The sequence below is a fragment of the Variovorax sp. GW821-FHT09A10 genome (assembly GCF_059418385.1).
The window spans coordinates 6,029-63,377 of the sequence record NZ_JBWKPT010000008.1 but is presented as its reverse complement, the minus strand read 5'-3'; the positions used below and the strand labels follow the sequence as shown (position 1 = coordinate 63,377).

Annotated in this window: 47 protein-coding genes and 1 pseudogene (1 of these 48 only partly in view); 19 read left to right on the top strand and 29 right to left on the bottom strand. The window is 66.6% G+C overall.

Going from position 1 to position 57,349, the window contains the following annotated elements:
• The 10 genes in view from lepA to nagZ are tightly spaced (at most 44 nt apart) and all read left to right on the top strand, a layout consistent with a single transcriptional unit that may run on beyond the window.
• Window positions 1-1,648: the 3' portion of a translation elongation factor 4 gene (gene lepA / locus AC07Q9_RS25030; RefSeq protein WP_489057954.1), read on the top strand. It extends 164 nt beyond the left edge of the window; 1,648 of the gene's 1,812 nt are visible here — the last part of the coding sequence; the start codon falls outside the window, past its left edge; it ends in the stop codon at window positions 1,646-1,648.
• 11 nt (window positions 1,649-1,659) lie between these two features.
• Window positions 1,660-2,625 carry a signal peptidase I gene (lepB, locus tag AC07Q9_RS25025; RefSeq protein ID WP_159275634.1) on the top strand — a complete coding sequence of 322 codons (966 nt, stop codon included), beginning with the start codon at window positions 1,660-1,662 and terminating at the stop codon, window positions 2,623-2,625.
• 41 nt (window positions 2,626-2,666) lie between these two features.
• Window positions 2,667-3,038 (top strand): DUF4845 domain-containing protein, encoded by a 372-nt coding sequence (locus AC07Q9_RS25020; RefSeq protein ID WP_489057956.1) that lies wholly within the window; start codon window positions 2,667-2,669, stop codon window positions 3,036-3,038.
• A 20-nt stretch (window positions 3,039-3,058) separates the two neighbouring features.
• On the top strand, window positions 3,059-3,745 hold the full coding sequence (gene rnc / locus AC07Q9_RS25015) for a ribonuclease III (RefSeq protein ID WP_489058338.1): 687 nt from the start codon (window positions 3,059-3,061) through the stop codon (window positions 3,743-3,745).
• A gap of 7 nt (window positions 3,746-3,752) precedes the next feature.
• Window positions 3,753-4,718: a GTPase Era gene (gene era, locus AC07Q9_RS25010; RefSeq protein ID WP_495301823.1), complete on the top strand. Its 966-nt coding sequence runs from the start codon at window positions 3,753-3,755 to the stop codon at window positions 4,716-4,718.
• A 1-nt stretch (window position 4,719) separates the two neighbouring features.
• Window positions 4,720-5,493, top strand: a complete 774-nt coding sequence (recO, locus tag AC07Q9_RS25005) for a DNA repair protein RecO (protein ID WP_495312155.1) — start codon at window positions 4,720-4,722, stop codon at window positions 5,491-5,493.
• A gap of 44 nt (window positions 5,494-5,537) precedes the next feature.
• Window positions 5,538-6,413 carry a DUF7164 domain-containing protein gene (locus AC07Q9_RS25000; protein ID WP_495312154.1) on the top strand — a complete coding sequence of 292 codons (876 nt, stop codon included), beginning with the start codon at window positions 5,538-5,540 and terminating at the stop codon, window positions 6,411-6,413.
• A 26-nt stretch (window positions 6,414-6,439) separates the two neighbouring features.
• Window positions 6,440-7,222, top strand: a complete 783-nt coding sequence (locus AC07Q9_RS24995; RefSeq protein WP_495312153.1) for a pyridoxine 5'-phosphate synthase — start codon at window positions 6,440-6,442, stop codon at window positions 7,220-7,222.
• Entirely contained in the window at window positions 7,219-7,611 is a 393-nt protein-coding gene (gene acpS, locus AC07Q9_RS24990) for a holo-ACP synthase (RefSeq protein WP_489057961.1), read from the top strand. The genes AC07Q9_RS24995 and acpS overlap by 4 nt, the downstream gene beginning before the upstream one ends.
• A gap of 44 nt (window positions 7,612-7,655) precedes the next feature.
• Entirely contained in the window at window positions 7,656-8,753 is a 1,098-nt protein-coding gene (gene nagZ / locus AC07Q9_RS24985) for a beta-N-acetylhexosaminidase (RefSeq protein ID WP_495312152.1), read from the top strand.
• Here the strand turns inward: nagZ and AC07Q9_RS24980 are convergent.
• The 3 genes from AC07Q9_RS24980 to AC07Q9_RS24970 are packed head-to-tail and all read right to left on the bottom strand — an operon-like array spanning window position 8,723 to window position 12,442.
• A complete protein-coding gene (locus tag AC07Q9_RS24980; protein WP_495312151.1) occupies window positions 8,723-10,618 on the bottom strand; it encodes a glycosyltransferase family A protein in 1,896 nt (631 codons plus the stop codon). The two genes, nagZ and AC07Q9_RS24980, sit on opposite strands and share 31 nt — an antisense overlap.
• Window positions 10,619-10,641: 23 nt before the next feature.
• On the bottom strand, window positions 10,642-11,169 hold the full coding sequence (locus AC07Q9_RS24975; protein WP_495312150.1) for a YgjP-like metallopeptidase domain-containing protein: 528 nt from the start codon (window positions 11,167-11,169) through the stop codon (window positions 10,642-10,644).
• Window positions 11,170-11,176: 7 nt separating this feature from the next.
• Window positions 11,177-12,442, bottom strand: a complete 1,266-nt coding sequence (locus tag AC07Q9_RS24970; RefSeq protein WP_489057965.1) for an Hsp70 family protein — start codon at window positions 12,440-12,442, stop codon at window positions 11,177-11,179.
• A gap of 94 nt (window positions 12,443-12,536) precedes the next feature.
• On the opposite strand from AC07Q9_RS24970, the gene AC07Q9_RS24965 reads away from it, so the two are divergent.
• Window positions 12,537-13,871 (top strand): galactosyl transferase GMA12/MNN10 family protein, encoded by a 1,335-nt coding sequence (locus AC07Q9_RS24965; RefSeq protein WP_495312149.1) that lies wholly within the window; start codon window positions 12,537-12,539, stop codon window positions 13,869-13,871.
• A 15-nt stretch (window positions 13,872-13,886) separates the two neighbouring features.
• Here the strand turns inward: AC07Q9_RS24965 and AC07Q9_RS24960 are convergent, their stop codons facing one another.
• The 5 genes from AC07Q9_RS24960 to AC07Q9_RS24940 form a co-directional block, all read right to left on the bottom strand.
• Window positions 13,887-14,573 (bottom strand): class I SAM-dependent methyltransferase, encoded by a 687-nt coding sequence (locus tag AC07Q9_RS24960; protein ID WP_489057967.1) that lies wholly within the window; start codon window positions 14,571-14,573, stop codon window positions 13,887-13,889.
• A gap of 40 nt (window positions 14,574-14,613) precedes the next feature.
• Window positions 14,614-16,152, bottom strand: a complete 1,539-nt coding sequence (lysS, locus tag AC07Q9_RS24955) for a lysine--tRNA ligase (RefSeq protein ID WP_495312148.1) — start codon at window positions 16,150-16,152, stop codon at window positions 14,614-14,616.
• A 150-nt stretch (window positions 16,153-16,302) separates the two neighbouring features.
• On the bottom strand, window positions 16,303-19,581 hold the full coding sequence (locus tag AC07Q9_RS24950; protein WP_495312147.1) for a glycosyltransferase: 3,279 nt from the start codon (window positions 19,579-19,581) through the stop codon (window positions 16,303-16,305).
• Window positions 19,582-19,598: 17 nt separating this feature from the next.
• Window positions 19,599-20,222 (bottom strand): LON peptidase substrate-binding domain-containing protein, encoded by a 624-nt coding sequence (locus AC07Q9_RS24945; protein WP_495312146.1) that lies wholly within the window; start codon window positions 20,220-20,222, stop codon window positions 19,599-19,601.
• A gap of 29 nt (window positions 20,223-20,251) precedes the next feature.
• The gene (locus AC07Q9_RS24940) at window positions 20,252-21,217 is read right to left on the bottom strand and encodes a glycosyltransferase family 2 protein (protein WP_495312145.1); all 966 of its coding nucleotides are present in this window, start codon (window positions 21,215-21,217) and stop codon (window positions 20,252-20,254) included.
• Between the two features lie 90 nt (window positions 21,218-21,307).
• Between AC07Q9_RS24940 and AC07Q9_RS24935 the strand changes: the two genes are divergently transcribed.
• A complete protein-coding gene (locus tag AC07Q9_RS24935) occupies window positions 21,308-21,868 on the top strand; it encodes a YggT family protein (RefSeq protein WP_119556833.1) in 561 nt (186 codons plus the stop codon).
• An 86-nt stretch (window positions 21,869-21,954) separates the two neighbouring features.
• Here the strand turns inward: AC07Q9_RS24935 and accD are convergent, their stop codons facing one another.
• From accD to AC07Q9_RS24845, 18 genes are all read right to left on the bottom strand, one after another.
• Window positions 21,955-22,827, bottom strand: coding sequence for an acetyl-CoA carboxylase, carboxyltransferase subunit beta (accD, locus tag AC07Q9_RS24930; RefSeq protein WP_101493314.1), 873 nt, complete (start codon window positions 22,825-22,827; stop codon window positions 21,955-21,957).
• A 91-nt stretch (window positions 22,828-22,918) separates the two neighbouring features.
• Window positions 22,919-23,764 carry a tryptophan synthase subunit alpha gene (gene trpA, locus AC07Q9_RS24925; RefSeq protein ID WP_095949558.1) on the bottom strand — a complete coding sequence of 282 codons (846 nt, stop codon included), beginning with the start codon at window positions 23,762-23,764 and terminating at the stop codon, window positions 22,919-22,921.
• The gene (gene trpB, locus AC07Q9_RS24920) at window positions 23,764-25,050 is read right to left on the bottom strand and encodes a tryptophan synthase subunit beta (RefSeq protein ID WP_062475486.1); all 1,287 of its coding nucleotides are present in this window, start codon (window positions 25,048-25,050) and stop codon (window positions 23,764-23,766) included. Before trpB ends, trpA begins: the two co-directional genes overlap by 1 nt.
• A 47-nt stretch (window positions 25,051-25,097) precedes the next feature.
• Complete coding sequence (locus AC07Q9_RS24915; RefSeq protein ID WP_495312144.1) at window positions 25,098-25,841, bottom strand: phosphoribosylanthranilate isomerase; 744 nt, start codon at window positions 25,839-25,841, stop codon at window positions 25,098-25,100.
• Complete coding sequence (gene truA, locus AC07Q9_RS24910; protein ID WP_495312143.1) at window positions 25,838-26,662, bottom strand: tRNA pseudouridine(38-40) synthase TruA; 825 nt, start codon at window positions 26,660-26,662, stop codon at window positions 25,838-25,840. Before truA ends, AC07Q9_RS24915 begins: the two co-directional genes overlap by 4 nt.
• Before the next feature lie 31 nt (window positions 26,663-26,693).
• Entirely contained in the window at window positions 26,694-29,528 is a 2,835-nt protein-coding gene (locus AC07Q9_RS24905; RefSeq protein WP_495312142.1) for a FimV/HubP family polar landmark protein, read from the bottom strand.
• 167 nt (window positions 29,529-29,695) lie between these two features.
• On the bottom strand, window positions 29,696-30,841 hold the full coding sequence (gene asd / locus AC07Q9_RS24900) for an aspartate-semialdehyde dehydrogenase (RefSeq protein ID WP_495312141.1): 1,146 nt from the start codon (window positions 30,839-30,841) through the stop codon (window positions 29,696-29,698).
• 90 nt (window positions 30,842-30,931) lie between these two features.
• Window positions 30,932-32,020, bottom strand: coding sequence for a 3-isopropylmalate dehydrogenase (gene leuB / locus AC07Q9_RS24895; protein WP_495312140.1), 1,089 nt, complete (start codon window positions 32,018-32,020; stop codon window positions 30,932-30,934).
• A gap of 43 nt (window positions 32,021-32,063) precedes the next feature.
• Window positions 32,064-32,714 (bottom strand): 3-isopropylmalate dehydratase small subunit, encoded by a 651-nt coding sequence (gene leuD / locus AC07Q9_RS24890; RefSeq protein WP_070062266.1) that lies wholly within the window; start codon window positions 32,712-32,714, stop codon window positions 32,064-32,066.
• A gap of 24 nt (window positions 32,715-32,738) precedes the next feature.
• Window positions 32,739-34,160 (bottom strand): 3-isopropylmalate dehydratase large subunit, encoded by a 1,422-nt coding sequence (leuC, locus tag AC07Q9_RS24885; protein WP_495312139.1) that lies wholly within the window; start codon window positions 34,158-34,160, stop codon window positions 32,739-32,741.
• Between the two features lie 48 nt (window positions 34,161-34,208).
• Window positions 34,209-35,162, bottom strand: a complete 954-nt coding sequence (locus tag AC07Q9_RS24880) for a LysR substrate-binding domain-containing protein (protein WP_495312138.1) — start codon at window positions 35,160-35,162, stop codon at window positions 34,209-34,211.
• 179 nt (window positions 35,163-35,341) lie between these two features.
• The gene (gene gltA / locus AC07Q9_RS24875) at window positions 35,342-36,652 is read right to left on the bottom strand and encodes a citrate synthase (RefSeq protein ID WP_062479703.1); all 1,311 of its coding nucleotides are present in this window, start codon (window positions 36,650-36,652) and stop codon (window positions 35,342-35,344) included.
• Between the two features lie 24 nt (window positions 36,653-36,676).
• Window positions 36,677-36,991: an FAD assembly factor SdhE gene (locus AC07Q9_RS24870; protein WP_099795593.1), complete on the bottom strand. Its 315-nt coding sequence runs from the start codon at window positions 36,989-36,991 to the stop codon at window positions 36,677-36,679.
• A gap of 20 nt (window positions 36,992-37,011) precedes the next feature.
• Window positions 37,012-37,713, bottom strand: coding sequence for a succinate dehydrogenase iron-sulfur subunit (locus AC07Q9_RS24865; protein WP_435473025.1), 702 nt, complete (start codon window positions 37,711-37,713; stop codon window positions 37,012-37,014).
• A gap of 22 nt (window positions 37,714-37,735) precedes the next feature.
• The gene (gene sdhA, locus AC07Q9_RS24860; protein ID WP_056572028.1) at window positions 37,736-39,544 is read right to left on the bottom strand and encodes a succinate dehydrogenase flavoprotein subunit; all 1,809 of its coding nucleotides are present in this window, start codon (window positions 39,542-39,544) and stop codon (window positions 37,736-37,738) included.
• A 6-nt stretch (window positions 39,545-39,550) separates the two neighbouring features.
• Window positions 39,551-39,916, bottom strand: a complete 366-nt coding sequence (gene sdhD / locus AC07Q9_RS24855) for a succinate dehydrogenase, hydrophobic membrane anchor protein (RefSeq protein WP_099795596.1) — start codon at window positions 39,914-39,916, stop codon at window positions 39,551-39,553.
• Between the two features lie 13 nt (window positions 39,917-39,929).
• A complete protein-coding gene (sdhC, locus tag AC07Q9_RS24850) occupies window positions 39,930-40,376 on the bottom strand; it encodes a succinate dehydrogenase, cytochrome b556 subunit (RefSeq protein WP_495312137.1) in 447 nt (148 codons plus the stop codon).
• A gap of 235 nt (window positions 40,377-40,611) precedes the next feature.
• On the bottom strand, window positions 40,612-41,370 hold the full coding sequence (locus AC07Q9_RS24845; protein ID WP_099795598.1) for a GntR family transcriptional regulator: 759 nt from the start codon (window positions 41,368-41,370) through the stop codon (window positions 40,612-40,614).
• A 182-nt stretch (window positions 41,371-41,552) separates the two neighbouring features.
• Between AC07Q9_RS24845 and AC07Q9_RS24840 the strand changes: the two genes are divergently transcribed.
• The 5 genes from AC07Q9_RS24840 to AC07Q9_RS24820 all read left to right on the top strand — a co-directional run bounded on the left by AC07Q9_RS24840 (window position 41,553) and on the right by AC07Q9_RS24820 (window position 47,613).
• Window positions 41,553-42,539 (top strand): malate dehydrogenase, encoded by a 987-nt coding sequence (locus AC07Q9_RS24840; protein WP_042578072.1) that lies wholly within the window; start codon window positions 41,553-41,555, stop codon window positions 42,537-42,539.
• 15 nt (window positions 42,540-42,554) lie between these two features.
• A complete protein-coding gene (gene tam / locus AC07Q9_RS24835) occupies window positions 42,555-43,343 on the top strand; it encodes a trans-aconitate 2-methyltransferase (RefSeq protein ID WP_495312136.1) in 789 nt (262 codons plus the stop codon).
• Window positions 43,340-44,353 (top strand): HpcH/HpaI aldolase/citrate lyase family protein, encoded by a 1,014-nt coding sequence (locus AC07Q9_RS24830; RefSeq protein ID WP_495312135.1) that lies wholly within the window; start codon window positions 43,340-43,342, stop codon window positions 44,351-44,353. The genes tam and AC07Q9_RS24830 overlap by 4 nt, the downstream gene beginning before the upstream one ends.
• Before the next feature lie 23 nt (window positions 44,354-44,376).
• Window positions 44,377-44,934 carry a hypothetical protein gene (locus tag AC07Q9_RS24825; protein ID WP_495312134.1) on the top strand — a complete coding sequence of 186 codons (558 nt, stop codon included), beginning with the start codon at window positions 44,377-44,379 and terminating at the stop codon, window positions 44,932-44,934.
• A gap of 93 nt (window positions 44,935-45,027) precedes the next feature.
• A complete protein-coding gene (locus AC07Q9_RS24820; protein WP_495312133.1) occupies window positions 45,028-47,613 on the top strand; it encodes a bifunctional aconitate hydratase 2/2-methylisocitrate dehydratase in 2,586 nt (861 codons plus the stop codon).
• Window positions 47,614-47,700: 87 nt separating this feature from the next.
• Here the strand turns inward: AC07Q9_RS24820 and AC07Q9_RS24815 are convergent, their stop codons facing one another.
• Genes AC07Q9_RS24815 through AC07Q9_RS24805 form a run of 3 tightly spaced genes read right to left on the bottom strand, consistent with a single transcriptional unit; the run spans window position 47,701 to window position 50,160 of the window.
• The gene (locus AC07Q9_RS24815) at window positions 47,701-48,561 is read right to left on the bottom strand and encodes a hypothetical protein (RefSeq protein WP_495312132.1); all 861 of its coding nucleotides are present in this window, start codon (window positions 48,559-48,561) and stop codon (window positions 47,701-47,703) included.
• A 19-nt stretch (window positions 48,562-48,580) separates the two neighbouring features.
• Window positions 48,581-49,723 carry a DUF2827 domain-containing protein gene (locus AC07Q9_RS24810; RefSeq protein WP_495312131.1) on the bottom strand — a complete coding sequence of 381 codons (1,143 nt, stop codon included), beginning with the start codon at window positions 49,721-49,723 and terminating at the stop codon, window positions 48,581-48,583.
• Window positions 49,720-50,160: a DUF4019 domain-containing protein gene (locus AC07Q9_RS24805; protein ID WP_489057987.1), complete on the bottom strand. Its 441-nt coding sequence runs from the start codon at window positions 50,158-50,160 to the stop codon at window positions 49,720-49,722. Before AC07Q9_RS24805 ends, AC07Q9_RS24810 begins: the two co-directional genes overlap by 4 nt.
• A 320-nt stretch (window positions 50,161-50,480) precedes the next feature.
• On the opposite strand from AC07Q9_RS24805, the pseudogene AC07Q9_RS24800 reads away from it, so the two are divergent.
• Together AC07Q9_RS24800 and AC07Q9_RS24795 are read left to right on the top strand one after the other, a co-directional pair.
• Window positions 50,481-50,564: pseudogene (locus tag AC07Q9_RS24800) on the top strand (ESPR domain-containing protein); the annotation flags it as partial.
• Between the two features lie 39 nt (window positions 50,565-50,603).
• On the top strand, window positions 50,604-57,349 hold a 6,746-nt coding region (locus AC07Q9_RS24795; protein WP_495312257.1), incomplete at its 3' end, for a beta strand repeat-containing protein.

The window sequence follows — 57,349 nt, the reverse complement described above, 5'->3', positions numbered from 1 at the left end:
GGCGCAGACCGCCGCGCTGCACTACAAGGCACGCGATGGACAGGTCTACAACCTCAATCTGATCGACACACCGGGCCACGTCGACTTCTCGTACGAAGTGAGCCGCTCGCTGTCGGCATGCGAAGGCGCATTGCTCGTCGTCGATGCATCGCAAGGCGTCGAAGCGCAGACGGTGGCCAACTGCTACACCGCGCTCGACCTCGGCGTCGAAGTGATCCCGGTGCTCAACAAGATCGATCTGCCGAACGCAGACCTCGACAACGCGCGCACCGAAATCGAAGACGTGATCGGCATCGACGCGACCGACGCGATTCCGTGCTCCGCAAAAACCGGCGTCGGCATCGACGAGATTCTCGAGACCATCGTCGCGCGCATGCCCGCGCCGCGCGGCAACCCCGACGGTCCGCTGCGCGCGATGATCATCGACAGCTGGTTCGACGCCTACGTCGGCGTGGTCATGCTGGTGCGTGTGGTCGACGGCCGCCTCGTGAAGGGCGAGCGCATCAAGATGATGGCGTCGGGCGCGATGTACAACGCCGACAGCATCGGCGTCTTCACGCCCGCCAACGAAGCGCGCGCGTCGCTCGAAGCCGGCGAGGTGGGCTACATCATTGCGGGCATCAAGGAGCTGCAGGCGGCCAAGGTCGGCGACACGGTCACGTTGATCCGGCCCGGCACCGGCGGTGCTGCCGCCACGGCCACCGAGGCGCTGCCCGGCTTCAAGGAAATCCAGCCGCAGGTGTTCGCGGGCCTGTACCCGACCGAAGCCAGCGAGTACGACTCGCTGCGCGACGCGCTCGAGAAGCTCAAGCTCAACGATTCCTCGCTGCGCTACGAACCCGAAGTGAGCCAGGCGCTGGGTTTCGGCTTCCGTTGCGGCTTCCTCGGCCTGCTGCACATGGAGATCGTGCAGGAGCGCCTGGAGCGCGAGTTCGACCAGGACCTGATCACGACCGCGCCGAGCGTGGTCTACCAAGTGGTGCGCAACGACGGCGAAGTGATCATGGTCGAGAACCCGTCCAAGATGCCCGACGTCGGCAAGATGGCGGAGATCCGCGAGCCCATCGTCACCGTGCACCTGTACATGCCGCAGGAATACGTCGGCTCCGTCATGACGCTGGCCAACCAGAAGCGCGGCGTGCAGCTGAACATGGCCTACCACGGCCGTCAGGTCATGCTGACCTACGAGATGCCGCTGGGCGAAATCGTGCTCGACTTCTTCGACAAGCTGAAGTCGGTGAGCCGCGGCTACGCCTCCATGGACTACGAGTTCAAGGAGTACCGCGCCTCCGACGTGGTGAAGGTCGACATCCTGCTCAACGGCGACAAGGTCGATGCGCTGTCGATCATCGTGCACCGCAGCCAGTCGCAGTACCGCGGCCGGGCCGTGGTGTCGAAGATGCGCGAGATCATTTCGCGCCAGATGTACGACGTGGCGATCCAGGCGGCCATCGGGGTCACGATCATTGCGCGTGAGACAATCAAGGCGCTTCGCAAGAACGTGCTCGCCAAGTGCTACGGCGGCGACATCTCCCGCAAGAAGAAGCTGCTCGAGAAGCAGAAGGCGGGCAAGAAAAGAATGAAGCAGATCGGCTCCGTCGAAGTCCCGCAAGAGGCCTTCCTCGCGATTCTGCAAGTCGAAGACTGATCACCACGAACATGGCATACCTCACCACCCTGGTTCTCGCGGCGTTCGCCAGCTACGTCGGCGCCTGGTATTTCGGCGCGCTCGAAGGCAACTTCGCGCTGCTGCTGTTCGTGGCCACGGTGGTCACCGGGGTCTACTGGCTGGCCGAGCGCTTCTACTTCCTGCCGCAGCGCGAACGCGCCGCCGCCACGCTCGAGAGCTCCATCGCCGAACGCAACACGCGGCTGGCGGGGCAGGGCATCACCCAGGTCGACACCACCGACGCCAAGGCCAGCGAGCGCCTGCTGATGCAGCCCTGGTGGCTCGACTGGACCGCGGGCCTGTTCCCCGTGATCCTGGTGGTGTTCCTGCTGCGCTCGTTCCTGTACGAGCCCTTCAAGATTCCCTCGGGCTCGATGATGCCCACGCTGCTGACCGGCGACCTCATCCTGGTGAACAAGTTCACCTACGGCCTGCGCCTGCCGGTCATCAACACCAAGATCACCGACGGCACGCCGCTGGCGCGTGGCGACGTGGTGGTGTTCCGCTACCCGCCCAAGCCCAGCATGGACTACATCAAGCGCGTGGTCGGCATTCCGGGCGACGAGGTGGCCTACCTGAACAAGAAGCTCACGATCAACGGCCAGCCGGTGGGCAAGGCCCCGATCGCCGACTACCTCGATGGCGAGTCGATGCGCATCCTGAAGCAGTTCGACGAAGACCTCGGCGGCAAGCAGCACAAGATCCTCAACGACGAGAACGCCCCCGCCTTCGTGCCAGGGGCCAGCGACTTCCCGTTCCGCGAGAACTGCCGCTACTCGGTCGAGGGCGTGGTGTGCAAGGTGCCCGAAGGCAACTACTTCATGATGGGCGACAACCGCGATAATTCGGCCGATTCCCGTTTCTGGGGGTTCGTGCCGGACAAGAACATCGTGGGCAGGGCCTTCTTTGTCTGGATGAACTTCGGCGATCTCGGTCGCATCGGTCCGTTTCAATAATTAATCAACAGTCAACGTTACTGTTCGAGGGGTAAGAGGGCATGAGAACCAACAGTCGGTCCGTCCGTGGCAGTGCCGCGCACCAGCGCGGCATCTCGTTCATCGGCCTGGTGTTCGTCGCGGCGGTGCTGGGCTGCGCGGGCGTCGTCATCGCGCAGGTCATTCCGACGCTGATCGAGTGGCAGGCCATCGACAAGGCCGCCAACAAGGCCAAGGAAGGCGCCACGGTGCCCGAGATCCGCGCGATCTTCGACCGCGCCCAGGCCATCGACGACTTCAAGTCGGTCAGCGGCCGGGACCTCGAGATCAAGAAGGTGGGCGACAAGGTCGTCGTGTCGTATGCGTACGAACGCGAGATTCCCCTGTTCGGGCCGGCCTACCTGACGCTCAAATACAAGGGCGCGTCCCGCTGACCGCGGTGTCGAACAAGAAGGTGGACGGCAGCCTCGTCGCGCTGCAGGCGCGCCTTCAGCACACGTTTTCGGACCCGCGGCTGCTCCAGCTCGCGCTCACGCACCGCAGTTTCTCGGCCGATCACAACGAGCGCCTCGAGTTTCTCGGCGACTCGGTGCTGAATCTGGCCGTTTCGCATCTGCTGTACATCCGTCTCTCGGCGTTGCCCGAGGGCGACCTGTCGCGCGTGCGGGCCAACCTGGTCAAGCAGGACACGCTGCACCAGCTCGCGCTGGGGCTGGCGTTGTCGCCGCTGTTGCGCCTGGGCGAGGGCGAAGCCCGCTCGGGCGGCCCGAACCGGCCCTCCATCCTGGCCGACGCGCTCGAAGCGCTGATCGGCGCGGTCTACCTCGACGCCGGCTTTGCCGCCGCGCAGGCGCTGGTGCACCGGCTCTACGAGGCGGTCGAGATCAATCCGCGCATGGAAGCCGCCGCGAAAGATCCGAAGACCGAATTGCAGGAATGGCTGCAGGGCCACAAAATGAAGCTGCCGGTGTACCGCGTGGCAGCGACGCTGGGTGCAGCGCACAAGCAGACCTTCGATGTCGAGTGCGAGGTGCCCGAGCTGGGCCTTCGCGAGCGCGGCATCGGCGGCTCGCGCCGCGCCGGCGAGCAAGCTGCCGCGGCCGCCATGTTGATCCGGCTCAAGGCACGCGGCGCCGCGTGAAATCAGAATGAACGATGTGACCCATCCCGAAGCGGGACCCGAAGACACCGCAGGCGACACGCCTGCCACCGGGCCGCAGCACTGCGGCCTGATCGCCATCGTCGGCAAGCCCAATGTGGGCAAGTCGACGCTGCTCAATGCGCTGGTCGGCCAGAAGATCAGCATCACCTCGCGCAAGGCGCAGACCACGCGCCACCGCATCACCGGCATGCGCACGCTGGGTGCCACGCAGTTCGTGTTCGTCGACACGCCGGGTTTCCAGACCCTGCATGCCAACGCGCTGAACAAGTCGCTCAACAAGACCGTGCAGGGCGCGGTCGGCGATGTGGACCTGATCCTGTTCGTGGTCGAGGCCGGCAGCTTCACGCCAGCCGACGAGCGCGTGCTCAAGCTGCTCGGCAAGGGCATCCCGACCGTGCTACTGGCCAACAAGCTGGACAACGTGCATCGCCGCGGCGACATCGCGCCCTGGCTGCAGACGATGCAGGCCAAGCACAGCTTCGCCGAATTCGTGCCGATGTCGGCCAAGAACGCGAAGGACGTCGAGCGCCTGTTCGGCATCTGCGAGAAGTACCTGCCCGAACAGCCCTGGTTCTACGACGAAGACGAACTCACCGACCGCAGCGAGAAATTCCTCGCCGGCGAGCTGGTGCGCGAAAAGCTCTTCCGCCTCACGGGCGACGAGCTGCCCTACACCTCGACCGTCATCATCGACAAGTTCGAGGAAGAGCCGCCCCAGAAAAAGGGCCAGAAGCGCCTGCTGCGCATTGCCGCCACCATCGTGGTCGAGCGCGACGGCCACAAGGCCATGGTGATCGGCGACAAGGGCGAGCGCATCAAGCGCATCGGCATGGAAACCCGCGTCGAGCTCGAGAAGCTGGCCGACGCCAAGGTGTTCCTCGAGCTGTGGGTGAAGGTGCGCTCCGGTTGGGCCGACGACGAAGCCCGCGTCCGTTCGTTCGGCTACGAATGAAGTGGCCGCCGCTCATCGCGTTTCGCATGAACCGGCTTACGTGCTCCATCGCTACGACTGGAGCGAGTCGAGCCTGATCCTCGAGGTCTTCACCCGCCACCACGGGCGCATCGCGCTCGTGGCCAAGGGGGCGAAGCGGCCGAGTTCCAATTTCCGCCCCGTGCTGCTGCCGCTGCAGCCGCTGCAGCTCAACTACGGCGGCGACGCCGAGATCCGCACGCTGAAAGGCGCCGAGTGGATGGGCGGCCACGTCATGCCGACCGGCGAGGCGCTGCTTTCAGGCTACTACGTCAACGAACTGCTGCTGCGCCTGCTGGCGCGCGACGACGCGCACGAGGCGCTGTTCGACGCCTACGCCGGCGTGGTGCAGGTGCTGGCCGGCGACCATGCGGGCGCCCAGGCCGCGACGCAGGCCGCCGCGCTGCGCGCCTTCGAGCTGCTGCTGTTGCGCTCGGTCGGCCTGCTGCCCTCGCTCGACGCGCAGACGCTCACCCTGGAGCCGCTGGCGGCCCGCACGCGCTACACCCTCGTGCCCGAAGCCGGCCTGCGCCAGGCGGCCAAGGACGAGGCTGCGTTGGCCGGTGCCGACTGGCGGGCGCTGCAGAGCGTGCTCGACGACCGCACCCCGTTCACCGCCACCCTGCGCGAGGTCGCGACGATGAACGCCGGCAGCAACAGTGCCCTGCGCAACCAGCTGCGGGCCTTGCTCAACTACCATTGCGGCGTGACCACGCTGCGCACGCGGCAGATGATGAGAGACCTGCAAGCGCTCTAGCCCGGCGCACGATCGATCGAAACGCCAACCTGAGAACCGAAGCCATGCGTCTGGGTGTCCTCGTCTACGTCGACGACAAGAAAGAAATCGTCGACGAGTTCCACTGGCTGTACCGGAGCATGATCGTCTCCGGCGTCTTCGCGCGCGGCGGCGAGCTGATCGCCGTGTGCCACCCGAACGTCATCGCCCAGTTGCCCACCGACGACCGCATCGTCGTGATTCCGGGCCTGCCCTACGCCGACCAGCACGCCGAGTGGGCGGGTTACGGCTACATCAATTCGATCGCGAACCTGTGCGACCCGGCGGTGCTCGCCGTGTGCCGCAACTACGACGCGATCCTCAAGACCGACTGCGACACCTTCGTCACGCCGGCGCTGGCCAGCTTCGAGCCGACCGGCCTGTGCTTCGGCTTCGGCGCTTATGCGTACCAGGAAGAGGTGCGCCGCAAGCTGTCCGAATGCAGCGCGCGCTGGGGCTTTCCGCATTCGGGGCTGCACAACGTGGGCGCGTCGGTGCTCGGGCCGACCGAGTTCGTGGGCAACTTCGTGCAGGCCCAGCTGGACTACTGCCACAAGCTGCTCGACGAAGAGTTTCGCGACTTCCAGGGCGAGTGGCCCGGCTGGTGCAAGAACGTGCTCACCATGTACGCCGGCGAGCTGGCGCTGCGGCGCACCTACCCCCAGCGCTGCTCGCTGGGCCTGCTCGACCACCTGCCGTACACCGACCGCAGGCTGGGCGGCGACGTGCTGCACATCCACGGCTGGCACACCGACCAGTACTGGTCCAAGCACCATTTCCGTGCCGGCGCCTACGACCACATGGCGCCCGGCGACATCGACAGGACGACGCTCGGCGGCTACTGTCACTGGCTTGCCGTCACCCCCACCGACGACCTCCGGGCCGGCGCGGGCGGCGCATGAACGAAGAGAAGAAAGCGATTGCGTCCATGAGCGATACCTCCGGCACCTCCTCCTCCCTCCCTCGTGCCACCACGGCCCTGTCGGTCAACCTCAACAAGGTCGCCCTGGTGCGCAACACGCGCCACCTCGGCATCCCGAGCGTGGTGGGCGCCGCCCAGGCCTGCCTGGCGGCGGGCGCGCAAGGCATCACCGTGCACCCGCGTCCCGACGCGCGCCACATCCGTGGGCACGACGTGAGCGACCTGTCGGAACTATTGGCGCGCGACTGGCCGGCCATCGAGTTCAACATCGAAGGCAACCCCTTCCACAACCTGATGGACTTCGTGCGCGACCTGAAGCCGCACCAGGCCACCTTCGTGCCCGACAGCGAAACGCAGTCGACCAGCGACCACGGCTGGAGCTTCCCCGAAGACGCCGAGCGCCTGCGCCCGCTGATCGCCGAAGCCAAGGCGCTGGGCGTGCGTGTGAGCCTGTTCATGGACCCGATCCCCGAGATGATGGCCGCCGTCAAGGCCGTGGGCGCAGACCGTGTCGAGCTCTACACCGAAGGCTACGCCGCCTCGCGCGGCACGCCGCAGGAAGCCGCCGTGCTCGCGCGCTACGTGGCCGCGGCGCAGGCCGCCCATGCGGCGGGCCTGGGTGTCAACGCCGGCCACGACCTGAGCCGCGACAACCTCACGCCGTTCCTGCGCGCGGTGCGCGGCGTGCACGAGGTGTCGATCGGCCATGCCTTCGTCGCCGATGCGCTCGAACTCGGGTACGCCGCGACCACGCGCGACTACCTGCGCTGCATCGCCGACGCCGCATGATCTACGGCATCGGGACCGACATCTGCGACGTGCGCCGCATCGCGGCCACCTTCGAGCGCCAGGGCGAGCGCTTCGCTCGCCGGGTGCTGAGCGACGCCGAGTTCGCCGTCTGGCAGGCCCGCGCTGCACGCTGGCCCAAGCGCGGCCTGAGCTACCTCGCCACGCGCTTTTCCGCCAAGGAAGCCTTCAGCAAGGCCATCGGCCTGGGCATGCGCATGCCGATGAGCTGGCGCCTGTGTGAGATCGCCAACTTGCGCAGCGGCAAGCCCGTGATCGTGCTGCACGGCGAGCTGAAAGACTGGTTCGAGGCGCAGGGCCTGACGGCGCACGTGACCGTCACCGACGAAACCGAGTACGCCGCCAGCTTCGTGGTGGTGGAAAAGGCCTGAACGAAGCTCCGGCGCCACGCCGACCGATCGACTGACCGACAGACATGACCGAACTGAACCACGCGCCGCTCCTCATCGATGTGGCCGGCACCGAACTCACCGCCGCCGACCGCCGGCGCCTCGCGAACCCGCATGTGGGTGGCGTGATCCACTTCACCCGCAACTGGCAGGACCGCGCGCAGATGACTGCGCTCAACGCCGAGATCAAGGCGATCCGGCCCGACCTGCTGATCTGTGTCGACCACGAAGGCGGCCGCGTGCAGCGCTTTCGCACCGACGGCTTCACGCGACTGCCCTCGATGCGCAGCCTGGGCGAACTGTGGATGCACGACGCCCTGCGCGCCACGCAGGTCGCCACCGCCGCGGGGCAGGTGCTGGCCGGCGAGCTGCGCGCCTGCGGTGTCGACTTCAGCTTCGCGCCGGTGCTCGACCTGGACTACGGTGGCAGCAGCGTGATCGGCGACCGCAGCTTCCACCGCGACCCGCGCGTGGTCGCACTGCTCGCCAAGAGCGTGATGCACGGCATGCTGCAGATGGGCATGCGCAACTGCGGCAAGCACTTTCCGGGGCATGGCTTCGTGCAGGCCGATTCGCACGTCGAGATCCCGGTCGACCGGCGCAGCCTGAAGGCCATCCTGGCCGACGACGCACGGCCCTACGACTGGCTGGGCGGCACGCTCGCAGCCGTGATGCCGGCGCACGTGATCTACCCGAAGGTCGACAAGCGGCCGGCGGGTTTCTCCGAAAAATGGCTGAAGGACATCCTGCGCCAGCGCTTCGCGTTCGACGGCGCCGTGTTCAGCGACGACCTGAGCATGGAGGCCGGGCGCTACATCGACGGCCAGTTGCTGAGCTACACCGATGCCGTACTGGCGGCGCTCGCGGCGGGTTGCGACCTGGCGCTGCTGTGCAACCAGAGCATCGGCGAAGGCCGGCCGCTGGACGAGATGCTCGACGGCTTCACCGCCGCGGCGGCCGACGGTCGCTGGCAGGGCGATGCGGCCAGCGAAGCACGGCGCCGGTCGCTGCTGCCGAGCGATGAAGCGCTCGACTGGCAGGCGCTCACGGCCTCGACGCGCTACGTGCAGGCGCAGCGCCTGCTGGCCGGCGCTCAGTCGCGGAAGGGCCGCACCGGCAGTTGATTCGCCGCGGGGCCGAGCAACGCGGCCACCTCGGGCGTCTCGAACAGCGATTCCAGCCAGGGCTTGTCGGCCAGGCCGGCACGGAAGAACACCTGCAGCAGCCGCAGGGTTTCGGTGCGCAGCGCGCGCGTCAGCATTTCAGCGTCGATCCGCGGCGTGCCGGCGGGCACAAGCGCCGTGCAGGCCTGCGCCACGGTGCGCAGCAGCTGTTCGGCAAAGTCGCGCTGCGGCGGCCACAGATGGGCGTAGAGCTGGGCGATCAGGTCGATGTCTTCCACGCGGCTGCGCGGCAGCAGGTGGCGCAGCACCGCGCGCCGCGCGCGCATGGCGAGCGAGACTGCATGCGCGAGGTTGGCTGGCGGCGCGACCGGTGCCGCGCGATGCAGCAGCTCGGGAATGACCGCGAAGCGCGCGCCGGCCACGATGCAGCGGCACAGCATCTGCAGGTCGTCGTGCACCGTCGCGAACTCGGGGTCGTGGCGCACGCCGGTGCGTTCCAGGAAGTCGCGGCGGACCAGGCAGGCCGACAGCCGCAGCGGCTCGGGGCCCAAGGCTTCGGCCACGATCTCGTCGTGCCGCTGGGCGTACTTCACTGGCCCGGCCGGCGTCTCGCTCCAGCAGCCGACGATGTCCAGGTCCGGGCAGGCGGCGAGCAGCGCGGCCTGCCGCTGCAGGCGGCCGGGCAGGGCGCGGTCGCCCGCATCGGCGAAGACCACGTGGTCACCGGTGGCCTGCGCGAGCGCGAGGTTGCGCAGGGTGGGGCGGTCGCAGGCCATGGGCAGCGCGATCCACCGCAGGCCGGGGGCGATGGCGCGTGCCTCGCTTTCGGCCGCTGCGGGAAGGCCTGCCGCGACCACGACCAGCTCCAGCGCCACGTCGGCCTGCGCTGCCCAGTCGCGCAAGTCCTGCAGCCAGTCGTCGCGGCTGCCGTCGGGCGTCAGGCAGACCGTCACGCGCGGCATTGCGACGGGCGGTACGCGGTCGGGCTGCTGGGCGCGCCAGGCGAAGTAGCGTTCGAGCGCGGGGCCGATGTCCGGCGGCGCCACGGCCGCGTTGATCTTGTCGAGCCCCTCGCGTTCGAGTCGTGCGCGGCGCGGCGCATCGGCGACCAGCGTCACGACGGTGTCGACCAGCTGGTCGTAGGGCACGCCCACCACCGCATCGCGGAAGGCCGGGTCGACCTCGCTGTCGGGATAGAGCTCGCAGACCACGGCCTTGCGGTGGCGCAGCAAGGTCGACAGGCGCGGCGTCTCGACCACGCGCGAGTCCTCCCAGTTGTGCAGGTTCAGCATGACCTTGGTGCGGCGCATGGTCGCTTCGCGCTTCTCCAGCGACCAGAACCCGCCGTTCGTGACCTCGACGCGCAGGCCCCGCGCCTGCAGCGCTTCGATGATGTCGATGCGCCGCTGCGTGAGCGAGCCGAAGAAGCAGACATCGATGTCCCGTGCTTCCTCGGGCAGCACCTCGGACCACGGCAGGGTGCGCGCCGCGTCAGGCTCCCAGCCGAGTGGCACGCAGTCGGCGTTCTGGTAGCCGAGCTCGCGGTGACGCTGGAAGTTGGTCTTGCTGTACTCCCACAGGTAGCAGCGCGGGAGCAGGTCGAGGTAGTTGGCGTTCCAGGCATGCGTGCCCTCGATCATTGGCTCGAGGTTCACGACGATGCAGTTCGGGTGGAATGCCGCGATGCGCTGCCACGGGATGTTCCAGAAGAAGAACAGCAGGTTGATCGCGCCCGGATCGATGTTGTGCGGCGTGTACGTCGTCGGGTAGCCCAGCCGCTCGGCCGCCAGCTGGTAGGTGCGCACGATGTCGCCGCAGACCGCGTCCTCGGACAGTGACGTGAAGTGCAGCCGTGGCAGGGTCATGGCGACGACTGTAGCGGGTCAGGTCAATCCGAACCTGGCGCGCCCACCACCGTGGGCCACAGCGGCGCGCCGCCCGCCTCCAGGTGCGTCAGGTACAGCCGCAGCTCGAACTCGAAGCGGTGGTACTCGGGCTCCATGTGCATGCACAGCGCGTAGAAGGGCTTGTCGTGGTTCTTCTCGCGCGTGTGGGCCAGCTCGTGCACGACGATCATGCGCAGCCATTCGAGCGGCACGGTCTTGAACAGGCTGGCCACGCGGATCTCGCGCTTGGTCTTGAGCTTGCTGCCCTGCACGCGCGCGATGGTGGTGTGGGTGCCCAGCGCATGGCGCACCACATGCAGCTTGTTGTCGAACACCGCCTTGGCCAGCGGCTCGGCCTTGCGCATGTACTCGCCCTTGAGTTCGCAGGCGTAGTCGTACAGCGCGCGGTCGGTGCGGATGTCGTGCAGGCCGGCGTAGCGTCCGCGCAGCAGGGCGCCGAGCTTGTCGGCGGCCATCAGCTCGCTCACCTGCGCCAGCAGCGCGGGCGGGTACGCGGACAGGTACTTCATCTGCGGCTCACCCCGCCGTGCGCGCCGAATAGGCGAGCCCGGCCGCCACGCCGCCGAGCAGGTCGCCTTCGATCAGCGGCACGCCAGCGAAACTCGCGCGCAGCGCCCGCTGGAACGGGCGCAGGGCCGACGAGCCGCCGGTGAGGTAGATGGCGTCGAGGTCGCCGCTGCGCAGGCCGGCGCGCTTCACGCAGGCGTGGGCGCAGGCCACCACGTTCTCCAGCGGTGCCGCAAGCTGCTGCGCCATGTCGGCCGGCGTCAGCGCCGACACCAGCCCCGCCTCGATGCACGACAGGTCGATCTGCACTTCGGCGTCGCTGACCGAGCCGTTGATCTTGGCCTGTTCGACCTCGCTGGCGATGCGGTGGCCGTGGCGCTCCTCGAGCACCGTCATCAGGCGGTCGTGCAGCTGGCGGTCGCTGTAGCTGGTGCGCAGCTCGCGCGCCTGGCGCACCGCCTTGGGGGCGTAGAGCCAGTTGATCAGGTGCCAGGACGACAGCTCGAAGAACACCTTGCTCGGCACCTCGCGCCCGCTCGGGCCGAGGTGGCGCAGCCCGAGCAGCGGCATCACGCGCTCCAGGTTCAGGCGCTGGTCGAAGTCGGTGCCGCCGATGTGCACGCCGCTGGTGGCCAGCACGTCGTCAGCGCGGTCGGCGCGCGCCATGCGCTCGGGACCCAGGCGCACCACGGTGAAGTCGGAGGTGCCGCCGCCGATGTCCACGATCAGGATCAGCGACTCGCGCGTGACGCGCTGCTCGTAGTCGAAGGCCGCCGCAATGGGCTCGTACTGGAAGGACACGTCGCGCAGGCCGGCGGCGCGCGCCGCGTGGCGCATGCTTTCCTCGGCACGCTGGTCGCGCTTGGCGTCGTCATCGACGAAGTGCACCGGGCGGCCGATGACCACGCGCTCGGGGCGCTGGCCCAGCTCGCGTTCGGCGCGCGTCACCAGCTCGTGCAGGAAGCGCGCGATGATGTCCTCGAAGCTGACCAGCCCGTCGTAGACGGCGGTCTTCTCCTGCATCAGCGGGCTGCCGAGCAGGCTCTTGAGCGAGCGCATGAGCCGGCCTTCGACGCCGGACAGGTACAGCGCGATGGCGTCGCGGCCGAAGTGCGTGCTGCGGTCCTCGGCGTTGAAGAAAAGGGCGGTCGGCAGGGTGGTGGCGCTGCCTTCGATGGGCAGCAGGCGCGCGGCCTCGCCGGGGGAGGCGTAGGAGACCGCGGAATTCGAAGTGCCGAAATCGATGCCGATGGCCGGGGTGCGTAGGGGATTCATTCAAGCAGGAAATCGGAGGGCCCAAGAGTGTAGAGGGTCGGCCGGAGCGCGCGATAGACTGCGGCCCAATGACCACCCCACCCGGAAGCCGTCGATGCCGCTGTGCCTGACCTTCTTCGACCGGCTCGACGAGCCGGTGCTGCGCAACCACAGCCACTACTGCCGACGTTTCGGCTACCCCCATGCCTGGGTGGAGACCGAGCGCGCCGGGCACCCCGCGCTGCGCGACTGCGCGAAATACGCCGAGATGCTGCGCCGCCTGCGCGGGCTCGACGAGGGCGACTGGCTGCTCTTTCTCGATGGTGATTCGGTGGTGTTCCACCCGGTGGCCGTCGAAACGCTCCTGGAAGGCCGCGACCTGCTCGTGGTGGACGGGCCCAAGGGCCTGCCGCTGTGCAACCTGATGATCCTGCGCAACACGGCGGCCAACCGCGCGTTGTTGCATGCGCTCATCCGGGCGGCGAGCCAGGTCGTCGCGCGCGTCACGCCCCGTCTCGACGCGGCGGCGCTGCTGCAGCCGGCCGGCCTGCTGCCGTGCAACGGGCCCATCGGCGACTGCTATGTGAACGTCTCGTGGCGCATCGCGACCTGGTTCCATGCCCGCATCTTCGTGGTGCACCTGGCGGCCCTGCCGGAGCTGGATGCCGAAGGCCGCGTGATGGAAGAGCTGCTGCACGACGAGAACCTGCAGCGCCTGCTGGTGCGCCGGGTGAACGCGGCGCTGATCGACGGCGAGCCCGTGCTGCCGCCGCCGGCCTACCCGGCGATCTCTGAAGAGGCGTATTCGTGCGTCAACCCGCAGGCGTCCATCGCCTTCGTCACGCTCTACACGCACCACATCAACGACTACGCGCGCGTGTCGGAGCACAACGTGCGGCGCTACTGCGAGCGGCACGGGTACGGCTACCACGTCTACCGCGGCATCCCGGACGAACTCGATCCGTCGATCAGCGGTGCCTGGGTGAAGAGCTGGCTCGTGAAGCGGCATCTCGCACAGCACCAGTGGGTGGTGTGGATCGACGCCGACACGCTGTTCGTCAACCAGGCGAAACGCATCGAGCCGCTGCTCGAAGGTCGCGACCTGCTGTTCGCGAAGGACATCGGCGCGTGGGACGTGAATTCGGGCGTGATGGGCTTCCGCCACACCGAGGGCAACCTCGCGCTGCTCACGCAGCTGTGGGTGCGCATCACCGGCGTCGACGACAAGTCGACCGTGTACGCCAGCCAGGGCGACCAGTACTACACGAACGTGGTGCTCGGCGAGCACGGCCTGATCGGCGATGCGGTCATTACCGACCTGCTGAGCATCAACACGCCGCCGCACCTGGCGGGCGACGACAGCCTGCTGGCGCACTTCGTGGGGCTCGGGGAGCCTTACCGGTCGGTGTACATGGCGGACGTGGACGCGCGGTCCAAGCGCCTGGGCTGAGCTGAAGCGGGGCGCTCAGCGGCCCAGCTTGTGCAGCGTGTCGCGCACGTCGTCCACCAGCCACAGGCCGAGGCTGCGATCGCTCTGCGGGTACTGGCGCGAGCCGTCGTCGGTGGCGTAGATGATGGATTCGGTGACGTTGCCCTCGACGATCAGGCGCCGGGGCGGCGGCAGATGGAAGGGCGCCATCTCCATGTTGATCGGCGTCCAGCCGCCCGTCTGGATGTCCGCGTTGCGCGGCAGCGAGCGGTAGGTGAAGGTGGTGGTCAGCAGCCACTTCGACCGGCTGGCCGCCACCGCATGCAGGGCCCGGAAGGCATCGGCATGGGAAAAATGGAACAGGCAGTCGCGGCACAGGACGAGGTCGACGGTCGGCAAGGCGTCGCTCAGAAGGTCCAGCCGGCTGAAATGGCGTCCCGGCCGCGCGAAGCGCTCGGTGTTGCGCACCACCAGCGCATCGACGATGTCGGCGCCGTGGTAGTCGATGCCCGTCAGGTCGACGTGCTGCATCCAATTGAAATCGCCGCAGGGCACGTCGAGCAGGCTGTGCACCTGCAGCTCGCGCAGCAGGTGCGGCAGCTCCCGGATCACCTGCGCGGTGTTCGTGAGCTCGGAGCCCGCGCCGGACACGCTCTCTGCCGAGCCCCAGGCGTTCGATTTGAAGATGTCGGAGAAGACAGTTTCGGGCGCCTGGGTGGTCATGGGTGCAGAAAGATGATGAGCGTGAAGGGGTGCGGTGTCGTCAGCTTTCCCGGCGCAGCGCGGGGAACAGGATCACGTCGCGGATGCTCGGCGAATCGGTCAGCAGCATCATCAGGCGGTCGATGCCGATGCCGCAGCCGCCGGTGGGTGGCATGCCGTATTCGAGGGCGCGCACGAAGTCGTGGTCGTAGAACATGGCTTCGTCGTCGCCGCTGTCCTTGGCGGCCACCTGCGCGTTGAAGCGTGCGGCCTGGTCTTCGGCGTCATTCAGCTCGCTGAAACCGTTGCCGAATTCGCGGCCCGTGATGTACAGCTCGAAGCGCTCGGTGACCTCGGGGCGCTCGTCATTGGCGCGCGCCAGTGGCGAGATCTCGGTCGGGTGTTCCATGATGAAGGTCGGCTGCCAAAGCTTCTCTTCGACGGTCTCCTCGAAGTACATCACCTGCAGGCTGGCCAGGCTGCGCTGCGAGAGCTTGTCTTTTTCTTCGCTCAGGCCGAGCTTGCGCAGGGCGTTGATGAGCCAGACGGTGTCGTCCACGCCATCACCGGCATCGGTGTGCTTGAGGATCGCTTCGCGGATCGTCAGGCGCTCGAAGGGCTGCGTCAGGTCGACGGCCTTGCCGCCGTAGGTGAGCTGCTGCGTGCCCACGGCCTTGTCGGCGATGGTGCGGATCAGCGTCTCGGTGAAGTCCATGAGGTCGCGGTAGTTCCAGTAGGCCGCGTAGAACTCCATCATCGTGAACTCGGGGTTGTGCCGCACCGAGATGCCCTCGTTGCGGTAGCTCCGGTTGATCTCGAACACGCGCTCGAAGCCGCCGACGATCAGGCGCTTGAGGTACAGCTCGGGCGCGATGCGCAGGAACATCTCCTGGTCGAGCGCATTGTGGTGCGTCTTGAAGGGCTTGGCGTTGGCGCCGCCCGGAATGGGATGCAGCATGGGCGTCTCGACTTCGAGGAAGTCGTGCGACACCATGAATTCGCGCAGCGCGCTCACGGCCTTGCTGCGCGCGGTGAAGCGCACGCGGGCCGACTCGTCGGTGATCAGGTCGACATAGCGCTGGCGGTACTTCTGCTCCTGGTCGGCCATGCCGTGGAACTTGTCGGGCAGCGGGCGCAGGCTCTTGGTGAGCAGGCGCAGGCGGCTGACCTTGATCGACAGCTCGCCGGTCTTGGTCTTCATCAGTGTGCCTTCGGCACCGAGGATGTCGCCGAGGTCCCAGCGCTTGAAGTCGGCGTACGCCTCTTCGCCGATGGCGTCGCGCGTCACGTACAGCTGGATGCGGCCGGTGGCGTCCTGCACGGTCGCGAAGCTGGCCTTGCCCATCACGCGCTTGAGCATCATGCGGCCGGCCACGCTGACGGCCACGGCCTGCGCTTCGAGCGCCTCGGGCTCGGTGCCGCCGTGCTGCTCGACCAGCGCCGCGGCGCGGTGGCCGGGTTTGAAGTCATTCGGGAATGCGACCCCCTTGCCTTCGGTCTGCGCCGTGCGCAGCAGCTTGAGCTTTTCGCGGCGTTCGACGATGAGCTGGTTGTCGTCGACGGCGGGCGTGGAAACGGGGGGGGTCTGTGGGTCGGACATGGGAGGCGGGTGAGGCGCAACCGGGAGCGTGCGCGGGGTTGGCATTTTAGCCGATAGGTCTTGCGCAAAAGCTGCAGCGAGCGCCCGTCGGTCTTGTGCAATGCGCTATGAAAAAAGGAGCATCTCAGTCAAGGACGCTCCTTGCGTGGTTCAGATTTTTCCGATGAGTTGATCGCGCGCGGGGGCCAGGAAGTGCGCGACTTCCGGGGTGTCCATGCGCTGCGCCAGCCAGGCGGCGTCGATCAGTCCGGCTATGCGGTAGCGAAGGATCAGCCGCACGGCCTCGCGCCGGAGTACGCGTGCCAGCGTGGCGCGCTCCAGGTCCGGGGAGAGCGAGGGCAGCGCGGCCACCTGCGCCATCCGCGTGAGCATGGACACGGCGAACGCGGCATCGGGCGGCCAGTAGGCGGCGCGCATCTGCGCCAGCTGTTCGTGTGCGTGCGCAGCGAGCGAGGGGAAGTACCCGCGCAGCAAGGCGTGCTGCGAACGAACGGCGGCATCGCTGGCCGCGAGGGCCTCGTCGTCGCTCGGTGTCGGCACGTCGCGCCGGCACAGCGGCGCTGCGATCGCGGCCAGGCGGGCGCCTGCCGTGGCGCAGCGGTGCAGGAAGTACTGCCCTTCGAGATCACCGTCGAAGGCTTCGTCGTGGCGCAAGTGGTGCCGCACGAGGAATTCGCGCCGGTACATGCAGGTGCGTGCGCGCAGCATACGGTCGGTGCCGAGAAACTCGGCGCGGATTTCGTGGTCGAGTTCGGGTGCCCGGTGTATCTGCAGCGTCTCGCCTTCGCCTTCCTCGAACCAGCTGCCGACGATGTCGATCTCGGGGTGCGCGGCCAGGAAGGCGGCCTGGCGGTGAAGCCGGTCGGGGGCGGCGGCGTCGCCTTCGTCCCAGAACACGAGGTAGTCGGCATCGGCCTGGCGGACCGCGGCGTCGCGGGCGTTGGCCCGGTTGAACTGGCCCGGCAGCAGGATGACCGTGTCGTCGGGATGAGCCGCCATCTCGCCTGCATGCGCAGCGGAGGTGACCCGGATGACCGCCAGCTCGCATTGCACTTGTGCCGCGAGGCCGGGCAGGGGTTGGGTTGGCGCGTGTTCCGCCGCGATCACGACCGCCACCCGGAATCGCTGCGCCTGCGCCGCCTCGCTCCAGGTGCCGGGCTGCTGCGCCTGCCACTGGAAGTAGCGGTCCAGCGCCGGACCGAGCCAGCGCGTCTGCGCCCGGGCGGTCAGGCGCTCGTACCCGATGCGCTCCAGCTCGGCCCGCCGCGCCGGGTTGGCCAGCAGGCGAAGCGTGGCATCGACCAGGCCCTCCCAGGGGGCGCCTTCCACTGCGTCGCGCAGGCTCGGGTCGAGGTCGCTGTCCGGGTAGAGCTCGCAGATCACCGCCTTGCGGTTGCGCAGGAGCACGGTCAGCCGGGGAATCTCGACAATGCGCGAGTTGTCCAGCTGGTGCATGTTGATCACCACCTTGGCCCGTCGCAGGTGGGCATCGCGCTCGGCATTGCGCCACGGCTGCGGCATGGGCAGGACCACGCGAACGCCCCGCGCGATCAGCGCTTCCAGCACCTGCACGCGGCGCGGGGTGGTGGCGCCGAAGAAGACGACGTCGATGTCCTGCTCGGCATCGGGCAGCACGGCGTCCGCGGCCGGCTCGGCACCGGCACCGCGCTGGTAGGCGAGCGGCACGTGGTCGCACGCCGTGAGGCCCAGCTCGATGTTCTTCTGGAAGTTGGCGAGGCTGTACTCCCAGACGTAGTACGCCCCCAGCGTGGCCCTGTAACCCTCGGTGAAGCAGAAATTGCCCGGCGTCAGGTGCTCGAAGTTGACGATGATGCAGCGCGAGTGGATGTCCTTGAACCACCGCCAATCGCCCTGCCAGGCAAAGAACACGACATTCACGGCATCGGGGTCGGGGTCGACCTGGTGCGGCGAAAAACGGGTTTCGTAGCCGAGCGCTTCTGCCGCCAGCCGGTACGACTCGACGATGTCGTCGAACTGGTCGATGTCCGCCATGCCGTGCAGGTGCGTGAAGTGCAGCCGCGGCTTGCGGCGCGCAGGCCGCAGCGCCGCCGGGGCCTTCGTGTCGTGCGGCCGGCCGGCCCCCTGTTCGATTCGCAGGGCGTCATGACCCATGACCACCGCCCGGAAGCGATCCGGGTACCCCATGTAGTGCAGCATGAAGCTGTCGCTGTCCTGCAGCGCGGGGTGCGAGTTGAAGGACACGCCATCCGACAGCGGCATCGCCGCCTCGCCGCCTGCTTCGCGCCAGGCGGCGACGAAGAATGCCTGGTCGCCGCCGGACAAGTAGATGCCGCTCTTGTCGGCGACCTCGTCGATCAGCGCCTGCACACGCTCCAGGTACGCGATGCAGGCCGGCGTGTTCGAGAACACCATGAAGCCGCTGTTGAACTCGTAGCCCGACACGTCGCGCGCCAGCGCCACCGGCCGGCCGCGCAGCAGGGACGCGAGCGGCCGTGTGCGGTCGTGGATGAGGATGTCGGCATCGACCCAGGCGACCTGTTCGTGCTCGGCCAGGTGCTTGAGCAGCAGCCGGGGCTTGATCCAGTTGCCGGCCACGCGGCCCCGCAGGTTGGCGGGCAGGTCACGGTAGACGTGGTGGGTGTAGCCGTGGTGGTCGGCGTAGGCGGCGATGTTGCGCTCCGACAGCGTGGCGTAGCCGGCGATGTTGGGCGTGTAGCTGGTCAGCAAGGCAACGGGGCGGCCGGCGTTGCGCACTGCGTAGTCCGGCTGGCCCGTGGGGGGCGGCGGCAGGTCGTCGTAGAGCCGGCCGTCGCGCGCCAGCACCGTGTTGAGGTAGTCCACGAAGATGCCCCGCACCCGCCGGTCCTGCACATCGACGTGGACCGCAGGATTGAACGAGAGCACGAAGGCCGAGACCTCCGGCAGGTAGTGGCCGAAGCGGGCGAACAGCAGGTTGGGGTAGTGCCGGCCGTCGATGAGCTGGTGGTGCGGATGGGCCGCCAGGCCTTCGAGCTCGCGGTGCGCCCAGCGGTCGGTGTCCGCTTCGGTCGCGATGCGCAGGCGGTCGAGCACGGCGTTCACCAGGGCCGTGGCTTCAGGGCCGGCGCGCAGCATGAAGCAGCTGCCCTCGGGGCGGTGGTGGTGCTCGTTCTCGGCGATCCAGTGCGCTGCATCGCCGATCACGGCCGGTGCCGGCAGCGGCGCGAGAAAGGCCGCGTCGTCGTCCGCGAAGACCAGCAGCGTGCCGTCGGGCGCATCGGCCAGCGCGGCGCTCACCACGCTGTACTTGTAGACCAGCAGCGTGCGCGCGCTGTTGTGCGGCGTGCCGATGGCGTGCAGGCGGTGCGCGTAGCCCCAGCGGGCGCAGTAGGCGCGGTGGTTGTCCGCGAAGGCGTCTGCGCCCGCGCGCAGCAGGATCGAATGGAAGTGGACCGGCGCCGGGCTCATCTCGCAGCGGGCCGGGTCTAGTCGGTGATGCCGGTGCGCGCCAGCAGGTCGCTGACCAGTTCCAGGCGCATCAGCGGGCTGTCGAGTTCCATCAGGCGCTGCTTCAGCTCGACCTGCATCGGCACCAGCTCGCACCAGCGGTTGGCCACCCAGCCGCAATCGTCGAAGCGGTAGGGCGCGCCGATCGGCAGGCGCACCGCGTCGCCTTGCGCGCGGCGGCGCTCTTCGAGGGTGTCGATGAGGCGGCGCAGCGCGGTGGCGGTGTGGCGCAGGTCGTCGGGGAGGTCGAGCGCGACGTCGTCGGCAACGGCTTCGACCTCGGCGACCCACAGGCCGTGTTTCTGCAGCTCGCTGCTGCGCACGCGAAAGCGCTGTGTGCCGACGCATTCGATCTGCAGCAGGCCGCTTTGCGGCGCGTCGAACGTGCGGATGTCGGCGAGCGTGCCGACGGCGGCAAAGCTTTCGGCTTCGGCGCCGGCCTTGCGCACCTCGGTGCCGCTGGTCAGGCTGACCACCCCGAACGGGGTGCCAGCCTTGCGGCACTTGCCGATCATGTCGAGGTAGCGGACCTCGAAGATGCGCAGCGGCAGCAGGCCGTCGGGGAACAGGACCGTACCGAGCGGGAAAAGGGGAATGAGCACGTTGAAAAAGACCGGGTCACAAGCCGCGGTCAGCTGGGTTGAAGGATCAGGTTGAGGACGGTCGCGTGTTCGGGCTGCAGTATCCCCTGCGTCTGGAAGGCGTGGCGCGCGTGGTTGAGCAGGTTCAGGATCGACTGCTGGCACTCGGCGGCGCTCTGGCCCCAGCGTGTGTCGACCTCGGACAAGGCACTGTGTGCCGCGCGATGCAGGTCGACCAGGTGGGCCAGGGTCTGGGGCATGTCGTCGGGGCTGCGATACAGCGTCAGCAACTGCTCGCACTCGCGGCCCCGCAGGCGCGGGAAGACCAGCGGCAGCAGGCGTCGGTAGATGCGGTCCCTCGAGGTGTAAAGGCGGTCGCGCGGCAAGCTGCGCGAGGTCATGCCCGGGTGGATGCGGTAGCGCGTCAGCGGCTCTGGCAGGTTCGCGAAACGCGCGCCGTGCAGCATGCAGTCGACCCAGAACCCGAGGTCGTCGACGGCGTAGAGGTTGGGGTCGAACTGCAGCCCGTGGGCGCGGTAGAAGTCCAGCCGCCCGGTCGTGCTCTGGTTCGCGAGGTAGTCGTAGCCTTCGACCATGCGGGCCTTGATCGTCGCGTCGTCCAGCGGCAGGCCGGTGACGCCGGCCTGGTCCTGGAAGTGCTCGAGCTGGCTGCCGACGACGGTGACCGACGGGTTGCCTTGCAGGAACGCGACCTGCTTGGCGAAGCGGTCCGGCGTGGCGCAGTCGTCGTGGTCGACGCGCGCCAGGTAGGTGCCCCGGGCCATCGCCATCGCGATGTTCATGTTGGTCGGCAGGCCGAGGTTGCAGGCGTTGCGGTGCAGCCGGATGCGCGGGTCGTCGAAGGCGGCCAGGCGCTCCCAGGTGCCGTCGGTGCTGGCGTCGTCCATGACCAGCAGTTCGAAGTCGGTGAAGGTCTGTGCCTGCAGCGACTGCAGCGTCTCGATGAGGAACTCCCCGCTGTTGAAGGTGGGGAGAACGACGCTGAGCAAAGGCATGGGGTTCCGTAGGGCGGTGTGGCCGGGGGCGAGGCTTGTGGTCCAGAATCGGAGCAGTCGCGCGCGTGCGCACCTCTCTGCCCATCCGACATGTTGTACCAGATACCTTCGTTTCTTCTCGACGTGATCGTCGGCCTGCTCGGCGGCGCCTGCCTGCTGCGCCTGTACATGCAGTACCACCGCGTGCCCTTCGGCAATCCGCTGGGGCGTTTCGTGTTCGCCATCACCGACTGGATCGTGCTGCCGCTGCGGCGCATCGTGCCCGCGGTGAAGCGCTGGGACCTCGCCAGCCTGATCGCGGCCTGGCTGCTGGTGATGCTCAAGTTCCTGGTGCTGTGGCTGCTGGCCGGCAGCCTGGCGCGGATCACGGCGCTGCCGCTGGTGTCGCTGGTCGGCCTGCTGCAGCTGGCGGTGTCGGGCCTGACGGCGCTGCTGGTGGTGTACGCGGTGCTGTCGTGGATTCCGGGCGCCTCGCCGATGCTGCTCGACCTGATCTCGCGCCTGGCCGAGCCGCTGGTGCGGCCCTTCCGTCGCTTCATTCCGCTGATCGGCGGGGTCGACCTGTCGCCGCTGGCCGCCATCGTGGTGCTGCAGGTGGCGGCGATCGTGCTGGGCAACCTGCTGGTCTTCGCGTTCCGGCTCGGCGCCTGACGCGTCGGGGTACCCCAGACAGCAAAACGCCCGCACCGCCTTTCGGCGTGCGGGCGTACAGGCCGGAGCCTAAGCTACGGTGAAGGTCAGAGCACCGCGTCGGCCGGCTGGCGCAGCAGCATGGCCAGCGTGCTGGCGATGGTCTTGCGCAGTTCGCGGCGGTCGCTGATGAAGTCGATCGCGCCCTTGGTCTGCAGGAACTCGGCGCGCTGGAAGCCTTCGGGCAGGGTCACGCGCACGGTCGATTCGATCACGCGCGGGCCGGCAAAGCCGATCAGCGCCTTGGGCTCGGCAATGACCACGTCGCCCACGAAGGCGAAACCGGCGCTCACGCCGCCCATGGTCGGGTCGGTCAGCACGCTGATGTAGGGCAGGCCTTTCTTCGCCAGGCGCGTGAGCGCGGCGTTGGTCTTGGCCATCTGCATCAGCGAAAGCAGGCCTTCCTGCATGCGCGCGCCACCGGTGGCGGTGAAGCAGATGAAAGGCACCTTCTGCTCGATGGCGGTCTCGACGCCGCGCACGAAGCGCTCGCCGACCACGCTGCCCATGGAGCCGCCCATGAACTCGAACTCGAAGCAGGCCACGACCACGCTGATGCTGTGGACAGAGCCGCCCAGCACGACCAGCGCGTCGGTCTCGCCGGTGTTCTCCAGCGCTTCTTTCAGGCGCTCGGGGTACTTGCGGCTGTCCTTGAACTTCAGGGCATCGACCGGCAGCACTTCCTGGCCGACTTCGTAGCGGCCTTCGGCGTCCAGGAAGGCATCCAGGCGCGCGCGGGCGCCGATGCGGTGGTGGTGGCTGCAGCTCGGGCAGACGTTCTGGTTGTGCTCGAGGTCGGTCTTGTACAGAACGGTCTCGCAGGCCGGGCATTTGATCCACAGGCCCTCGGGCACCTGGCGGCGCTCGGACGGGTCGGTTTGTGCGATCTTGGCGGGTAGCAGTTTTTCAAGCCAGCTCATGGGACTCCGAATTTCTCAGGAAGGATGCCTTCCTGACACTTAGCTCCCCTCTCCCGCACGGGAGAGGGGTTGGGGGTGAGGGCAGCAGCGATTATCGGCCAGCCGCGTTCTTGGCGGTAGCCGCCGGCAGGGCGTCGAGCGCCTCCCGGATGCCGGCCAGGAATTCGCGCACCGTGGGCACCACGTTCTCGCGCGGCTGGTCTTCGATGAGTTGAATGATCTTCGTGCCGATGACCACGGCGTCCGCTGCCGAGCCGATGGCCTGCGCCGTGCGCGCGTCGCGGATGCCGAAGCCCACGCCGACCGGAATGCTCACGTGCTCGCGGATGCGCGGGATCATGCGCCCGACCGCCTCGGTGTCGAGGTGGCCGGCGCCGGTCACGCCCTTGAGCGACACGTAGTACACGTAGCCGCTCGCGATGCGCGCCACCTGCGCCATGCGCTCGGCGGTGCTGGTGGGGGCCAGCAGGAAGATCAGGTCGATGCCGGCCGCTTTCAGGTCGGCGGCGAAGTCCTCGCATTCCTCGGGCGGGTAGTCGACGACCAGCAGGCCATCGACACCGGCCGCGGCCGCGTCGCGGATGAAGGCCTTCTTGCCGTGCACGAGGTCATAGCGCTCGACCGGGTTGGCGTAACCCATGAGCACGACCGGCGTGGTCGTGTCCTTCGTGCGGAAGGCGGCCACCATGGCGAGCACCTGCTTCATGCCGACGCCCAGCGCCAGCGCGGCCTCGCCGGCCTTCTGGATCACGGGGCCGTCGGCCATCGGGTCGGAGAAGGGCACGCCCAGCTCGATCACGTCGGCACCGGCCTCGACCATGCCGTGCATGAGCTCGGGCGTGATGTCGGCGAAGGGGAAACCGGCGGTGACATAAGGGATCAGCGCGCGACGGCCTTGCGTTTGCAGGGCCTGGAACTTGGCGGCAATGCGGCTCATCACTTGCCTCCCTTCACGCTCAGACCGCGCATCGAGGGCCGGTCGTAGAAGTCGACACCCGACAGGTCGGCGACGGTGCCGATGTCCTTGTCGCCGCGGCCCGAGAGGTTCACGAGGATGGACTGGTCGGGGCGCATGGTCTTGGCGAGCTTCAGGGCGTAGGCCATGGCGTGGCTGGATTCGAGCGCGGGAATGATGCCCTCCGTGCGGCACAGGTAGTGGAAGGCTTCGAGCGCCTCGACGTCGGTGATGCCGACGTACTCGGCGCGGCCGATGTCGGCCAGGTAGGCGTGCTCGGGGCCGACGCCAGGGTAGTCGAGGCCGGCGCTGACGCTGTGCGTCTCGGTGATCTGGCCGTCGTCGTTCTGCAGCAGGTAGGTGCGGTTGCCGTGCAGCACGCCGGGGCTGCCGCGCAGGATCGAGGCGGCGTGCTTGCCGCTGTCCAGGCCTTCGCCCGCCGCTTCCACGCCGATGAGGCGCGTGCCCGCGAACGGGATGTAGGGGTGGAAGATGCCGATCGCATTGCTGCCGCCGCCCACGCAGGCGACCACCACGTCGGGTTGCTTGCCCTCGGCTTCACCGGTGATGCCGTCGGCCGCGAGCATGGCGGGCATCTGCGCGATGCACTCGGTACCGATCACGCTCTGGAAGTCGCGCACCATCGTCGGGTAGGGGTGCGGGCCCGCCACCGTGCCGATGATGTAGAAGGTGTTTTCGACGTTGGTGACCCAGTCGCGCATGGCCTCGTTGAGCGCGTCCTTCAGCGTCTTGCTGCCGGATTCGACGGGCACGACAGTCGCGCCCAGCAGGTTCATGCGGTAGACGTTGGGGCTCTGGCGCTTCACGTCCTGGCTGCCCATGTAGACCACGCACTCGAGGCCGTAGCGCGCGCAGATGGTGGCCGTGGCCACGCCGTGCTGGCCGGCACCGGTCTCTGCAATCACGCGGGGCTTGCCCATGCGGCGCGCGAGCATCGCCTGGCCGATCACGTTGTTGATCTTGTGCGCGCCGGTGTGGTTCAGGTCTTCGCGCTTCAGGTAGATCTGCGCGCCGCCCATTTCACGGCTGGTGCGTGCGGCGTGGTAGATCGGCGAGGGGCGGCCGACGAAGTGTTTCAGCTCGTAGTGGAACTCGGCCAGGAAGGCCGGGTCGTCCTTGAACTTCGCATACGCGTCGCGCAGCTCGTTGATCGCGTGGGTGAGCGTTTCGCTCGCGAAGGTGCCGCCGTAGGGGCCGAAGTGGCCGCTGGCGTCGGGTTGCTGGTAGTCCTGGAATTGGCTTTGCATGGTTCTCGATCGATGGGCCGCAGCCCGAATGCGATCGGGTGCGGCGGCTAACTGGAGAAGGACGAAGCGTCGGCAGCCGAGGCTTTGACAGTGTTCGCCGCATCTGCGGCTCTCACGGCGGCGACGAATGCCCGGATCTTTCCGGCGTCCTTGAGGCCCTTGTGCCCGGGACCGTCGATTTCGACGCCCGAGCTCACATCAACGGACAGCGTCTTGCAGCGCGTCCGCAGGCTGTGAATGCCATCGCTCACGTTTGCAGGTGTGAGCCCACCACTCAAGACGAGGTGAGCGTCGACGGCGGGTGGAAGAAGTGACCAATCGAAAGCCTTGCCGCCTCCGCCATAACCTTCGACATGGGCGTCGAGCAGGATGGCCTGGGCGCGGGAGTAATCGGACGCGTATTTTACGAGGTCGAAGCCGGCCCCGGCAGCCCCCAGCGGAATCCGGGCGGCGCGCATGTAACGAAAGCGTCCCGGGCCGGTGGCTTCCTCGCACTGTTCGGGCGTTTCCTCCCCGTGGAACTGGGCGATGGCGCCTTTCACGCGGGCCAGGGAGGCCAGGACTTCGGGAGCGTCCGCGTTCACGAACAGCAGCACGGGCGTGATGAAGGGCGGCAGGCGCGAGGCCAGCTCGGCGGCGCGCTCGGCGCTCACGGCGCGCGGGCTCTTCGGGTAGAGCACGAAGCCGATCGCGTCGGCGCCGGCCTCGACCGCCGCGTCCACGTCGGCCTCACGCGTGAGGCCACAGATCTTGATGCGGGTGCGCGCGGCGAGGGGAGCAGGGGATGTCATGGCGGACCATCATACGAAGCCCGCTCGCCCTGGAACGTGGCCTCGGCCGGCAGACCCCACTGGGCGTCGTACAACGGGCCGAGGAAATACAGGCCGTCGGCCGAGAAGGTGGGCGCCGCCACCTTGCGGCTGCGCGCCTCGAGCACCTCGGTGATCCATTCGGGCCGTTCGTCGCCGCGGCCGATGCGCACCAGGCTGCCCATCAGGTTGCGAATCATGTGATGCAGGAACGCGTCGGCCTCGAACTCGAAGTGCCAGCGGCAGCGCTCGCCGTCGCCCACGCGGGTGATCTCGAGGCGCCGCAGGTCCTTGACCGGCGAGAGGGCCTGGCAGGCCGAGGCGCGGAACGAGCTGAAATCGTGCCGGCCGACCAGCAGCGCCGCCGCGGCGCGCATCGCATCACCGTCGAGCGGGTACATCGACCACCCGACCCGGCCCGAATCCAGGCTGGGCCGCACGGGCGACTGCGAGAGCACGTAGACGTAGCGACGCGCCAGGGCACTGGCGCGGCAATGGAATTCGTCGGGCACCGGGTGCGCCCACTGCACCGCGATGTCGTCGGGCAGGTAGCGGTTGGTGCCGCGCATCCAGGAGAAGGGGTCGCGCTCGATGTCGGTGTCGAAGTGCACCACCTGCATCAGCCCGTGCACGCCGGCGTCGGTGCGGCCGGCGCACAGCGTGCTGACCCGGCTGCCGACGGGCAGGCCGGCGAACTTCGCGAGGGCGGCTTCGAGCTTGTCCTGCACCGTGCGGCCCGAGCGCTGGCTCTGCCAGCCCTCGTATGCCTGGCCGTTGTAGCGGATGCCGAGTGCCAGCCTCACGAAGCGATCAGAAGGGCAGTCGGCAACCGGCTCAGCGCAGTTCGGCGAGCAGCTGCTTGGCTTGCGACTTGAGGTCGCCAGCGCTTTCGGCTTCGACTTCCTCGACCAGCGAGCGCGCGCCTTCGACGTCGCCGATGGCCTGCAGTTCGCGGGCCAGCGAGAGCTTCACGGCGTGCGGGTTGTCGTCGCCGTCGTCGTCCAGGGCGGACGGCGAGGTGGCCACGGCCGCCGAGCGAGGTGCTTCGGCAGCGGCGGAGCGGGCCGGCAGGCCGGCGAGGGCGCTCATGTCGAACTCGATGAAGCCCGAATCGGCGGGCAGCGCGTCGCGCAGCATGGCCGGGCGGGTGTTGTGCTCGGCGTCGTTCAGCGACGAGGGGCGCGTGTGGGCGGTCAGTGCACCGGGGGCCGTGTCGAAATCGTTTTCAAGGTCGACAGGTGCCGCGTCGTGGCCGTTGCTCAGCGGAGCCGCTGCGGCCGTCGGCGCGTAGACCGACTTCGGCAGGCTGGCACCCACGGGGGCAGGCGCCGGTGCTGGCGGTTGGGTCAGGTCGAGGTCGAAGTCCAGCGGTGCGACCGAAGGCATGAAGGCCGGCGGGGCCGACGCCACGGGCGGTGCGGCTGGAGGCGGCGGTGCCACGACGGCTGCTGCGGCTACAGCAGCCGGCTTGGCAGCGGCTGCCAGCGCGCCGGCGAATGCGGCGGTCTCGGCCTGGCTGGCGCCGCGCGCGGTGCCCGTGCCCGATTCGTACAGCGGGTTGCCCGGATCGAGGTCCTTGCCCATGTCGACCACGCGGTTCCACTCGGAGCCCGCGCCGTTGGTCAGCTTGTGCACTTCGGTGGCGAGGCCGTCGAAGGCACGCACATCGCGGCGCTTGGCGTGGATTTCGAGCAACTTGAGGTGGATCGCGGTGCGGTCCGGGTTCAGGCGCAGCGCTTCACGCAGGATTTCCTCTGCCTGCAGGTCGCGGCCGTAGGCGAGGTAGACGTCGGCTTCGGCGACCGGGTCGACATCGCCCGCATCGAGCTGGCTCGGCGAGTACGACAGCGACGACACGGTGGAATCGCCGCGGTTCTTGGTGTCGACCGATTCGCCGCCGCTGGCGCCGAAGAACGAGTCCTTGGGAATGCGGCTTTCGAGGAACACGCTTTCGCTCATTTCCTCGCGACGGCGGCCCAGCACGCGGTACAGCAGGAAGCCGACCAGCAGCGCGATCAGCGCGGCGCCCGCGAGCATCAGCGGGTTGTCGAGCAACTCGTCGAAGAAGCTGCGCTCCGGCGGGGGCGGCGGCGGCGAGGCCTTGACCACCGGCTTGGGCGCGACGATGGGGGCTGCGGCTGCCGCAGCGCTGGCAGCGGCAGCCACGGGGAGGGCGGCTGCATCGGTGGCGGACGGTGCGGCTGCTGCGGCGGGTGCAGCAGCAGAGGCAGCGGCGACAGGGGGCGTTGCAGCGGGAGCGGCTGGCGCAGCGGTCGGAGCCGGCGTTGCCGGTGCGGTGGCAGCGGCTGCAGGGGTCGCGACCGGTGCAGGACCGGCCGTGACCGCCGGCGACGGCGTCGTGGCGCCGGTCAGCGGCGCGGGAACGGCGATGCCGGGCGTGGTGGCCGGCGCTGCAGGCGCGGCGGCCGCAGCGGACGATCCGGTGCCGGTGCCCGCACCGGCCTTGAGCTTGTTCAGCTCGTTGATGTTCTTCGAGAGTTCGGCGACGCGGTTGCTGCTGTCCTGCGCCTGGCGGGCCTGCGCGACCTTTTCGTCAGCGGCGCGTGCGGCGGCGTTGCCTTGCGACACCGTGAGCTTGTCGGGTGCGCTGGCGGCGGCATTGCGGTCTTCCACGCTGGCCTGCAGCTTGCCCGAGGCCTGACGGCTCGCTGCGGCCACGTTGGTGGTCGGGGCGTTTTCGGCGAGGCGCTGGCGGTAGCTGCCGAAGTCGCGGCTTTGCGCGGTGATCGTGCGACGCGCATCGGCGGCCGGCACAGCAGCAGCAGCGGCGGCGTTCGGCAGGTCGAGCACGGCACCGGCCTTCATCCGGTTGACGTTGCCGCCGACAAAGGCGTCGGGGTTGGCGTTCAGCAGCGCGACCAGCATCTGGTCGAGCGACACGTCGGCCGGCTTGTGCGCAGAGGCGATCTTGCCGGCGGTGTCGCCACGGCGCACCGTGACTTGTTCGCCACTGCCGCCACTGCCGCCACTGCCGCCACTTCCGCCGCTAGGGGCGGCGACGGCGGCACGTGCCGGCGCAGGAGCCGGTGCGGCTGCAGGGGCCGGCGCAGCCGCAGCGGGTGCGGGCGTTGCAGCGACCGCAGGCGCGGGTTCGCGGCGCACGCGCGGGGCGGGCGCGGGGCGCTCGACCGGTGTGGCGATCTGCGGCGCGATGGGCGCGACCGGCGCGGCTGCCGCCTGGCGCGTGGCCGGCGGATCGAGCAGCACGGTGTAGTCGCGCACGATGCGGCCCGAGGCGCCATTGGCTTCGAGCAGCAGGTCGATGAAGGGGTCGTTGAGCGGGCGGTTGCCGGCCAGGCGCACGACGTACTGGCCGCCGGCGCGGCGCTGCAGCGTGGCTTTCACGTCGCCGAGGGCCGCGTTGTACGGGATGCCTGCGTTCTTGAAGGCTTCGGCCGTGGCGATGTTGATCTTCAGGCCGTCCGCTTCATTGGCGGCCATTTCGGTGACATCGATCTCGGCGCGCAGCGGTTCGCCCAGTGCCGACTGCACCCGCAGCGGCCCGAGCGCGAAGGCGCTGGCGTCAGGGCTGGCGAGCCCCAGCGTCAGGGCGGCGGCAGCGCCCAGGATGGAAAGGCGCCAGCCATTTGACGGCAGGGCGGGGCGGGCGGCCGAAGGGCGGGCCGCGGGCAACAGATGTCTTGTCATGCTGATAGGGGCGGCTCAGGCCCTGAATTTGTAAGAGGACGTTAGCATCATCACCATGCACTGACAAGGCAATGCGCCTGATCTACCCAGTGCGCGCATACTTCCGATGACATCCTGTGTTGCCTTTCGGCAACATTTTTGTATTTCAAGGGCCTGAGCAACCCGCATCAGGCTTCGAGCAGGATGCGCAGCATGCGGCGCAGCGGTTCGGCCGCGCCCCACAGCAGCTGGTCGCCGATGGTGAAGGCGCCGACGTACTCGGGGCCCATCGCCAGCTTGCGGATGCGGCCGACCGGGATGTCCATGGTGCCCGTCACGGCCACTGGCGTCAGGTCCTTGACGGTGGCTTCGCGCGTGTTCGGCACGACCTTGGCCCAGGGGTTGTCGGCGGCGATCATCGCTTCGATGTCGGCGACCGGCACGTCCTTCTTGAGCTTGAAGGTCAGGGCCTGGCTGTGGCAGCGCATCGCGCCGATGCGCACGCAGAAGCCGTCCACCGGCGTGGGGGCGGTGCCGAAGCCCGCGCCCTGGCCGAGGATCTTGTTGGTCTCGGCGCCGCCCTTCCACTCTTCCTTGGACATGCCGTCGCCCAGGTCCTTGTCGATCCAGGGGATCAGCGAGCCGCCCAGCGGGGCGCCGAAGTTGGCGATTTCGGAGGCGCTCAGGTTTTGCTGCTTGTGCAGCACCTTGCGGTCGATCTCGAGGATGGCCGACTTCGGGTCGTCGAGCAGGGCGCGCACTTCGGCGTTGAGGGTGCCGAACTGGGTCAGCAGCTCGCGCATGTGCTGCGCGCCGCCGCCCGAGGCCGCCTGGTAGGTCATGCTGGTCATCCACTCGACCAGGCCGGCCTTGTAGAGGGCGCCCACGCCCATGAGCATGCAGCTGACGGTGCAGTTGCCGCCGACCCAGTTCTTGCCGCCCTTGGCGAGCGCGTTCTGGATCACGGGCAGGTTGACGGGGTCGAGCACGATGATCGCGTCATCGTTCATGCGCAGCGTGGAGGCCGCGTCGATCCAATGGCCGTTCCAGCCGGCGGCGCGCAGCTTGGGGAACACCTCGCTGGTGTAGTCGCCGCCCTGGCAGGTGATGACGATGTCGCACTTCTTCAGTGCCTCGATGTCGTTCGCATCCTTGAGCGTGGTTTCGTTCTTGGCCATCGCCGGGGCCTTGCCGCCCGCGTTCGAGGTCGAGAAGAAGACCGGCTCGATGAGGCCGAAGTCGCCTTCGGCCTGCATGCGGTCCATGAGGACCGAGCCGACCATGCCGCGCCAGCCCACGAGGCCGACCAGAGGTTGCTTGGATGCGTTCGCCATTTCAGTTTGCCCTTAGTGAAGAAAGAAAAAATCAGTCTTTTTTGCCCCCGACTCGTCGGCCGGGGGAGGGCGTGACGAAGCGGGCTGCGGTTAGCCGGTAATCGTCTTTTTGGTGATGGCTGCTACGACCGCGTCGCCCATTTCGCGGGTGCCGACGCGCTTCGTGCCTTCGGACCAGATGTCGCCCGTGCGCAGCCCGGAGGCGAGCACGTGCTTGACCGCCGACTCGATACGGTCGGCAGCTTCGGGCTGGTTGAGGGAGAAGCGGAGCATCATGGCAGCGGACAGGATTGTAGCCAAAGGATTGGCAACCCCTTTGCCAGCAATGTCGGGCGCGCTGCCGTGGCTGGGCTCGTACAGGCCCTGGTTGCTCGCATTGAGCGAGGCCGAGGGCAGCATGCCGATGGAGCCGGTGAGCATCGCGGCCTCGTCCGAGAGGATGTCGCCGAACATGTTGCCGGTGACGACCACGTCGAACTTCTTGGGCGCCTTCACGAGCTGCATGGCGGCGTTGTCGACGTACATGTGGTCGAGTTCGACGTCCGGGTACTCCTTGCCGACCTCGGTCACGATGTCCTTCCAGAACTGGAAGGTCTCCAGCACGTTGGCCTTGTCCACGCTGGTCACGCGCTTGCTGCGCTTGCGGGCCGCTTCGAAGGCGACGCGGGCGATGCGCTCGACCTCGGGGCGCGAGTAGCGCATGGTGTCGAAGGCCTCTTCGGCGCCCGGGAAGTGCCCGTCGGTGGCAATGCGGCGGCCGCGCGGCTGGCCGAAGTAGATGTCGCCGGTCAGCTCGCGGATGATGAGGATGTCCAGGCCCGCGATCAGCTCGGGCTTGAGGCTCGAGGCGTCCACGAGCTGCTCGTAGCAGATGGCCGGGCGGAAGTTGGCGAACAGGCCCAGGTTCTTGCGCAGCCCCAGGATGGCCTGCTCGGGCCGCAGTGGGCGGTCGAGCTTGTCGTACTTCCAGTCGCCGACGGCGCCGAACAGCACCGCGTCGGCGTCCTTGGCGAGCTTGAGCGTCGCGTCGGGCAGCGGGTGGCCGTGCGCCTCGTAGGCCGCGCCGCCGACCAGGGCCGATTCCATCTCGAACTTCAGGTCGAGGACTTCGAGCACCCTGACGGCTTCCGCCACGATTTCGGTGCCGATGCCGTCACCCGGGAGAACTGCGATTTTCATAAGTTGGTCTGAGGTTTTTTCTTGAAAACGGAAAGGCCGCCGATCACGAGATCATCGTGTGCGCGAGCCAGGGCTTCTGCGCCAGGCGCTCGGTCTCGAAGGCCTTGATCTTGTCCTTGTGGCGCAGCGTGAGGCCGATGTCGTCCAGCCCGTTGATCAGGCAGTACTTGCGGAAGGCCTGCACGTCGAACGCGAACTCCTGGCCGTCAGGCTTCACGACGACCTGGCGCTCCAGGTCGATGGTCAGCGTGTAGCCCGGGAAGGCGAAGGCTTCGTCGAACAGCTGCGAGACCTGCGCCTCGGGCAGCACGATCGGCAGCAGGCCGTTCTTGAAGCTGTTGTTGAAGAAGATGTCGGCGTAGCTCGGCGCGATGATGGCGCGAAAGCCGTACTGGTCGAGCGCCCACGGCGCGTGCTCGCGCGACGAGCCGCAGCCGAAGTTCTTGCGCGCCAGCAGCACCGAAGCGCCCGCGTAGCGCGGCTGGTTCAGCACGAAGTCGGGGTTCGGCTTGCGGCTGGCCGGGTCCTGGCCCGGAAAGCCGGCGTCCAGGTAGCGCCACTCGTCGAACAGGTTCACGCCGAAGCCGGTCTTCTTGATCGACTTGAGGAACTGCTTGGGGATGATCGCGTCGGTGTCGACGTTCTCGCGGTCCATGGGGGCCACGAGGCCCTTGTGCACGGTGAATTTCTGCATGTGATGTCTCCAGGTCAGGCCAGATCAGGCAAAAGTGCGCACGTCGACGAAGTGGCCGTGCACCGCGGCGGCGGCGGCCATCGCCGGGCTCACGAGGTGGGTGCGGCCACCGGCGCCCTGGCGGCCTTCGAAGTTGCGGTTGCTGGTCGATGCGCAGCGCTCGCCGGGCTCGAGCCGGTCGGCGTTCATCGCCAGGCACATCGAGCAGCCGGGCTCGCGCCATTCGAAACCGGCGGCCTTGAAGATCAGGTCGAGGCCTTCGCGCTCGGCCTGTTCCTTCACCACGCCCGAGCCGGGCACGACCATCGCGAGCTTCACGTTCTTGGCGACCTTCTGGCCGAGCTTCTTGACCACCGCAGCGGCTTCGCGCATGTCCTCGATGCGGCTGTTGGTGCACGAGCCGATGAACACCTTGTCGATGAAGATGTCGTTCATGGCCTTGTTGGGCTCCAGGCCCATGTAGACCAGCGCGCGCTCGATGGCGCCGCGCTTGCTGGCGTCCTTTTCCTTGTCGGGATCGGGCACGCGGCCGTTGATGTCGACCACCATCTCGGGCGAGGTGCCCCAGGTGACCTGCGGCGGGATCTGCGCGGCGTCGAGCTCGACCACGGCGTCGAAGGTCGCGCCGGGGTCGGACTGCAGCGTGCGCCAGTAGCCCACGGCCTGGTCCCACTCGACGCCGCTGGGCGCGAGCGGGCGGCCCTTGACGTAGCTGATGGTCTTTTCGTCGACCGCCACCAGCCCGGCACGCGCGCCGGCTTCGATGGCCATGTTGCAGACCGTCATGCGGCCTTCCATGCTCAGGTCGCGAATCGCCGAGCCTGCGAATTCGATCGTGTAGCCCGTGCCGCCGGCGGTGCCGATCTTGCCGATGATGGCCAGCACGATGTCCTTGGCCGTGCAGCCGAGCGGCAGCTTGCCTTCGACCTTCACGAGCATGTTCCTGGCCTTCTTGCCCAGCAGCGTCTGCGTGGCCATCACGTGCTCGACCTCGCTGGTGCCGATGCCGTGTGCCAGCGCGCCGAACGCGCCGTGCGTGGAGGTGTGCGAGTCGCCGCAGACCACCGTCATGCCCGGCAGCGTCGCGCCGCTTTCCGGGCCGATCACGTGCACGATGCCCTGGCGCTTGCTCAGGAACGGGAAGAACGCGGCGGCGCCGAACTCGGCGATGTTGTGGTCCAGCGTTGTGACCTGTTCCTTGCTGGTCGGGTCGGCAATGCCTTCGTAGCCGCGTTCCCAGCCGGTGGTCGGCGTGTTGTGGTCGGCGGTGGCCACCACCGAGCTGATGCGCCACAGCTTGCGGCCGGCTTCGCGCAGGCCTTCGAAGGCTTGCGGGCTGGTCACTTCGTGCACCAGGTGGCGGTCGATGTAGAGGATCGCGGTGCCGTCTTCCTCGGTGTGGACGACGTGTTCGTCCCAGATCTTGTCGTAGAGCGTGCGTGCCATGTCGGTCTCTTGTCTTTCGTGGGGAAATGGATTGTCTGTCGACGCGGTCTAGGCCGCGAGTCGTTCGGTGGCGTCGGCCGAATCGGCCGCCGCGTGCAGGTGGTTCACCAGCGTGCGCGCCGCCACCGGCAGGGTGGAGAAGTCGCGCGCCACCAGCCGGATTTCGCGCGCCGCCCAGGCGTCGTTGAGCGTCACGCTGACGAGGCCGCGGCCGATGCCGTTGTGCATGAGTTCGAAGGCGCGCTGCGGCATCACGCCGATGCCCAGGCCGTTGTCGATCATCCGGCACATGGCATCGAGGCCCGTGACGTGGATGCGCAGCTTCACGCTGCGGCCGGCGCTGAGCGCCGCTTCGTGCATCGCCACGTAGATCGAGCTGTTGGTGTGCAGGCCGACGTGGTCGAAGGCCAGCGAGTCGATGAAATCGATCGCGTCCTGCGCGGCCAGCGCGTGCCCCTCGGGAACGATCAGCGCGAGGTGGTCGTGCCGGTAGGAAAGGCTCTGCAGTTCGCCCGCGCCGCCGGCCACGTGGCACACGCCCAGGTCGGCTGCGCCTTCCTGCACCGCGCGGATCACTTCGCTGCTCAGGTGCTCCTCGAGGTCGATCTTGATGGCCTCGTGCGCGCGCGAGAACACGCCCAGGTCTTCCGGCAGGAACTGCACGATGGCGGAGATGTTGGCGTGCACCCGCACGTGCCCGCGCACGCCGTCGGCGTATTCGCTGAGCTCGCCCTGCATCTTCTCGAGGCTGTAGAGCACCGAGCGGGCGTGGTGCAGCAGGCTTTCGCCGGCCGGCGTGAGGTCGACGCCGCGCGCATGGCGGTAGAGCAGGGCGGTGCCGAGCGTGGCTTCCAGGTCGGACAGCCGCTTGCTCACGGCCGAGGCCGCAATGAACTCGCGCTCCGCCGCGCGCCCGATGCTGCCCAGCTCACACACAGCCACGAACAGCTGCAGCGACGTGAGGTCGATGCGGCGGGCGAAGTTGCGTTCGGAGGTGCTCATGGGGCTTGGGCATCGCATTTGGCGATGAGTTGGCTATTTTCTTACTGTTTTTAGGCCGTCGCCATCGCGATGCGCGATGACCTCGCTGCCGGCTGGCGAGGAGGGGCATGCCGAACGGGCAATAAAAAAGCTGCCCGGAGGCAGCTTTTTCAGGGGGCGGAGGTTCCGCAGCCGGTCGATCAGCGGGCCGAGATCGGCTTCACGTCACGCTTGGGCGAGCCTTCGAACAGCTGGCGCGGGCGGCCGATCTTGTACTCGGGGTCGCCGATCATTTCGTTCAGCTGGGCGATCCAGCCGACCGTGCGGGCCAGCGCGAAGATCGCGGTGAACAGCGGCACGGGGATGCCGATGGCGCGCTGCACGATGCCCGAGTAGAAGTCGACGTTCGGGTACAGCTTGCGCGACACGAAGTACTCGTCTTCCAGGGCGATCTTCTCGAGTTCCTTGGCGAGCTTGAACAGCGGGTCGTTTTCCAGGCCCAGCTCGGTCAGCACTTCGTTGCAGGTTTCCTGCATCAGCTTGGCGCGCGGGTCGTAGTTCTTGTACACGCGATGGCCGAAGCCCATCAGCTTGACGTTCGAGTTCTTGTCCTTGACCTTCTTGATGAACTCGCCGATCTTTTCCACGCCGCCTTCGCGCTGGATGTCGTACAGCATGTTCAGCGCTGCTTCGTTGGCACCGCCGTGGGCCGGGCCCCAGAGGCACGCCACGCCGGCTGCAATGGCCGCGAAGGGGTTGGTGCCCGACGAGCCGCACAGGCGCACGGTCGAGGTCGATGCGTTCTGCTCGTGGTCTGCGTGCAGGATGAAGATGCGGTCGAGCGCGCGCTCGAGCACCGGGTTCACCTTGTACTCTTCGCACGGCGTGGCGAACATCATGTGCAGGAAGTTGCCTGCATAGCTGAGTTCGTTCTTCGGGTACATGTACGGCTGGCCGACGGTGTACTTGTAGGCCATGGCCACGAGCGTGGGCATCTTCGCGATCAGGCGGATCGCGGCGATCTCGCGGTGCTCGGGATTGTTGATGTCCGTGCTGTCGTGATAAAAGGCCGACAGGGCGCCCACGAGGCCGGTCATGATGGCCATCGGATGGGCATCGCGACGGAAGCCGCGCAGGAAGAACTGCATCTGCTCGTTGACCATCGTGTGGTTCGTCACGAGCTTGGTGAAACTGGCCTTCTTGCCTGCGTCCGGCAGTTCACCGTACAGCAGCAGGTGGCAGGTCTCCATGAAGTCGCAGTTGGTCGCGAGTTGCTCGATGGGGTAGCCGCGGTACAGCAGCTCACCCTTGTCGCCGTCGATGTAGGTGATGGCCGACTGGCAGGCGGCGGTCGACATGAAGCCCGGGTCGTACGTGAACATGCCGGTCTGTGCATACAGCTTGCGGATGTCGATCACGTCAGGGCCGATGGTGCCCTTGTAGATCGGCAGTTCGACGTTGTCGCCGCCATTGCTGAACGACAGCGTGGCCTTGGTATCGGATGCTTTCATTTCGGTTTACTTTCAGAGGAGGATTCAGGACGAAGGAGAGATTGCGGGACGCTGCGCGCCATCGGTACGCATCAGATGCAGCAATGCGACCACCTCGGCGCCGGCCCATTCGGGCTCGGGCTCCTTTCTGCGCAGCAAAAGGTCCAGGAGGTCGTTGTCCGACAGGTCCATCAATGTCTCCATCGCTCCCGCCTGACCGTTGGTCATGTGGGATTCGTGCCGCTCGAAGAAGCGGGCGATGAACAGGTCGTTCTCGAGCAGGCCGCGCCGGCAACGCCATTTCAGTTTGCTCAGCGCACGTTCGCTGAGCGGCTGCTGGAGTTCGTCGGCGGTTTGCATGGTGGTGTCTTGAAAAAAGGTCAGATGGCGCGACGCACCATCAGTTCCTTGATCTTGCCGATGGCCTTGGTGGGGTTCAGGCTCTTCGGGCACACGTCCACGCAGTTCATGATCGTGTGGCAGCGGAACAGGCGGTACGGGTCTTCCAGGTTGTCCAGGCGCTCGGCGGTGGCCTCGTCGCGGCTGTCGGCGATGAAGCGGTAGGCCTGCAGCAGGCCGGCCGGGCCGACGAACTTGTCGGGGTTCCACCAGAAGCTCGGGCAGCTCGTGGAGCAGCTCGCGCACAGGATGCACTCGTACAGGCCGTCGAGCTCTTCACGCTCTTCGGGCGACTGCAGGCGTTCCTTCTCGGGCGGCACGCTGTCGTTCTGCAGGTACGGCTTGATCGAGTTGTACTGCTTGAAGAACTGGGTCATGTCGACGATCAGGTCGCGGATGACGGGCAGGCCCGGCAGCGGCTTGAGCACGACGGTGCCCTTGAGCGTGTTCATGTTGGTCAGGCAGGCCAGACCGTTCTTGCCGTTGATGTTCATTGCGTCGGAGCCGCAGACGCCTTCGCGGCACGAGCGGCGGAACGACAGCGTGGGATCCTGCGCCTTGAGCTTCATCAGGGCGTCCAGCAGCATGCGTTCGTGGCCGTCGAGTTCGACCTCGACCGTCTGCATGTAGGGCTTGGCGTCCTTGTCCGGGTCGTAGCGGTAGATCTGGAATGTGCGCTTCATCGTATGGACCTTGTAAATATTCTTAGAACGTGCGGACCTTGGGCGGCACGGATGCCACCGTCAGCGGCTGCAGCTTGACGGGCTTGTACGAGAGGCGGTTGTCCGCGCTGTACCAGAGCGTGTGCTTCATCCAGTTGGCGTCGTCGCGGCCCAGCGGTGCGACCGGGTCGTCCGCGGGACGCTCGTAGTCTTCCACCGTGTGGGCGCCGCGGCATTCCTTGCGGGCGGCGGCCGAGACCATCGTGGCCTGCGCCACTTCGATCAGGTTGTCGACTTCCAGCGCTTCGATGCGGGCGGTGTTGAACACCTTGGACTTGTCCTTCAGGCCGATCGACTTGACGCGCTCGCGCACGGCGGCGATCTTGACCACGCCTTCGTCCATCGAGGCCTGCTTGCGGAACACGGCGGCATGCTGCTGCATGACGGCGCGGATCTCGCCGGCCACGTCCTGGGCGTACTCGCCGCCGGTGGAGGCTTCGAGTTCGTTCAGGCGCTGCAGGGTGCGGTCGGCCGCATCCTTGGGCAGTTCCTTGTGTTCCTTGAGCTTGTCGTTGAACTCGACGATGTGGTTGCCGGCCGCGCGGCCGAACACCAAGAGGTCGAGCAGCGAGTTGGTGCCCAGGCGGTTGGCGCCGTGCACGCTCACGCAGGAGCATTCGCCCACGGCGTAGAGGCCGTTCACCACGGCGCTGTTGTCTTCACCCTTCTGGATGACGACCTGGCCGTTGATGTTCGTCGGGATGCCGCCCATCTGGTAGTGGATGGTGGGCACCACGGGAATCGGTTCCTTGGTGACGTCGACATTGGCGAAGTTGATGCCGATCTCGTAGACCGACGGCAGCCGCTTGTGGATGGTGTCGGCACCCAGGTGGTCCAGCTTCATGTGGATGTAGTCCTTGTTGGGACCACAGCCACGGCCTTCCTTGATTTCCTGGTCCATCGAGCGCGACACGAAGTCGCGCGGTGCCAGGTCCTTCAGGGTGGGCGCATAGCGTTCCATGAAGCGTTCGCCGTTGCTGTTCAGCAGGATGGCGCCTTCGCCGCGGCAGCCTTCGGTCAGCAGCACGCCCGCGCCGGCCACGCCGGTGGGGTGGAACTGCCAGAACTCCATGTCCTGCAGCGGGATGCCCGAACGTGCGGCCATGCCCAGGCCGTCGCCGGTGTTGATGAACGCGTTGGTGGATGCACCGAAGATGCGGCCTGCACCGCCGGTGGCCAGCAGCACGGTCTTGGCCTGCAGGATGTGCAGGTCGCCGGTTTCCATTTCGAGGGCCGTGACGCCGACCACGTCACCTTCGTCGTCACGGATGAGGTCGAGCGCCATCCATTCGACGAAGAACTGGGTGCGGGCTTCCACGTTCTTCTGGTAGAGCGTGTGCAGCATCGCGTGGCCGGTGCGGTCGGCCGCGGCGCAGGCGCGCTGCACGGCCTTCTCGCCGTAGTTGGCGGTGTGGCCGCCGAACGGACGCTGGTAGATGGTGCCGTCTGGGTTGCGGTCGAAGGGCATGCCGAAGTGTTCGAGCTCGTACACGACCTTCGGGGCTTCACGGCACATGAACTCGATCGCGTCCTGGTCGCCGAGCCAGTCGGAACCCTTGATCGTGTCGTAGAAGTGGTAGTGCCAGTTGTCTTCGCTCATGTTGCCGAGCGATGCGCCCACGCCGCCTTGCGCGGCGACGGTGTGCGAACGGGTCGGGAACACCTTGGAGAGCACGGCCACGTTGAGGCCGGCACGGGCGAGTTGCAGCGAGGCGCGCATGCCGGAGCCGCCGGCACCGACGATGACGACGTCGAACTTGCGCTTGGTGATGTTTTCTTTTGTGTAGGTCATGGTGGGTCAGATCTTCCAAAGCACTTGAATGGCCCAACCCGCACAACCGACAAGCCAGACGATGGTGAAAACTTGCAGCACGAGACGGATGGCGACAGGCTGGACGTAGTCCATCCACACGTCGCGCATGCCGACCCACACGTGATAGAGCAGGGCAACGATCACGGAGAAGGTCAGGACCTTCATCCACTGTGCGGCGAAGATGCCGGCCCACAGGTCATAGCCGATGGGGCCGCGCGAGAAGACCACCTGCGCGAGCAGGATGATCGTGAAGAGCGCCATCAGGGCGCCGGTGATGCGTTGGCTGAGCCAGTCGCGCAGACCGTAGTGCGCGCCGACGACGATGCGCTTGGAGCCGTAATTCACAGACATGGGGGGCTCCTTCTCAGTACAGGCCGAACAGCTTGGCGCCAAGCGCCAGCGTGAGGATGATGCTTGCGCCCAGCGTGAAGAGGGCCGAGCTGTGGCCGAACTCCTTGGTCACGGCGGAGTGGCTCACGTCCATCCAGAGGTGGCGCAGGCCGGCGATGAAGTGGTGCAGGTAGGCCCAGATGAGCGCCAGTGCGACGAGCTTGAAGAACCATCCCGGGGCAAAGCCGATGCCGACATTGAACGCGGACTTGAATTTCGCGAACGAATAGTCAGATGACAGCGAGGTGTCGAACATCCAGATGATGAAGGGCATCAGCAGGAACATCAGGACACCGCTGATGCGGTGCAGGATCGACACGAGGGCGGCCGGCGGAAACCGGTAGGTCGTGAGATCGGTGATCGCATTGATGTTCCGGAATTCGCGACGCGGCGGCCGGGGGGGAGTTGCAAGCTCTGTCATAGGGAGATGGCTTTCGTGGCTTTTGTGACTTGTTGGCTTGTTCTGAGAGCGAACGCTTTTGTTTCTTCTGCGGAATGCAAACAACGCAAAATTCTATTGCAATGCACCATCGCGCACCGGACGCACAGGAGTCAACGCACTGCGGCAGTCGGATGCTCGGGGATTGAGGTTGCGTTGCGCGGGCTGAGTGTGCGCGTTTGTGCCCGCGCGGGCGAGGTTCTTCGGCGCCATCGGATCAGCCCAGCTGGTTGCGGTAGTGGTGGGTGTCGGTGCGGTACAGGCCGCGGCGCAGTTCCATCGGCATGTCGTGGTACGTGTGCGCCACGCGCTCCACGCTCAGCAGCGGCATCTGCAGCGGCACGTCGAGCAGCTGGGCCTGTTCGGCATCGGGCAGCACGGCGCGGATCTTTTCTTCGGCACGCACCATGCGCACGCCGAACTCGGTTTCGAACATCGCGTACATCGGGCCGGGCCAGGCACGCAAGCGGTCGGCCGTGAGGCCCTTGAAGGGCGCGCCGGGCAGCCAGAGGTCTTCGAGGATGGTCGGCACGCCGGCGTAGGCGAGCACGCGGCGCACCTGCAGCACGGCGTCGCCGGTGCGCAGGCTCAGCGCACGCGCCACGTCGGCCGAGGCGCGCAGGCGCTTGCAGTCGACGATGGTGCGCTCGGCCGGGCCTTCGGCGCTCGGGCTGCCGGCGTCGGGCACCAGCTTCAGAAAACGGTACTGCACATGCTGCTCGGCATGCGTGGCCACGAAGGTGCCCTTGCCCTGGCGGCGCACCACCAGGTTTTCGGCCGACAGTTCGTCGATCGCCTTGCGAACCGTGCCCTGGCTCACGCGGTAACGCACGGCCAGGTCCATCTCGCTGGGGATGGGTTCGCCCGGCTTCCACTCGCCGGCCTGCAGGCTCTGCAGGATCAGGGTCTTGATCTGCTGGTAGAGCGGACTGAAGGACGGCGTCGTGGGCTCGTCGAGGGTGGAGGGCGTGTTCATGGCAGCGGTGGGGTGCGCCGTGGCGGACCCCCAGAGGATATCTTATATAAGACATAAGACGGCCTTTGTCGAATCGGCTTAAAATGCGGCCCGGTCCCGCGCCGCGGGAAAGCTTCCCCCCACAGGACCGCTGGCGCCCCACGAGAGCGCTGCCCCGTTTCACTACCTTCTGGAGTCTTCCCATGAGCAAAAAGCCTGTCCGCGTTGCCGTTACCGGTGCCGCCGGTCAAATCGGTTACGCCCTGTTGTTCCGTATCGCTTCCGGCGAAATGCTCGGCAAAGACCAGCCGGTCATCCTGCAACTGCTCGAAATCCCCGACGAGAAGGCCCAGAAGGCGCTCAAGGGCGTGATGATGGAACTCGACGACTGCGCCTTCCCGCTGCTGGCCGGCATGGAAGCCCACGGCGACCCGATGACCGCCTTCAAGGACGCCGACTACGCCCTGCTGGTCGGCTCGCGCCCCCGTGGCCCCGGCATGGAACGTGCCGAGCTGCTGGCCGTCAACGGCGCCATCTTCACGGCACAGGGCAAGGCGCTGAACGCCGTGGCCTCGCGCAACGTGAAGGTGTTGGTCGTCGGCAACCCTGCCAACACCAACGCCTACATCGCCATGAAGTCGGCACCGGACCTGCCGCGCAAGAACTTCACCGCCATGCTGCGCCTGGACCACAACCGCGCTGCCAGCCAGATCGCCGCCAAGACCGGCAAGGCCGTGGCCGACATCGAAAAGCTCACCGTCTGGGGCAACCACTCGCCCACGATGTACGCCGACTACCGCTTTGCGACCATCAACGGCGAAAGCGTCGCCAAGATGATCAACGACCAGGAATGGAACGCCAACACCTTCCTGCCGACCGTCGGCAAGCGCGGCGCGGCCATCATCGAAGCCCGCGGCCTGTCGTCGGCTGCCTCGGCTGCCAACGCCGCCATCGACCACATGCGCGACTGGGCCCTGGGCACCAACGGCAAGTGGGTCACGATGGGCATCCCGTCGGACGGCCAGTACGGCATTCCGAAGGACGTGATGTTCGGCTTCCCGGTCACCTGCGAAAACGGTGAGTACAAGCTGGTCGAAGGCCTCGAGATCGACGCCTTCAGCCAGGAACGCATCAACAAGACCCTGGAAGAGCTGGAAGGCGAACGCGCCGGCGTCGCCCACCTGCTGTAAAGCAAGCCCACCCGCATGCTCGACTGGAACCCCGCGCTCTACCGTCGCTACGAGGACGAGCGCACCCGGCCCGCACAGGAACTCCTGGCGCGGGTCCCGCTTGCCGAGGCCGCCCATGTGGTCGACCTCGGATGCGGCCCGGGCAATTCCACCGAGCTGCTGGCACGTCGGTTCCCGAAGGCGCAGGTCACGGGCACCGACAACTCCGAAGCCATGCTGGTCAGCGCGCGCGAGCGCCTGCCGGCGGCGCGCTTCGAGTTGAGCGACATCGCGACCTGGGCGCCGCGTGAAACAGAAGCGCCCGATCTCATTTACGCCAACGCGTCCCTGCAATGGGTGCCGGATCACGAGACGCTGATCCCCCGCCTGTTCGACGCGCTGGCCCCGGGCGGCGTGCTCGCCGTCCAGATGCCCGACAACCGCCAGGAGCCCACGCACCGCCTGATGCGGGCGGTGGCAGCCGAAGCGCCCTGGGCCGAGCCCATCGGCGACGCCGACAAGCTGCGCACTCTGCTGTTGCCGCTCGGCGGCTACTACGACCTGCTGGCGCCGCACGCGGCCAACGTCGATGTCTGGCACACCATTTATCAGCACCGCATGGCCGATGCCGCCTCCATCGTCGAATGGGTGCGCGGCACGGGCCTGAAGCCTTTCGTCGACCGGTTGCCGCCCGACCTGCAGGCGAGCTATCTCGCCGAATACGAACGCCGGGTGGACGAGGCTTACCCGGTGCGCACCGACGGCAAGCGCCTGCTGGCCTTCCCGCGCATGTTCATCGTGGCGCACAAGAAAAAAGACGCATGACCACCAAGAACGCCGCCCATCCCGCGGACGTGCTGCTCGGCGCACAGGCCGGCGCCGTGACCCTGCCGGTGTGCGACCACTACAGCGGCGTCGAAGCCCGCATGAAGAAGAGCCTCGCGCTCCAGGCCGAGATGGCGCAGGAGTTCGGGGCCTGCGTGTTCGACGTCACCCTCGACTGCGAAGACGGTGCCCCGGTCGGCGGCGAGGCAGAGCACGCCGCGCTCGTCACCGAGCTCGCGCTGGCCGCGAAGCCCGGCATGCGCGTCGGCGTGCGCGTGCATCCCGTCGATCACCCCGCATTCGCTGGCGACGTGATCACCATCGCCGGTCGTGCGGGCGATCGCCTGAGCCACCTGATGGTGCCCAAGGTCGAATCCGTGGCCGATGTGTGTCAGGCTGTTGCCGCGCTCGATGCCGCCGACGCCGCCGAGTTGCCGCTGCACGTGCTCATCGAGTCGCCCCTGGCGGTGCACAACGCCTTCGAGATCGCCGCGCATCCGCGCGTGCAGTCGCTGAGCTTCGGTCTCATGGATTTCGTGTCGGCGCATGCCGGCGCCATTCCGGCCGACGGCATGGGCGCGGCGGGGCAGTTCAGCCACCCGCTGGTCGTGCGGGCCAAGCTGGCACTGGCCTCGGCCGCGCATGCCTACGGCAAGGTGCCTTCGCACTGCGTGGTCACCGAGTTCAACGACATGGATGCGATGCGCACCGCGGCCCGCAAGGCGGCCACCGAATTCGGCTACACGCGCATGTGGAGCATCCACCCGAACCAGATCCGGCCGATCCTCGAGGCCTTCGCGCCCGACGAGGCGCAGATTCAAATTGCCACAAAAATCATTACAAAAGCCGCAGACGCGGATTGGGCACCGACACAAATTGATGGCACATTGCACGACCGCGCGAGCTACCGCCACTTCTGGCAGGTCCTGACGCGCGCCCACGCAACAGGGCGCGCGTTGCCCTCCGAGGCGAAAGCCTGGTTTGCATCGCGGTCTCCTGAAACCCACTGAATCAGCCTGAAGGAACCCCGCACATGAAGAAAATTGCACTGATCGCCGCCGTTGCCCTGGCCCTGCCGTTGGCCGCCGTGGCGCAGAACGCCACCGCCACCAAGCCGGCTGCCGCCAAGGCCGAAGCCAAGAAGGCTCCGCCGAAGCGCCAGGTGACCCGCAAGGCCGCCAAGGCCGTCGAGGAAGTGACGCCGATCAACACCGACACCGATGTGGTGCTCAACGACGCCGACCTGGCCGTGGCGCAGCGCGTGTCCACCGGCAAGGCGCAGTGCGAACTCGGCGCCGACGTGACCGTGACGCCCGACGAGAAGAAGCCCGGCTTCTTCAACGTGACCACCAAGGGCCTGAAGTACCGCATGCACCCGGTCGAAAGCCGCACCGGCGCCATCCGCCTCGAAGACCCGCGTGCCGGCGCCATGTGGCTCCAGCTCGGCAACAAGTCGATGCTGATGAACCAGAAGGCCGGCCTGCGCATCGCCGACGAATGCCAGACCGCCGCTCAGGTCGCCTTCGCCGACGAGATGAAGAAGAACCCCCCGAAGGCCCTTTTCGAAGGTGCCGACGCAGCCAAGAAGTAAGAAGAGCACCGAACCCGGGGTGCGGCGCGGCTCTTGCTTGGCCGCTCGAGACCGCTGCGCACACCCGATAGCCTAGTTTCCGGAGAAAAGAAGATGTTGCAAGCCTACGTTGATCATGTTGCCGAACGCGCCGCGCTCGGTATCCCGCCGCTGCCCCTGAGCGCGAAGCAAACCGCCGAAGCGATCGAGCTCCTGAAGAGCGCGAATGCCAAGGACGGCGCCTTCCTGCTGGACCTGCTCACCTACCGTGTGCCCGCCGGCGTCGACGACGCCGCCAAGGTCAAGGCGAGCTACCTCGCGGCCGTGGCTCACGGCACCGAGAAGAATGCGTTCATCTCGCGCGCCCGCGCCACTGAACTGCTCGGCACCATGCTCGGCGGCTACAACATCAGCCCCATGATCGACCTGCTGGACGACGCCGAAGTCGGCGCCGTGGCAGCCGAAGGCCTGAAGAAAACCCTGCTGATGTTCGACCAGTTCCACGACGTCAAGGAAAAGGCCGACAAGGGCAACGCCCACGCCAAGGGCGTGCTGCAAAGCTGGGCCAATGCCGAGTGGTTCACCAGCCGCCCCGAAGTGCCCAAGAGCATCACCGTCAGCATCTTCAAGGTGGCTGGCGAAATCAACACCGACGACCTGTCGCCCGCACCCGATGCGACGACGCGTCCCGACATTCCGATGCACGCCCTGGCGATGCACAAGAACGCCCGCCCCGGCATCGTTCCTGAAGAAGACGGCAAGCGCGGCCCGGTGAAGTTCATCGAAGACCTGCGCGCGCGCGGCCACCTCGTGGCCTACGCCGGCGACGTGGTCGGCACGGGTTCGTCGCGCAAGAGCGCCACCAACTCGGTGCTGTGGTTCACCGGCGAAGACATTCCCTTCGTGCCGAACAAGCGTTTCGGCGGCGTCTGCCTTGGCGGCAAGATCGCTCCCATCTTCTACAACACGATGGAAGACTCGGGCGCACTGCCCATCGAGCTCGACGTGACGCAGATGAACATGGGCGACGTGGTCGAGCTGCGTCCCTACGAAGGCAAGGCCCTGAAGGACGGCCAAGTCATCGCTGAGTTCCAGGTCAAGAGCGACGTGCTGTTCGACGAAGTGCGCGCCGGCGGCCGCATTCCGCTGATCATCGGCCGCGGCCTCACGGCCAAGGCGCGCGAGGCGCTGGGCCTGCCCGTGTCCACGCTGTTCCGCCTGCCGCAAAGCCCGGTCGACACCAAGAAGGGCTTCTCGCTCGCACAGAAGATGGTCGGCCGCGCCTGCGGCCTGCCCGAAGGCCAGGGCGTTCGCCCGGGCACGTACTGCGAACCCAAGATGACCTCGGTCGGCTCGCAGGACACCACCGGCCCGATGACCCGCGACGAGCTGAAGGACCTGGCCTGCCTCGGCTTCTCGGCCGACCTCGTCATGCAGTCGTTCTGCCACACGGCGGCGTACCCCAAGAAGGTCGACGTCAAGATGCACCACGAACTCCCCGAGTTCATGGCCAACCGCGGCGGCGTGTCGCTGCGCCCGGGCGACGGCGTGATCCATTCCTGGCTCAACCGCCTGCTGACGCCCGACACCGTGGGCACGGGCGGCGACAGCCACACCCGCTTCCCCATCGGCATCAGCTTCCCCGCGGGCTCCGGCCTCGTGGCTTTCGCGGCCGCCACCGGCGTGATGCCGCTGGACATGCCCGAGTCGGTGCTCGTGCGCTTCAAGGGCAAGATGCAGCCCGGCGTCACGCTGCGTGACCTGGTCAACGCCATTCCGCTGTACGCCATCAAGTCGGGTCTGCTGACCGTGGCCAAGCAAGGCAAGAAGAACATTTTCTCGGGCCGCATCCTCGAAATCGAAGGCCTGCCCGACCTGAAGGTCGAACAAGCCTTCGAGCTGAGCGATGCTTCCGCCGAACGCTCGGCCGCCGGTTGCACGGTGCACCTGAACAAGGAACCGATCCAGGAGTACATCAACAGCAACATCACGCTGATGAAGTGGATGATTGCCGAAGGCTACGCCGATGCCCGCACGCTGGCACGCCGCATCGCCGCGCAGGAAGCCTGGCTCAAGGACCCGCAGCTGCTCAAGGGTGACGCCGACGCCGAATACGCCGCCGTGATCGAGATCGACCTGGCCGAGATCCACGAACCCATCGTGGCCTGCCCGAACGACCCCGACGACGTGAAGACGCTGAGCGACGTGGCCGGCGCGCAGATCGATGAAGTGTTCATCGGTTCGTGCATGACCAACATCGGTCACTTCCGCGCCGCATCGAAGCTGCTCGAAGGCAAGCGCGACATCCCGGTCAAGCTGTGGATCGCGCCGCCGACCAAGATGGACGCGCAGCAGCTCACCGAAGAAGGCCACTACGGCGTGTTCGGCAACGCCGGCGCGCGCACCGAAATGCCGGGCTGCTCGCTGTGCATGGGCAACCAGGCGCAGGTGCGCGAAGGCGCCACGGTGATGTCGACCAGCACCCGCAACTTCCCGAACCGCCTGGGCAAGAACACCAACGTGTACCTGGGCTCGGCCGAACTGGCCGCCATCTGCTCGCGCCTGGGTCGCATCCCGACCCGTGAGGAGTACATGGCCGCCACGGGCGTGATCGACGCATCCAGCGCGCAGATCTACCAGTACCTGAACTTCGACAAGATCGAGGACTACAAGGGCGTGGCGGACACGGTCACGGCCTGAGGGTCGTTGCAGCCGGCGAGCGATTTGCCGGCCCCATGAAAAAGCCCCGCTTCGGCGGGGCTTTTTCATGGGCGTTCGTTATCGGTGTCAGCCCGGCGGCGGATTCGACTTCAGGTGCTCCTGGCCCTTCAGCACCATCGCCATGCCGGCGGGGCCGCCCACCGCATAGGGCAGCGAAGCCTGCAGCGAGTGCGCGAAATCGCCTCGATACAGCTTGGCGCCCTGGTGCGTCAGGTTCGAGTTGGCGTCGATGTAGATCGACTCGCCCAGCCCTGACCACAGCCGGCAGAAGCCGTAGTCTTCCGACAGGTAGCGCCGCGTGACCGGGTCGACCATCACGTCGAAGAAACGGTAGTGCAGCCCGCGGTCGGCTTCGCCGATGCTGTCGGGCACGTACTGCAGCTCGGGGTAGGCGGCCATGAGCCGTTCGAACACATGGCGCCGGATCGCCATGAAGCCCGTGGGCGCCTCCGTCATCTTCATGAAACCGTCGGGCTGCACCTCGAGTTCGATCTGCGATGCGCCTTCTTCGGCCTTGGCATTGACCGTGTAGCGCGTGAACGCGGCCTCGAACTGCTGCTGCGTGGTGCCGGCCGCCACGCCGCCGGCCGGCCAGTCTTCGCGCTTGAGGGGGTAGACGCCGGCGGCGATGTCGTAGCCCGACAGCAGCAGGCGGAACGCCGCCTCGGCCGAGAAGCCGATGTCCGCGTCGATCCAGAACAGGTGGGTCCACTCGGTGTTGGCCAGGAACTGGGCCACGCAGTTGTTGCGCGCGCGCGTGACCAGGCTTTCGCCCTGGTGCATCAGCACCTGCACCTTCATGCCGGCACGCTCGGCGCTCACGGTGAAGTTCAGCAGCGACGCCACGTAATTCTGGAAGAACTTGCCGTCGTGGCTCGGCGTCACGATCACGGGGTAGAAGTGCCGGAGTTCGGACGGATCGAGCATGCGAGGGGGCTCCGTGGGTCTAGCGGGCGGGGCGCTGCATCAGACCCTGCAGCAGCGTGTTGTAGGTCTGCGTGGCCACCGCGTCGCCGGGCAGGTAGCGCCCGATGAGCGCGCGTTGCCGGTCGCGATAGGCCTGGGCCTGGGCGTCGTGCCCGTCGATGGCTTCGAGCACGCGGGCGCTGCCCGCGGCCACGTCGTTTTCTGCGTAGTAGTAGCCCAGGTCCGCGCACAGGTGCGCGTTGTGCACCAGCGGATAGCCCTGCCAGCAGGTCTCGAGGTAGAAGTAGTTGAGCGGGTTCTCCCACTGGTGGGAGACCACGATGTCGGTGTTCTGCGCCAGGAACACCGGGGTTTCGTGCCGGCCCAGGAAGACCGCCTTGTGTTGGCGCACCAGGTCGAGCTGGTTCATCAGCGTGATGAACTCCATGCTGTCCTTGGCCATGCGCTCCACGTTCGTGACCTGCAGCAGCGCGATCGCGTCGGGGCGAGCGCGGTACGCCAGTTCGGCGATCAGGATCGGGTAGACGCAGAACTTCACCACGTTGATGTTCGGTTCCATCACGCTGAGCCGCCGCGGGCCGCTGCGCGGCTGGTACGCACCGCCGTCGGGCAGGGCGCGGGCGCGCTCTTGCAGGAACACCGGGCTCCAGACGAAGGGCACGGCGCGCGCCTCGGCGCGGCGCAGCACCTCGAAGTACGGCTGGCTGATGTGGGCCACCTGCGGAACCATCCAGATGTCGTCGTAGCGCTGGTTGATGAACAGGTTGCGGCCCCACAGCGGCTTGCCGAACAGCATCGACTCCATCGCATGCACGTACTCGAAGCCGCAGCAGTACGACACCAGCCGCGCGCCGCGGCGCTTGAGGTGGTCGGTCTGGTCGGCGTCGATCTGGCCACCCAGCTCGATCAGCACGTCCACGCTGTCCTTGGCCGCCTCGAAGGTCACGGTCGGCCAGCGGGCCTGGTCCCAGGGCAGGGCGGGGGTGATGGGGGTGGCGGTGGTGTTGACCAGCACCACCGAAGCGACGCTGGGGCAGTGCTTCAGCGCCTCTGCCAGGAACACGGCGTTCTGCTTGATGCCGTTGTTCCAGAGGGTCTCGGCCTCGTGGTGGAGGCCGATCGTGATGCCGATGCGCAGGCCGGCACCCGAGGCGGTGGTCATTGGTTTTCGCGGGGGATGTAGCCCGTCAGGCGCCAGCCTTGGGGTTCGAGGCGGAAGCTGACTTTTTCGAAGACGGTCTTGTTGTTGGTCAGATGGGTGGCGAAGTCGACGTTGGCGTACTGGCCCGCAGGGATGCCAGTGCTGTCGTCCAGGTAGCGAATGCGCGTCACGCTGGCCCAGTCGCGGCGGGCCACGGTCCCCACGGTCTGGCGCGAGCGTTGCGTATTGGCAACAAATTCAGCCTTCGGGAAGCGAGTCTTCACAAACGCCGACGCGGTGTCCCAGATCTCTCCTGCCCGGTTCTCGTCGATCTGCTTGAGGCTGGTGAGGCCCGCTTGGATGAGTTCGTCGGCGGAACTGCCGTCCTGCGCCAGGGCGCAGGAACCGGCCAGGGCCAGCGTGCATGCGGCCAGGAAACGGGGGAGAAACGGCTTCATTGGGCACCTTTTGTGAGGAAAACCGCTGTGACAGACAGCGGCGGCGATTCTAGGCGTGGCGTTCGGATCGACGTTCCACAGCGACATCGGCGGGCTGGGATTTGTCGCCAATCGTGAAAGTTTGTGAACTAAATCATCATTTGCCGGTTTCCGGTAGTCCGAAATGGCTGCAAATGTAAACGGCTGCGTACATTACCGCGTCCATTGTGAACGTCAGGGTAACTACGACCCTGGCTGGGGCGACGAACCGCGGGTGGTCGTCGTTCTTCTCCTCCGCCGTTGATACCGCGCCCGCCCTCTGCGAACCGAGCTCGAAGAATATGAACAAGTCTTACCGAAGTATCTGGAATGAAGCCCTGGGGGCCTGGGTTGCGGCGTCTGAAATCACTTCGGCGAGGGGGAAGAAGAGCAAGTCGCGGGTGGCTGCGGTTGTGGCTGTTGCCGTGGTTTCAGCTGCAGCTGGTTTGAGTGGTGTGGCGCGTGCCAGCTACGTAGGCTCTAGCTCAACGGTCGGTTCAGCTTCCACCACCGGTATCGCCATTGGCGCCGGCACGACGACGGCCAAGGGGTTCGCGAATGCGCAGGGTGCTAACGCACTCGCCATCGGTTTCAATGCCAATGCCCAGGGAGACAACACCGTCGCGTTGGGCAACGCGGCCAGTGCGAACGGCAGTGCTTCAGTCGCGATTGGCCAAAACACGGCGGTATCTGGCACGGCAGACATCGCCATCGGCCTCAAGGCGCGCACCACCGGTAGCAGTGGTTACAGCCTTGCGATCGGACACGACGCAGCGGCAACCGCAGCGGGAGGAAGCGCGACAGCGATCGGCTCTGGAGCGAAGGCAACTAATGGGGCTGGCGCGTTCGCACTTGGTAACGACGCCAACGCGGATGGCGTGTCATCGGTTGCCATCGGCGGCGGAAATGGATCTGGCGGTGGGGGCTCAGTAGCGGCGGGTGACCAGGCTGTGGCTATTGGCCGAAATACGAATGCTGGCGGCACGAACAGTGTGGCGATTGGCGGCGCTTCGCTGACCAATCCTGGTGCAACGAGCGCAGGCAATAACGCTGTGGCAATCGGTACAGGTGCCAGCGCCAGCATTGACAACAGTGTTGCACTGGGCAGCAACAGCGCGACAGCTGCGGCGACCGCGGTTCCCAACGCTACGGTCAATGGAGTCGTGCTGAGCGGATTCGCCGGACCTTCGCCGACTGGCGTTGTAAGCGTTGGTTCGGCGGGGAGCGAGCGCCAAATCACCAACGTGGCGGCAGGTCGCGTGACCTCCGCTTCAACCGATGCGATCAACGGCAGCCAGTTGTTTTCCGTTGCCAGCGCGGTGGGGTCACTGTCGACTTCGACTTCCACGGGGTTGAGTACTGCGACCAGCGGGATCTCCAGCCTGTCGACCGGACTGAGCACCACGAACAGCAACGTGAGCAGCTTGTCGACTTCGACGTCGTCTGGTCTGAGCACGGCGAACAGCCGCGTCACCAGCCTTTCGACGTCCACATCGAGCGGGTTGAGCACGGCGACCAGCGGCATCTCCAGCCTGTCCACGGGCTTGAGTACGGTGAACAGCGAAGTGGACAGTCTGTCGACTTCCACGTCGAGCGGATTGAGCACGGCGACCAGCGGTATTTCCAGCCTGTCGACCAGCCTGAGCACCACAAATAGCAACGTCGGCAGCCTGTCGACGTCCACGTCGTCGGGCCTGAGTACGGCGAGCAGCCGCATCAACAGCCTGTCGACCTCGACCTCGTCGGGGCTGAGCACGGCCACGAGCGGCATTTCGAGCCTGTCCACGGGCTTGAGTACGGTGAACAGCGAAGTGGACAGTCTGTCGACTTCCACGTCGAGCGGGTTGAGCACGGCGACCAGCGGCATTTCCAGCCTGTCGACCGGCTTGAGCACCACGAACAGCAACGTCGGCAGCCTGTCGACCTCTACATCGTCGGGCCTGAGCACGGCGAGCAGCCGCATCAACAGCCTGTCGACCTCGACCTCGTCGGGGCTGAGCACGGCCACGAGCAGCATTTCGAGCCTGTCGACGGGGCTGAGCACCACGAACAGCAACGTCAGCAGTCTTTCGACGTCCACGTCGAGCGGCTTGAGCACGACGAACAGCAATGTGAGCAGCCTGTCGACTTCGACGTCGTCGGGTTTGAGCACAGCAAATAGCAATGTCAGTAGTCTTTCGACGTCCACTTCGAGTGGCCTGAGCACTGCGACCAGTGGCATCTCGAGCCTGTCTACCGGACTGAGCACCACGAACAGCAACGTGAGTAGCCTGTCGACCTCGACGTCGTCCGGTCTGAGCACAGCGAACAGCAGCGTCAGTAGTCTCTCGACCTCGACGTCGTCGGGTCTGAGTACGGCGAATAGCAACGTCAGCAGCCTGTCGACCTCGACGTCGTCGGGCCTGAGTACGGCGAATAGCAACGTCAGTAGTCTGTCGACGTCCACTTCGAGTGGTCTGAGCACGGCGAACAGCAACGTGAACAGCCTGTCGACTTCGACGTCGTCTGGCCTGAGCACCGCGACCAGCGGCATCTCCAGCTTGTCCACGGGCCTGAGCACGACGAACAGCAACGTGAGTAGCCTGTCGACCTCGACGTCGTCTGGCCTGAGCACGACGAACAGCAACGTGAGCAGCCTGTCGACCTCGACGTCGTCCGGTCTGAGTACAGCGAACAGCAGCGTCAGCAGCCTGTCGACCTCCACGTCGTCCGGTCTGAGCACAGCGAACAGCAACGTCAGCAGCTTGTCGACCTCGACGTCGTCCGGTTTGAGCACGGCGAACAGCAGCGTCAGTAGTCTCTCGACCTCGACGTCGTCCGGTCTGAGTACAGCGAACAGCAGCGTCAGCAGCCTCTCGACTTCCACATCGTCTGGTCTGAGCACGGCCACGAGCGGCATCTCGAGCCTGTCCACTGGCCTCAGCACCACAAACAGCAATGTCGGAAGTCTTTCGACTTCCACGTCGAGCGGGCTGAGCACAGCAAACAGCAACGTCGGCAGCCTGTCGACTTCGACCTCGTCGGGCCTGAGCACCACCAACAGCCGCATTGACAGTCTCTCCACGTCGACTTCGAGCGGTCTGAGTACGGCCACGAGTGGCATCTCCAGTCTGTCGACGGGTCTGAGCACCACGAACAGCAACGTCAGCAGCTTGTCGACCTCCACGTCGTCTGGCCTGAGCACCGCGACCAGTGGCATCTCCAGCCTGTCTACCGGCTTGAGCACGACGAACAGCAACGTGAGTAGCCTGTCGACCTCGACGTCGTCCGGTTTGAGCACAGCGAACAGCAACGTCAGCAGCTTGTCGACCTCCACGTCGTCTGGCCTGAGCACCGCGACCAGCGGGATCTCCAGCCTGTCCACGGGCCTGAGCACGACGAACAGCAATGTGAGTAGCTTGTCGACCTCGACGTCGTCCGGCCTGAGCACAGCGAACAGCAACGTCAGCAGCCTGTCGACCTCGACGTCGTCCGGCCTGAGCACAGCGAACAGCAACGTCAGCAGCCTGTCGACTTCGACGTCGTCCGGTCTGAGCACAGCGAACAGCAATGTCAGCAGCCTGTCGACTTCGACGTCGTCGGGTCTGAGTACCGCGACCAGCGGTATCTCCAGCCTGTCTACCGGACTGAGCACGACGAACAGCAACGTCAGCAGCCTGTCGACCTCCACGTCGTCCGGCTTGAGCACCGCGAACAGCAGCGTCAGCAGCCTGTCGACGTCCACGTCGTCTGGACTGAGCACGGCGAACAGCAATGTCAGCAGTCTGTCGACCTCGACGTCATCCGGTCTGAGCACCGCGAACAGCAGTGTCAGTAGCCTCTCGACCTCGACGTCGTCGGGCCTGAGCACCGCCACCAGTGGTATCTCCAGCTTGTCCACGGGCTTGAGCACCGCGAACAGCAACGTGAGCAGCCTGTCGACCTCGACATCGTCGGGTCTGAGTACGGCGAATAGCAACGTCAGTAGTCTGTCGACGTCCACTTCGAGTGGTCTGAGCACGGCGAACAGCAACGTAAACAGCCTGTCGACTTCGACGTCGTCCGGTCTGAGCACCGCGACCAGCGGGATCTCCAGCCTGTCCACGGGCCTGAGCACCACGAACAGCAGTGTCAGCAGCCTGTCGACGTCTACGTCGTCTGGCCTGAGCACAGCGAATAGCAATGTCAGTAGTCTGTCGACGTCCACTTCGAGCGGTCTGAGCACTGCGACCAGCGGCATCTCGAGCCTGTCTACAGGCCTCAGCACGACGAACAGCAACGTGAGCAGCCTGTCGACGTCTACGTCGTCCGGCTTGAGCACGGCAACAAGCAGCATCGACAGCCTGTCGACGTCGACTTCGAGTGGTCTGAGCACGACCAACAGCAGCGTCAGCAGCTTGTCGACCTCGACGTCGTCGGGTCTGAGCACCGCGACCAGTGGCATCTCCAGCTTGTCCACCGGCCTGAGCACGACGAACAGCAACGTGAGTAGCCTGTCGACCTCAACGTCGTCCGGCCTGAGCACCGCGAGCAGCAACGTGAGCAGCCTGTCGACGTCCACGTCCTCTGGTCTGAGCACTGCCAACAGCAATGTGGGAAGTCTTTCGACGTCGACGTCGAGCGGCCTGAGTACGACCAATAGCCGCATCGACGGTCTCTCGACGGACATCGGCAGTCTGTCTACTGGTCTGAGCACGACGAATAGCAGTGTGAGCAGCCTTTCGACTTCGACGTCGTCGGGTCTGAGCACAGCGAACAGCAGCGTCAGTAGCCTTTCGACGTCCACTTCGAGTGGCTTGAGCACTACGAACAGCAACGTGAGCAGCCTGTCGACATCGACGTCGTCTGGGTTGAGCACAGCGAATAGCAATGTCAGTAGCCTCTCGACGTCCACTTCGAGTGGTCTGAGCACCGCGACCAGTGGCATCTCGAGCCTGTCCACGGGCCTGAGCACGACGAACAGCAACGTGAGCAGCCTGTCGACCTCGACGTCGTCCGGTCTGAGCACTGCGAGCAGCAACGTCAGCAGCTTGTCGACCTCCACGTCGTCTGGCCTGAGCACCGCGAACAGCAACGTCAGCAGCCTGTCGACCTCCACGTCGTCCGGCTTGAGCACCGCGACCAGCGGTATCTCCAGTCTGTCGACCGGGCTGAGTACGACGAACAGCAACCTGGACAGCCTGTCGACATCTACTTCGAGTGGTCTGAGCACTGCAACGAGCGGTATTTCCAGCTTGTCGAGCTCGACATCGAGTGGCTTGAGCACGACCAACAGCCGTATCGACAGCCTGTCGACGTCCACGTCGTCCGGTTTGAGTACCGCGACCAGCGGTATCTCCAGCCTGTCGACGGGTTTGAGCACGACCAACAGCAACGTCAGCAGCCTGTCGACGTCTACGTCGTCCGGCTTGAGCACGGCCACGAGCAGCATCGACAGCTTGTCGACGTCTACTTCGAGCGGCTTGAGCACTGCAACCAGTGGTATTTCCAGCCTGTCCACAGGCCTGAGCACGACCAACAGCAACGTCAGCAGCCTGTCGACTTCTACTTCGAGCGGTCTGAGCACGACGAACAGCAACGTGAGCAGCTTGTCGACCTCGACGTCGTCTGGCCTGAGCACGACGAACAGCAGCGTCAGCAGCTTGTCGACCTCCACGTCGTCCGGTCTGAGCACAGCGAACAGCAGCGTCAGCAGTCTCTCGACTTCCACGTCGAGTGGCTTGAGCACGGCCACGAGCAGCATCGACAGTCTGTCGACGTCTACTTCGAGCGGCCTGAGCACGGCGACCAGCGGCATTTCCAGCCTGTCCACTGGTCTGAGCACGACGAACAGCAACGTGAGCAGCCTGTCGACATCGACTTCGAGCGGCCTGAGCACGACCAACAGCAGCGTCAGCAGCTTGTCGACCTCGACGTCGTCGGGTCTGAGCACTGCGACCAGCGGTATCTCCAGCCTGTCCACGGGTCTGAGCACGACGAACAGCAACGTCAGCAGTCTGTCGACTTCCACGTCGAGCGGTCTGAGCACAGCGAACAGCAACGTGAGCAGCCTGTCGACTTCCACGTCTTCGGGTCTGAGCACGGCGAACAGCAATGTGAGCAGCTTGTCGACTTCGACGTCGTCCGGCTTGAGCACGGCCACGAGCAGCATCGACAGCCTGTCGACGTCTACTTCGAGCGGCTTGAGCACTGCAACCAGTGGTATTTCCAGCCTGTCCACGGGCCTGAGCACGACGAACAGCAATGTAAGCAGCCTGTCGACGTCCACGTCTTCGGGTCTGAGCACGGCGACGAGCAGCATCGACAGCCTGTCGACGTCTACTTCGAGTGGCCTGAGCACGACCAACAGCAGCGTCAGCAGCTTGTCGACCTCGACGTCGTCGGGCCTGAGCACCACGAACAGCAACGTCAGCAGTCTCTCGACCTCGACGTCGTCCGGTCTGAGTACAGCGAACAGCAACGTGAGCAGCTTGTCGACTTCGACGTCGTCGGGCCTGAGCACTGCGACCAGCGGCATCTCGAGCCTGTCTACAGGCCTGAGCACGACGAACAGCAACGTGAGCAGCCTGTCGACTTCGACATCGTCGGGTTTGAGCACGGCTACGAGCAGCATCGACAGCTTGTCGACTTCCACTTCGAGCGGTCTGAGCACTGCGACCAGCGGCATCTCGAGCCTGTCTACTGGTCTGAGCACGACGAACAGCAACGTCAGCAGCCTGTCGACGTCCACGTCTTCTGGTCTGAGCACTACCAACAGCAATGTGGGAAGTCTTTCGACGTCGACGTCGAGCGGCCTGAGTACGACCAATAGCCGCATCGACGGTCTCTCGACGGACATCGGCAGTCTGTCTACTGGTCTGAGCACGACTAATAGCAACGTGAGCAGCCTTTCGACTTCGACGTCGAGCGGTCTGAGCACAGCGAACAGCAGCGTCAGCAGCCTCTCGACTTCCACATCGTCTGGCCTGAGCACGGCCACGAGCAGCATCGACAGTCTGTCGACGTCCACGTCGAGCGGTTTGAGCACGACGAACAGCAACGTCAGCAGCCTGTCGACGTCCACGTCGTCCGGTCTGAGCACGGCGACCAGCGGCATCTCCAGCCTGTCCACGGGCTTGAGCACGACGAACAGCAACGTCAGCAGCCTGTCGACGTCCACGTCGTCCGGTCTGAGCACGGCGACCAGCGGCAT

Excerpts from the sequence above, each read along its gene's own strand:
- lepB (WP_159275634.1), top strand. The coding sequence starts at position 1,660 with ATGGCATACCTCACCACCCTGGTTCTCGCGGCGTTCGCCAGCTACGTC.
- AC07Q9_RS25020 (WP_489057956.1), top strand. The coding sequence starts at position 2,667 with ATGAGAACCAACAGTCGGTCCGTCCGTGGCAGTGCCGCGCACCAGCGC.
- era (WP_495301823.1), top strand. The coding sequence starts at position 3,753 with ATGAACGATGTGACCCATCCCGAAGCGGGACCCGAAGACACCGCAGGC.
- AC07Q9_RS25000 (WP_495312154.1), top strand. The coding sequence starts at position 5,538 with ATGCGTCTGGGTGTCCTCGTCTACGTCGACGACAAGAAAGAAATCGTC.
- AC07Q9_RS24995 (WP_495312153.1), top strand. The coding sequence starts at position 6,440 with ATGAGCGATACCTCCGGCACCTCCTCCTCCCTCCCTCGTGCCACCACG.
- acpS (WP_489057961.1), top strand. The coding sequence starts at position 7,219 with ATGATCTACGGCATCGGGACCGACATCTGCGACGTGCGCCGCATCGCG.
- nagZ (WP_495312152.1), top strand. The coding sequence starts at position 7,656 with ATGACCGAACTGAACCACGCGCCGCTCCTCATCGATGTGGCCGGCACC.
- AC07Q9_RS24980 (WP_495312151.1), bottom strand. The coding sequence starts at position 10,618 with ATGACCCTGCCACGGCTGCACTTCACGTCACTGTCCGAGGACGCGGTC.
- AC07Q9_RS24975 (WP_495312150.1), bottom strand. The coding sequence starts at position 11,169 with ATGAAGTACCTGTCCGCGTACCCGCCCGCGCTGCTGGCGCAGGTGAGC.
- AC07Q9_RS24970 (WP_489057965.1), bottom strand. The coding sequence starts at position 12,442 with ATGAATCCCCTACGCACCCCGGCCATCGGCATCGATTTCGGCACTTCG.
- AC07Q9_RS24965 (WP_495312149.1), top strand. The coding sequence starts at position 12,537 with ATGCCGCTGTGCCTGACCTTCTTCGACCGGCTCGACGAGCCGGTGCTG.
- AC07Q9_RS24960 (WP_489057967.1), bottom strand. The coding sequence starts at position 14,573 with ATGACCACCCAGGCGCCCGAAACTGTCTTCTCCGACATCTTCAAATCG.
- lysS (WP_495312148.1), bottom strand. The coding sequence starts at position 16,152 with ATGTCCGACCCACAGACCCCCCCCGTTTCCACGCCCGCCGTCGACGAC.
- AC07Q9_RS24950 (WP_495312147.1), bottom strand. The coding sequence starts at position 19,581 with ATGAGCCCGGCGCCGGTCCACTTCCATTCGATCCTGCTGCGCGCGGGC.
- AC07Q9_RS24940 (WP_495312145.1), bottom strand. The coding sequence starts at position 21,217 with ATGCCTTTGCTCAGCGTCGTTCTCCCCACCTTCAACAGCGGGGAGTTC.
- AC07Q9_RS24935 (WP_119556833.1), top strand. The coding sequence starts at position 21,308 with ATGTTGTACCAGATACCTTCGTTTCTTCTCGACGTGATCGTCGGCCTG.
- accD (WP_101493314.1), bottom strand. The coding sequence starts at position 22,827 with ATGAGCTGGCTTGAAAAACTGCTACCCGCCAAGATCGCACAAACCGAC.
- trpA (WP_095949558.1), bottom strand. The coding sequence starts at position 23,764 with ATGAGCCGCATTGCCGCCAAGTTCCAGGCCCTGCAAACGCAAGGCCGT.
- trpB (WP_062475486.1), bottom strand. The coding sequence starts at position 25,050 with ATGCAAAGCCAATTCCAGGACTACCAGCAACCCGACGCCAGCGGCCAC.
- AC07Q9_RS24915 (WP_495312144.1), bottom strand. The coding sequence starts at position 25,841 with ATGACATCCCCTGCTCCCCTCGCCGCGCGCACCCGCATCAAGATCTGT.
- AC07Q9_RS24905 (WP_495312142.1), bottom strand. The coding sequence starts at position 29,528 with ATGACAAGACATCTGTTGCCCGCGGCCCGCCCTTCGGCCGCCCGCCCC.
- asd (WP_495312141.1), bottom strand. The coding sequence starts at position 30,841 with ATGGCGAACGCATCCAAGCAACCTCTGGTCGGCCTCGTGGGCTGGCGC.
- leuB (WP_495312140.1), bottom strand. The coding sequence starts at position 32,020 with ATGAAAATCGCAGTTCTCCCGGGTGACGGCATCGGCACCGAAATCGTG.
- leuD (WP_070062266.1), bottom strand. The coding sequence starts at position 32,714 with ATGCAGAAATTCACCGTGCACAAGGGCCTCGTGGCCCCCATGGACCGC.
- leuC (WP_495312139.1), bottom strand. The coding sequence starts at position 34,160 with ATGGCACGCACGCTCTACGACAAGATCTGGGACGAACACGTCGTCCAC.
- AC07Q9_RS24880 (WP_495312138.1), bottom strand. The coding sequence starts at position 35,162 with ATGAGCACCTCCGAACGCAACTTCGCCCGCCGCATCGACCTCACGTCG.
- gltA (WP_062479703.1), bottom strand. The coding sequence starts at position 36,652 with ATGAAAGCATCCGATACCAAGGCCACGCTGTCGTTCAGCAATGGCGGC.
- AC07Q9_RS24870 (WP_099795593.1), bottom strand. The coding sequence starts at position 36,991 with ATGCAAACCGCCGACGAACTCCAGCAGCCGCTCAGCGAACGTGCGCTG.
- AC07Q9_RS24865 (WP_435473025.1), bottom strand. The coding sequence starts at position 37,713 with ATGAAGCGCACATTCCAGATCTACCGCTACGACCCGGACAAGGACGCC.
- sdhA (WP_056572028.1), bottom strand. The coding sequence starts at position 39,544 with ATGACCTACACAAAAGAAAACATCACCAAGCGCAAGTTCGACGTCGTC.
- sdhD (WP_099795596.1), bottom strand. The coding sequence starts at position 39,916 with ATGTCTGTGAATTACGGCTCCAAGCGCATCGTCGTCGGCGCGCACTAC.
- sdhC (WP_495312137.1), bottom strand. The coding sequence starts at position 40,376 with ATGACAGAGCTTGCAACTCCCCCCCGGCCGCCGCGTCGCGAATTCCGG.
- AC07Q9_RS24845 (WP_099795598.1), bottom strand. The coding sequence starts at position 41,370 with ATGAACACGCCCTCCACCCTCGACGAGCCCACGACGCCGTCCTTCAGT.
- AC07Q9_RS24840 (WP_042578072.1), top strand. The coding sequence starts at position 41,553 with ATGAGCAAAAAGCCTGTCCGCGTTGCCGTTACCGGTGCCGCCGGTCAA.
- tam (WP_495312136.1), top strand. The coding sequence starts at position 42,555 with ATGCTCGACTGGAACCCCGCGCTCTACCGTCGCTACGAGGACGAGCGC.
- AC07Q9_RS24830 (WP_495312135.1), top strand. The coding sequence starts at position 43,340 with ATGACCACCAAGAACGCCGCCCATCCCGCGGACGTGCTGCTCGGCGCA.
- AC07Q9_RS24825 (WP_495312134.1), top strand. The coding sequence starts at position 44,377 with ATGAAGAAAATTGCACTGATCGCCGCCGTTGCCCTGGCCCTGCCGTTG.
- AC07Q9_RS24820 (WP_495312133.1), top strand. The coding sequence starts at position 45,028 with ATGTTGCAAGCCTACGTTGATCATGTTGCCGAACGCGCCGCGCTCGGT.
- AC07Q9_RS24815 (WP_495312132.1), bottom strand. The coding sequence starts at position 48,561 with ATGCTCGATCCGTCCGAACTCCGGCACTTCTACCCCGTGATCGTGACG.
- AC07Q9_RS24810 (WP_495312131.1), bottom strand. The coding sequence starts at position 49,723 with ATGACCACCGCCTCGGGTGCCGGCCTGCGCATCGGCATCACGATCGGC.
- AC07Q9_RS24805 (WP_489057987.1), bottom strand. The coding sequence starts at position 50,160 with ATGAAGCCGTTTCTCCCCCGTTTCCTGGCCGCATGCACGCTGGCCCTG.